At 53.6% G+C, this 57671-nt stretch carries 52 protein-coding genes (1 of these 52 running past the window's edge); 2 read left to right on the plus strand and 50 right to left on the minus strand.

Going from position 1 to position 57671, the window contains the following annotated elements; genetic code table 11:
- Window positions 1-147: 147 nt before the first annotated feature.
- The 16 genes from O9H32_RS28075 to metK all read right to left on the minus strand — a co-directional run bounded on the left by O9H32_RS28075 (window position 148) and on the right by metK (window position 16041).
- The gene (locus tag O9H32_RS28075) at window positions 148-975 is read right to left on the minus strand and encodes a flagellin N-terminal helical domain-containing protein (RefSeq protein ID WP_269869431.1); all 828 of its coding nucleotides are present in this window, start codon (window positions 973-975) and stop codon (window positions 148-150) included.
- 152 nt (window positions 976-1127) lie between these two features.
- Window positions 1128-1373, minus strand: a complete 246-nt coding sequence (gene csrA / locus O9H32_RS28080; RefSeq protein WP_269869432.1) for a carbon storage regulator CsrA — start codon at window positions 1371-1373, stop codon at window positions 1128-1130.
- A 5-nt stretch (window positions 1374-1378) separates the two neighbouring features.
- Window positions 1379-1822 carry a flagellar assembly protein FliW gene (gene fliW, locus O9H32_RS28085; protein WP_269869433.1) on the minus strand — a complete coding sequence of 148 codons (444 nt, stop codon included), beginning with the start codon at window positions 1820-1822 and terminating at the stop codon, window positions 1379-1381.
- A gap of 115 nt (window positions 1823-1937) precedes the next feature.
- On the minus strand, window positions 1938-2519 hold the full coding sequence (locus tag O9H32_RS28090; protein ID WP_269869434.1) for a DUF6470 family protein: 582 nt from the start codon (window positions 2517-2519) through the stop codon (window positions 1938-1940).
- A gap of 10 nt (window positions 2520-2529) precedes the next feature.
- Window positions 2530-3420 carry a flagellar hook-associated protein FlgL gene (flgL, locus tag O9H32_RS28095; protein WP_269869514.1) on the minus strand — a complete coding sequence of 297 codons (891 nt, stop codon included), beginning with the start codon at window positions 3418-3420 and terminating at the stop codon, window positions 2530-2532.
- 48 nt (window positions 3421-3468) lie between these two features.
- On the minus strand, window positions 3469-5076 hold the full coding sequence (flgK, locus tag O9H32_RS28100) for a flagellar hook-associated protein FlgK (RefSeq protein WP_269869435.1): 1608 nt from the start codon (window positions 5074-5076) through the stop codon (window positions 3469-3471).
- 94 nt (window positions 5077-5170) lie between these two features.
- Window positions 5171-5671, minus strand: coding sequence for a flagellar protein FlgN (locus O9H32_RS28105; RefSeq protein ID WP_269869436.1), 501 nt, complete (start codon window positions 5669-5671; stop codon window positions 5171-5173).
- 24 nt (window positions 5672-5695) lie between these two features.
- Window positions 5696-5977 (minus strand): flagellar biosynthesis anti-sigma factor FlgM, encoded by a 282-nt coding sequence (gene flgM / locus O9H32_RS28110; RefSeq protein WP_269869437.1) that lies wholly within the window; start codon window positions 5975-5977, stop codon window positions 5696-5698.
- Window positions 5978-6079: 102 nt separating this feature from the next.
- Window positions 6080-6493, minus strand: a complete 414-nt coding sequence (locus tag O9H32_RS28115; RefSeq protein ID WP_269869438.1) for a flagellar protein — start codon at window positions 6491-6493, stop codon at window positions 6080-6082.
- Window positions 6494-6608: 115 nt separating this feature from the next.
- Window positions 6609-7100: a ComF family protein gene (locus tag O9H32_RS28120; RefSeq protein WP_269869439.1), complete on the minus strand. Its 492-nt coding sequence runs from the start codon at window positions 7098-7100 to the stop codon at window positions 6609-6611.
- A 324-nt stretch (window positions 7101-7424) separates the two neighbouring features.
- Complete coding sequence (locus O9H32_RS32810; protein ID WP_319946958.1) at window positions 7425-9323, minus strand: DEAD/DEAH box helicase; 1899 nt, start codon at window positions 9321-9323, stop codon at window positions 7425-7427.
- A gap of 36 nt (window positions 9324-9359) precedes the next feature.
- Entirely contained in the window at window positions 9360-9758 is a 399-nt protein-coding gene (locus O9H32_RS28130; RefSeq protein ID WP_269869441.1) for a hypothetical protein, read from the minus strand.
- Window positions 9759-9864: 106 nt separating this feature from the next.
- On the minus strand, window positions 9865-10590 hold the full coding sequence (locus O9H32_RS28135) for a response regulator (RefSeq protein ID WP_269869442.1): 726 nt from the start codon (window positions 10588-10590) through the stop codon (window positions 9865-9867).
- Window positions 10591-10594: 4 nt separating this feature from the next.
- Window positions 10595-11749, minus strand: a complete 1155-nt coding sequence (locus O9H32_RS28140) for a sensor histidine kinase (protein ID WP_269869443.1) — start codon at window positions 11747-11749, stop codon at window positions 10595-10597.
- 174 nt (window positions 11750-11923) lie between these two features.
- The gene (locus O9H32_RS28145; protein WP_269869444.1) at window positions 11924-14554 is read right to left on the minus strand and encodes a stalk domain-containing protein; all 2631 of its coding nucleotides are present in this window, start codon (window positions 14552-14554) and stop codon (window positions 11924-11926) included.
- Between the two features lie 281 nt (window positions 14555-14835).
- Window positions 14836-16041 carry a methionine adenosyltransferase gene (gene metK, locus O9H32_RS28150; RefSeq protein WP_269869445.1) on the minus strand — a complete coding sequence of 402 codons (1206 nt, stop codon included), beginning with the start codon at window positions 16039-16041 and terminating at the stop codon, window positions 14836-14838.
- Between the two features lie 346 nt (window positions 16042-16387).
- On the opposite strand from metK, the gene O9H32_RS28155 reads away from it, so the two are divergent.
- Complete coding sequence (locus O9H32_RS28155) at window positions 16388-16825, plus strand: hypothetical protein (protein ID WP_269869446.1); 438 nt, start codon at window positions 16388-16390, stop codon at window positions 16823-16825.
- 109 nt (window positions 16826-16934) lie between these two features.
- On the opposite strand, the gene O9H32_RS28160 is transcribed toward O9H32_RS28155, so the two are convergent.
- The 20 genes from O9H32_RS28160 to O9H32_RS28255 all read right to left on the minus strand — a co-directional run bounded on the left by O9H32_RS28160 (window position 16935) and on the right by O9H32_RS28255 (window position 43703).
- On the minus strand, window positions 16935-17204 hold the full coding sequence (locus tag O9H32_RS28160; RefSeq protein WP_013913906.1) for an alpha/beta-type small acid-soluble spore protein: 270 nt from the start codon (window positions 17202-17204) through the stop codon (window positions 16935-16937).
- A gap of 88 nt (window positions 17205-17292) precedes the next feature.
- Window positions 17293-17874: a hypothetical protein gene (locus O9H32_RS28165; RefSeq protein WP_269869447.1), complete on the minus strand. Its 582-nt coding sequence runs from the start codon at window positions 17872-17874 to the stop codon at window positions 17293-17295.
- Between the two features lie 66 nt (window positions 17875-17940).
- The gene (locus O9H32_RS28170; protein ID WP_269869448.1) at window positions 17941-20970 is read right to left on the minus strand and encodes an S-layer homology domain-containing protein; all 3030 of its coding nucleotides are present in this window, start codon (window positions 20968-20970) and stop codon (window positions 17941-17943) included.
- 570 nt (window positions 20971-21540) lie between these two features.
- Window positions 21541-25362, minus strand: coding sequence for an S-layer homology domain-containing protein (locus O9H32_RS28175; RefSeq protein WP_269869449.1), 3822 nt, complete (start codon window positions 25360-25362; stop codon window positions 21541-21543).
- A gap of 185 nt (window positions 25363-25547) precedes the next feature.
- Complete coding sequence (locus O9H32_RS28180; protein ID WP_269869450.1) at window positions 25548-26651, minus strand: glycosyltransferase family 4 protein; 1104 nt, start codon at window positions 26649-26651, stop codon at window positions 25548-25550.
- A 355-nt stretch (window positions 26652-27006) separates the two neighbouring features.
- The gene (gene csaB / locus O9H32_RS28185) at window positions 27007-28137 is read right to left on the minus strand and encodes a polysaccharide pyruvyl transferase CsaB (RefSeq protein ID WP_269869451.1); all 1131 of its coding nucleotides are present in this window, start codon (window positions 28135-28137) and stop codon (window positions 27007-27009) included.
- Window positions 28113-30170, minus strand: coding sequence for a DUF5693 family protein (locus O9H32_RS28190; RefSeq protein WP_269869452.1), 2058 nt, complete (start codon window positions 30168-30170; stop codon window positions 28113-28115). The genes csaB and O9H32_RS28190 overlap by 25 nt, the downstream gene beginning before the upstream one ends.
- Window positions 30171-30201: 31 nt before the next feature.
- Window positions 30202-31911, minus strand: coding sequence for a phospho-sugar mutase (locus O9H32_RS28195; RefSeq protein ID WP_269869453.1), 1710 nt, complete (start codon window positions 31909-31911; stop codon window positions 30202-30204).
- Window positions 31912-31971: 60 nt separating this feature from the next.
- Window positions 31972-32406 carry a 3-hydroxyacyl-ACP dehydratase FabZ gene (fabZ, locus tag O9H32_RS28200; protein WP_269869454.1) on the minus strand — a complete coding sequence of 145 codons (435 nt, stop codon included), beginning with the start codon at window positions 32404-32406 and terminating at the stop codon, window positions 31972-31974.
- A 200-nt stretch (window positions 32407-32606) separates the two neighbouring features.
- Window positions 32607-33149 (minus strand): CDP-alcohol phosphatidyltransferase family protein, encoded by a 543-nt coding sequence (locus O9H32_RS28205; protein WP_269869455.1) that lies wholly within the window; start codon window positions 33147-33149, stop codon window positions 32607-32609.
- Between the two features lie 143 nt (window positions 33150-33292).
- Window positions 33293-33532: a DNA-directed RNA polymerase subunit beta gene (locus tag O9H32_RS28210; RefSeq protein WP_269869456.1), complete on the minus strand. Its 240-nt coding sequence runs from the start codon at window positions 33530-33532 to the stop codon at window positions 33293-33295.
- A gap of 81 nt (window positions 33533-33613) precedes the next feature.
- The gene (locus O9H32_RS28215; RefSeq protein ID WP_269869457.1) at window positions 33614-34486 is read right to left on the minus strand and encodes a flagellar hook-basal body protein; all 873 of its coding nucleotides are present in this window, start codon (window positions 34484-34486) and stop codon (window positions 33614-33616) included.
- A gap of 97 nt (window positions 34487-34583) precedes the next feature.
- The gene (locus O9H32_RS28220; protein ID WP_269869458.1) at window positions 34584-35483 is read right to left on the minus strand and encodes a flagellar hook-basal body protein; all 900 of its coding nucleotides are present in this window, start codon (window positions 35481-35483) and stop codon (window positions 34584-34586) included.
- A gap of 15 nt (window positions 35484-35498) precedes the next feature.
- A complete protein-coding gene (mreB, locus tag O9H32_RS28225) occupies window positions 35499-36497 on the minus strand; it encodes a rod shape-determining protein (RefSeq protein ID WP_269869459.1) in 999 nt (332 codons plus the stop codon).
- 198 nt (window positions 36498-36695) lie between these two features.
- Window positions 36696-36983, minus strand: a complete 288-nt coding sequence (gene spoIIID, locus O9H32_RS28230; RefSeq protein ID WP_013913891.1) for a sporulation transcriptional regulator SpoIIID — start codon at window positions 36981-36983, stop codon at window positions 36696-36698.
- Window positions 36984-37249: 266 nt separating this feature from the next.
- Entirely contained in the window at window positions 37250-37972 is a 723-nt protein-coding gene (locus O9H32_RS28235) for a M23 family metallopeptidase (protein WP_269869460.1), read from the minus strand.
- Window positions 37973-38039: 67 nt separating this feature from the next.
- Window positions 38040-39086, minus strand: a complete 1047-nt coding sequence (gene spoIID, locus O9H32_RS28240; RefSeq protein WP_269869461.1) for a stage II sporulation protein D — start codon at window positions 39084-39086, stop codon at window positions 38040-38042.
- A gap of 258 nt (window positions 39087-39344) precedes the next feature.
- Window positions 39345-40673 (minus strand): UDP-N-acetylglucosamine 1-carboxyvinyltransferase, encoded by a 1329-nt coding sequence (murA, locus tag O9H32_RS28245; protein WP_269869516.1) that lies wholly within the window; start codon window positions 40671-40673, stop codon window positions 39345-39347.
- 141 nt (window positions 40674-40814) lie between these two features.
- Window positions 40815-41066, minus strand: a complete 252-nt coding sequence (locus O9H32_RS28250; protein ID WP_269869462.1) for a DUF1146 family protein — start codon at window positions 41064-41066, stop codon at window positions 40815-40817.
- A 114-nt stretch (window positions 41067-41180) separates the two neighbouring features.
- Window positions 41181-43703, minus strand: a complete 2523-nt coding sequence (locus O9H32_RS28255; RefSeq protein ID WP_269869463.1) for a S8 family serine peptidase — start codon at window positions 43701-43703, stop codon at window positions 41181-41183.
- A 272-nt stretch (window positions 43704-43975) separates the two neighbouring features.
- Here O9H32_RS28255 and O9H32_RS28260 point away from each other — a divergent pair, with 272 nt between their 5' ends.
- A complete protein-coding gene (locus O9H32_RS28260; protein ID WP_269869464.1) occupies window positions 43976-44446 on the plus strand; it encodes a MarR family winged helix-turn-helix transcriptional regulator in 471 nt (156 codons plus the stop codon).
- A gap of 173 nt (window positions 44447-44619) precedes the next feature.
- Here O9H32_RS28260 and O9H32_RS28265 read toward each other — a convergent pair whose 3' ends face one another.
- From O9H32_RS28265 to atpG, 14 genes are all read right to left on the minus strand, one after another.
- Window positions 44620-46128 carry an NADH-quinone oxidoreductase subunit N gene (locus tag O9H32_RS28265; protein ID WP_269869465.1) on the minus strand — a complete coding sequence of 503 codons (1509 nt, stop codon included), beginning with the start codon at window positions 46126-46128 and terminating at the stop codon, window positions 44620-44622.
- Window positions 46129-46132: 4 nt separating this feature from the next.
- On the minus strand, window positions 46133-47770 hold the full coding sequence (locus O9H32_RS28270) for a complex I subunit 4 family protein (RefSeq protein ID WP_269869466.1): 1638 nt from the start codon (window positions 47768-47770) through the stop codon (window positions 46133-46135).
- Window positions 47760-49652 carry an NADH-quinone oxidoreductase subunit L gene (gene nuoL / locus O9H32_RS28275; RefSeq protein ID WP_269869467.1) on the minus strand — a complete coding sequence of 631 codons (1893 nt, stop codon included), beginning with the start codon at window positions 49650-49652 and terminating at the stop codon, window positions 47760-47762. Before nuoL ends, O9H32_RS28270 begins: the two co-directional genes overlap by 11 nt.
- A 61-nt stretch (window positions 49653-49713) precedes the next feature.
- On the minus strand, window positions 49714-50031 hold the full coding sequence (gene nuoK, locus O9H32_RS28280) for an NADH-quinone oxidoreductase subunit NuoK (RefSeq protein WP_269869468.1): 318 nt from the start codon (window positions 50029-50031) through the stop codon (window positions 49714-49716).
- 7 nt (window positions 50032-50038) lie between these two features.
- A complete protein-coding gene (locus tag O9H32_RS28285; RefSeq protein ID WP_269869469.1) occupies window positions 50039-50566 on the minus strand; it encodes an NADH-quinone oxidoreductase subunit J in 528 nt (175 codons plus the stop codon).
- Complete coding sequence (gene nuoI, locus O9H32_RS28290) at window positions 50566-51009, minus strand: NADH-quinone oxidoreductase subunit NuoI (RefSeq protein ID WP_269869470.1); 444 nt, start codon at window positions 51007-51009, stop codon at window positions 50566-50568. The genes O9H32_RS28285 and nuoI overlap by 1 nt, the downstream gene beginning before the upstream one ends.
- 50 nt (window positions 51010-51059) lie before the next feature.
- Complete coding sequence (nuoH, locus tag O9H32_RS28295) at window positions 51060-52067, minus strand: NADH-quinone oxidoreductase subunit NuoH (RefSeq protein ID WP_269869471.1); 1008 nt, start codon at window positions 52065-52067, stop codon at window positions 51060-51062.
- Window positions 52067-53170, minus strand: a complete 1104-nt coding sequence (locus O9H32_RS28300) for an NADH-quinone oxidoreductase subunit D (protein WP_269869472.1) — start codon at window positions 53168-53170, stop codon at window positions 52067-52069. Before O9H32_RS28300 ends, nuoH begins: the two co-directional genes overlap by 1 nt.
- A gap of 6 nt (window positions 53171-53176) precedes the next feature.
- Window positions 53177-54343 (minus strand): NADH-quinone oxidoreductase subunit C, encoded by a 1167-nt coding sequence (locus O9H32_RS28305; protein ID WP_269869473.1) that lies wholly within the window; start codon window positions 54341-54343, stop codon window positions 53177-53179.
- Complete coding sequence (locus O9H32_RS28310; RefSeq protein ID WP_269869474.1) at window positions 54340-54858, minus strand: NuoB/complex I 20 kDa subunit family protein; 519 nt, start codon at window positions 54856-54858, stop codon at window positions 54340-54342. The genes O9H32_RS28305 and O9H32_RS28310 overlap by 4 nt, the downstream gene beginning before the upstream one ends.
- The gene (locus O9H32_RS28315) at window positions 54843-55208 is read right to left on the minus strand and encodes an NADH-quinone oxidoreductase subunit A (RefSeq protein WP_269869475.1); all 366 of its coding nucleotides are present in this window, start codon (window positions 55206-55208) and stop codon (window positions 54843-54845) included. Before O9H32_RS28315 ends, O9H32_RS28310 begins: the two co-directional genes overlap by 16 nt.
- Window positions 55209-55622: 414 nt before the next feature.
- Window positions 55623-56027 carry a F0F1 ATP synthase subunit epsilon gene (locus tag O9H32_RS28320; protein WP_269869476.1) on the minus strand — a complete coding sequence of 135 codons (405 nt, stop codon included), beginning with the start codon at window positions 56025-56027 and terminating at the stop codon, window positions 55623-55625.
- A gap of 119 nt (window positions 56028-56146) precedes the next feature.
- Window positions 56147-57553, minus strand: coding sequence for a F0F1 ATP synthase subunit beta (atpD, locus tag O9H32_RS28325; RefSeq protein WP_269869517.1), 1407 nt, complete (start codon window positions 57551-57553; stop codon window positions 56147-56149).
- Window positions 57554-57657: 104 nt separating this feature from the next.
- On the minus strand, window positions 57658-57671 hold the 3' end of the coding sequence (gene atpG, locus O9H32_RS28330; RefSeq protein WP_269869477.1) for an ATP synthase F1 subunit gamma. It continues 847 nt past the right edge of the window; only the last 14 of its 861 coding nucleotides appear in the window; the start codon falls outside the window, past its right edge; the stop codon is at window positions 57658-57660.

A 57671-nucleotide genomic window follows, 5' to 3' on the forward strand; every position in this document is an offset into this window, starting at 1 on the left:
TTGGATCATCCGTCTCACCCACTTTTCGTGATGACTCAATTATACGTCAAAAAAAGCACAGCCACTTCAATTTTCTTGAAGTGCTGTGCTTTTTTATAGGACGGACTTTTTCAGTGGCCTCGCCAAAGGCTGAGGTCCATATTCAAATTAACGGAGCAGCTGCAGTACGCCTTGCGGCTGTTGGTTCGCTTGTGCGAGCATAGCTTGCGCGGCTTGCGACAGGATGTTGTTCTTCGTTTGCTCCATCATTTCTTTAGCCATGTCTACGTCACGAATCCGGGACTCGGATGCCGTCAGGTTCTCAGACGCATTGTCCAAGTTGTTGATCGTGTGCTCCAGACGGTTCTGCAGCGCCCCCAGGTACGAACGGCCGGACGATACAGATTCGATCTGTGTGTTGATCGTCGTGATCGCTGTGTTCGCACCTGCCTGTGTAGCGATGGTAGCAGCAGAGGTTGCCGTTGCGATCGCTGTCAGGTCTACACCGGCTGTGTCAAGATCGATGTCGATCGTTTGACCGGCATCTGCGCCAACATGTACTTTCAATGCAGCTGTTGCACTGCCGTCAAGCAGCTTCTGCGTATTGAACGTCGTGTTGTCTTTAATGCGGGTGATTTCATTCGACAGCTGGTCGAATTCGGCTTCCAGTGCCGTTCTATCTGCCGTTACGTTCGTATCGTTCGCCGATTGAACTGCGAGTTCTCTTTGACGCTGAAGGATCGAGTGTACTTCCTGCAAGGCACCTTCGCCCGTTTGGATCAAAGAGATGCCGTCTTGTGCATTGCGGGATGCCTGGTCGAGACCGCGGATTTGGCCGCGCATTTTCTCGGAGATCGCAAGACCTGCAGCGTCATCGCCTGCACGGTTGATGCGGAGGCCCGAAGACAGCTTCTCGATGTTCTTGCTGGCGTTCGCCGTGTTGGTGCCCAGCTGGCGGTGTGTGTTGAGTGCGGAAATGTTATGGTTGATTCTCATCGTATTCTTCCTCCCTGAAGTTGAATTCCGCTTCCTTGCGGAATATGGTTTAGTAGCTTGGGAAAGATGAAGGTCGGCCGCCCATCATTTTCCACTACACACCATATATCGGCAGCTTCAAAGAGAATATGAATAGATTTTTCCCCTTTAAATTACTTTTTTTCCTTACTGAGCAGTTTTTTCAGCTGGTCGATTCCATGAGTCGTTGTCTCTTTTGAGACGGAGGCTTCCAGATTGGATTCTTTGAGAGCCAAATAGATTTCCTTGCGAAGGATTTGCTGCTGCCGCGGGGCCGTGAAACCGAGCTTCACCGTCTCTCCTTCCACAGCGAGAACCACAACTTCGACCTGATCGCCAATCATGATAGATTCGCCTTTTTTGCGTGTAAGTACAAGCATTCGTGTCACTCCCCCTCTTTCGATTGCGCAATAAGCTCCACTAAGCTGTGCTTGGTGCCGTAAGGTGATTGGTGGAGGACAATTTGCTTGCCTAAGCGGCTTACCTTGTTCACGACGATAGGCCCCATCAGATTCAGGGTGTACTGCTCCGGCTTTTCTCCAAGGGTCACGATGGACCAGACCTCTATACCTTCTTCGGACTGTATGTTCAGCTCGTCCTGATCGCTCTGATGCAGCTCAAATTCATAAGCTTGAAAAAGATCAAAGGGATTCAGTATGACAAAGTGCAGCCGTTCTTCCTCAAGCGACTGAAGATAGGAGAAGGCTTCACCCCGTCCGATAATAATAAAGCGGGTATACTCTTCGAAACCCGGTATTCCTTGGGGAAAAGTAATAACTTCATTGTCCGTATATTCGATTTCTCCCAAAGCCAATGTCTGAATACGCACTAGACGCACCTTCTTTCGTTGTAGATGTTCTTTTCCATGTTCGGTTCAAAGGACGGTTGGAATAAAAAAACGAGCTATAGCGCAAAATGCATCTATAGCTCCATTATGACTCTTTTTAAATTTTATAGTCAATCTGCGGCGGTGTGAATTCGACACTCGCTTGCTGCTGAAGATAAATATCAAGCTTACCGCGTGTGTATTGGATTTCCGGGGCGTTCCGGGTTGCCTCGATATGTACTTCAGCCGGCTGAATATCCCTACTCAACTGCACCGGCTCATAACTTAAATCGACATTGTCGTAAGCGGCATCGCCCATATACATGTATTCCCCAAAATCAATATCGTTCGTACTATCGGCTGCAAGCGCGGCTATAGCATTCTCTTTGGTATGGATGGCAGCCAGACGATTGCCGTCTTCCACGATCTTGGCGATTCCCTGAAGCGCAATGCTCTGACTTTTGGAGTAGATCCGGTTCATTACCTCCAAATGTGGACCATTCCCGAGGGCATCCCGCCAGGCGCTGTTATCGATGGACAGCGTGCCGCCTTCCTTATGGTAATCATGCTTCGCCGGAGTAGTCGTGATCTCCAGCGAAGCAGGACTTTGCGATATAGAGAATTGCCCGGGATCCGCATCAATACCTATACGTGCGTACTGCTGATGAATGCCTATTTGAGGCGATACGGACAAACTCATAGACCCACCCCTATCTCAAGAAATCGACCAGGGAAGAGGAAATGATTTTGGATCCTACCGACAGGGAAGCCTGATAAACGTTCTCGTCCGTCTTCAAGTTCGTAATGACCTCGGAAATATCCGCATCTTCCGTACGGGACTGCAAGGTCTGAAGGTTTACGTTAATATCCTGCAGACGGGATTGGGCGAGTTCAATCCGGTTCATCCGGGCACCCACGTCTGCACGCCCTTGAAGGAAGAGATCGTTAGCTTGGTCCAAGCGGCCCAAAGCATCATTAATTCCAGTTTGGCTGCCGGAGCCCAGGGCACTGGAGAGATCCTGCAGCACCTTGAATACATTGGAATCCGAAGAAGCCTTACCGAAAACCTCATCGCCTGTAATGTTTGCTTTTACTCTTACACCCGCACCGATGTCGTACTGGATGGCTCCCGTATCCACTGTAGCCGTTGCAGCATTGGCGGCGGTATATGGGGCTTGATCGGTAAGCTGTCCGTTAAAGACATGCTTGCCGTTGAACTCGCTGTTCCCGATGGTTACCATCTGCTGATAAAGCTGATCAATTTCCGTCTTGATCGCATTGAGGGCCTGTTGAGGATTGGTGCCATTAGCCCCCTCTACCGCCAGCTCGCGGGCACGCTGAATCACGGTGTTCGCCTGATCCAAGGTCGTATCCGTATACTCGAGCCAGGATACGGCAGTCGTTACGTTGCTCTCATACTGGTCATTGGCCGAAAGCTCGCTGCGGTAGCGGAGTGCAAAAGTCATGCCTACCGGGTCGTCGGAGGGCTTGTTGATTTTGCGGCCGGTGGACAGCTCGTTCTGATGCGTATTGATGCGGTTCAGGTTCGTATTGATGTTACGCAGCAGCTGGTTGTTCAGCATCCCTTGCGTTACCCGCATAGTCATGGCTTATCCTCACCTCAGTTATAGTATAAGTGCTTACTCTATTTATCGGCCTACGGTTCCCATCCCGTTAATGACTTTATCTAGCATTTCGTCAAACGTGGTCAGCGAACGGGCAGCCGCATTATATGCATGCTGATACTTGATCATATTCGCCATTTCTTCATCGAGGGATACACCGCTGACAGCGGAACGGTTGGAGTCCACCTGATCGACCAGAATCTGCTGATTCGTAGCTTGGCGGGTCGCTTCTTGGCTCTGCACGCCGAGTTCGCCAATAATGGAGCGGAAGAACTCGTCGAAGGTACCGTCGGTCAGAATCGGTCTGCCGGTCGAGGTCGGGTCGAAGTCTACCCGTTCGCTGCGGACATTGGCCAGGAGCAAAGCCATGTCGTTATTGCCCTTCACAACCTTCTCCTTACCGTCCGTCCCCATATAAGTGCGCAGCGAGGAGGAAATGTTCGATACGTCCTTTTGGATCAGACTGTTCACTGTAACACTGGCAGCATTGAATTCCGTCTGGCCTTCCTTCAACGAGAAGAACGGCAGACCGGAAGTCACCGGATCATTCCCGGAATAACCAAGGGCATGCAGCCCGTTAAATCCTTTTACGGTTACGTTCGTATCCGCACCAAGGGTACGGTCAGCCAGGGTGCCCGTGAACTGCTTTTGTTCCGTTGTGCCGTCATTCTTCATCAGGGTGAGGGTGGTGCCTTCCGGAATAACGGATCCCGCAGGCAACTTGATTTGCATGTCTCCCTGAACCAGTGTCTTCAGCATGTTGTCGAGCTGGAATTGATAGTTCCCCACATAAGTGTCTCTCGACTGAATCATCCCATAGACTTCCCCGCCGTTCAGATCACCGGCCGCCGCCGCTGCTTCCATAGAAGCCGTAGTGAAGGTCGTCCCGACTTGGTTGCCCGATACCAACGTCACATTCCCCATCTTCACGTTGTATCCGCTGGCTTCTTCCGTATGCGTCACATTCACAATCTTGGACAAGCCGTCCATGAGTAGATCCCGCTGGTCGCGGAGGTCATTTGCATTGTTGCCCAAGCCTTCGATCCGGTAAATCTCCTCATTCAGCTTTCCAATTTGCTTGAGCGCCGTATTGGCTTCCTGCGCTTTGATCCCAATGCTCTCCGTAAGATCTGTCGAGAGCTCGGAGAGCTGGCGCGAAGTTTGATTGAATGCATCGGTCATCGCCAGGGCCCGTTCCTTCACCAAGACGCGGGCTGTTGTATTCTCCGGCGATTTGCTTAGCTCCTGCCAGGAACTCCAGAACCCTTCGATGGTCTGCCGGATTCCGGTGTCGGAGGGCTCGTTCATGATGGATTCCAGTTTTTCCAATGTATCTTTACGAATGGACCAATCGCCCAGACTTTTATTTTCATTGTGATATTGGTTATCGAGGAACTTCTCCCGGATCCGGTTGATCTGGTCGAACTCTACCCCTTGGCCGAGCTGTCCTGGAATATTGCTGCGCATCATACCCGGATATTCGATCGGGATCGATGCCACCATATTGACGACCTGCCGGGAGTATCCTTTGGTGTTGGCATTGGCAATGTTGTGGCCTGTAGTACTCAGCGCCGCTTGTTGGGTGAACAAGCTGCGTTTCGCTATCTCGATTCCGCCAAATGTAGAACGCATGAGTTCGCTTCCCTCCGGTATCTGTGCCGCAGCGGTCCGTAGATGTCCTCCGGGTTTCGCAGTCAGCCGTTAGTATAATAATGGTTCGGTAAGATTAAGCTCTGGAATCAAACATACCCTGACGCTTCGGCCCACTGGCTGCAGCTTGAGGGTTCTTATAAACGAACTGGTCCTCGGGAGGACCTACGATCAAATCAAGCGAGTAGTCAATGTAGGCGAGCGAATGCTCGATCATCTGTTGATTCACCCGGTTTAGCTCCCGCAGCTTTCGTATGGAAGCCGCCAGTTCCTTCTGCTTGTCGAGCAGCAGCTTTTTGTCCTCTATATTAAACAAAATCTTCGTCAGATCGCTTATAGTTACGCGGGGGTTCGGCTTATAGCCTTTCTCCATCAGGAATGCGCCGGTCACTTCCACCCGCTGCACTTCCAGTTCCCCGATCCGCTTCAGCAGCTTGTTCTCTTTGGTTACAATCTGCATCAGCTGTTCCACTTGGTTATGGATGAGCACATGTCTCTTCTGCTCTGCGAGCTCCAGAAGCGAGTTGTGAATATCGTTGAGTTCGGTCATGGTATCGAGCAGGGCCTCGAAAGACATGAGCTCACCACCTCCAGGATTAAATTAGGTCAGATAGGGCAGCATTCGGTCAGCCAGCTTGCTTGCATCCACGGAGTAAGTCCCGGATTGTACAGCTTGCTTCAGTGCATTGATTTTCTCAGCGCGCGCATCTGCCGCATTGCCGGCAGCTTTCACGCTTTGGGATTCGAGAAGCTCTTTCGCTTGACTCGAAATCTCCACCTGATCCTTCTGCTTCGTTTTGGCAGGAGCCGCAGCTTGCTGGGTATCAGCCGTTTTCTTATAGCGGCTGATGGCACTCAGTTGATTCGATCCGTTGATTTTCATTTGAATTCACCTCAATCGGCAGTAATAGATAATCCCGCCGTTTTCGATACAACTATTATATCGGCCGGCGGGATCACAAAGTTTAGTGGGAATATATGCAAATCAGCGCTCATTCTTATCTTTGGATTGGAATGTCGCTTTATGCTGTTCGTTAAACAGCCGTTTTCTTTCTTCCTGGGCATGCAGGTCGCTTGTATCCTTCATGAGGCGGCTCCGGCACGAGTCGCACAGATTGCCTTCCCGGATCGATGATCCGCAAGCATCGCACTCATAGGACATATTCGGATTGTTCTTGATCGAGATGCGGCCGTCGCGGATGAATTTCATAATCTGCTTCATCGACACTTCGGTTCCTTCGCTAAGCTCCTGCATAGAGCAGCCACGGTTCTCACGAAGGAATTTCAGACATTTTTCGTACTGCAGCTCGATTTCTTTGATGCATGCAGGACAAACACCGAAGTTGTTCTTCATATAGATTTTGCCGCAGCGGTTACAGTTTTCCACATTCAGACTCATCGCATACTTCCTCCCCTGGTGCCTGTCCTACTATACTTTTAGTGTAGCCTAAAATAAGGACAAACGCACATATAAAATTGTTGTAACTGTCCGTATACTCTGATGCGGTCGCAGTTTATCTGGCCCAACTGATCCCGCATACGTCCACCGGGGTAATCACAGCCTCACGGATGGTTCGGGCACACTCGTTCAGCGTACTGCCCGTGGTGTAGACATCATCAATGAGATATACGCGCAGAGGACGGTGGCGGCCTGCCTGGCGGAGCCATTCGGCTCCCTCCGGTTCTGCCCCGAACACGCCCTGCAGATCCTGCAGCCGGTCCTGCCGGCTCTTAAAGCTCATCTTGCCCGTATGACGCGTACGCCGAAGCAGTGGTAGAACCGGAAGGCCGGTAAGCCGCCCGAGCTCCATTGCCAGCTGTGCAGCCTGATTGAAGCCGCGCTCATCATACCGCTCCCTGCTCAGCGGCACAAAGGATAAGATTTCCGTGGCGGGAGCTTCCTCCGCTTGGCGGTGAAGCTGATAGGCATGCAGCAGCATGTGCCCCAGCAGCTCTCTCAGCGATTCTTTACCCCGGTATTTATAGAGGGCCAGCCACTCCTTCATATGATCATTATATCGAACAACGGAGCGGTTTTTTGAATAGTAAGTAATTTCCCTCCTTAAACAGTCCTGGCAATCATCCGGCCGGCCGCAAATCCTGCAGCGGACCTCCGTAACCCAAGAGATGTGGGACCAGCAGAGACCGCAAAGCGGCAGAGCGCGGGTTCCGTCCGAGCCCCCGCCGCAGATGAGACAAGGTGATTCGCGGGAGACCAGCAGGCTCTCTGTCTGCTGTCGCAGCTGGTTCAGCAGGGATCGAATCTTTTCTTTCCACATTAGTTTCTATTACCCACCTCATCAGACCCCGGCCATACGGGCCATATATATTTACTTGAAATCAATATATCCCTTCCTCATGGCCAGCCGGTTCATCTCGCGAATCTGTCGTATCGCGGCAGCTTGGGGACGGGTCTTTTGCTCTGCTGCGAACAAGACCAGTCCCTTGGGATCCTGAGCCGATCTGCCGGCCCGGCCCGCCATCTGAATTAGAGCTGCCGCATCGAACAACCGCGAGTCGGCATCGCAGATGAAAACATCGGATTTTGGAATCGTGACACCGCGCTCCAGGATGGTAGTGGTCACGAGAATCCGGATCGCCGCTTGCCGGAATGCGGTTACCTTCTCAGCCCGGTGCTCGTCCTTGGACGAGGTTCCTTCGACCGGGATTCCTGCGAAGTCTTCGCGGATCAAGACCGTCAAAGGTTCGACCATCGCAATATTCGGCACAAAAACAAAGATCTGGGCCCCCCGCTGCAGGGATGCCGACAGCTTATCCCTTAGCCGCTTCGGCAAACTGCGCTGCTGCAGCACCCGTAGCATCGGAGGGATACCGAGCAGTGCCGGAACCGGCAGCGGATGCCGGTGAAAACGGGCCGCGACCCGCGCGTGCGGCAGCCGCCCACGGCGCACTTCCCGCTGAAGGAGCTCGGGCGGGGTGGCGGACAGCAGGATATAAGCTCCGCCAGGGCGGCATACCCGCTCCGCCGCATACTGCAGCATCGGATTATTATGATAAGGAAATGCATCGATCTCATCGATGATAACCAGGTCGAAGGCTTCTCTGAACCGCATGAGCTGATGGGTCGTAGCCAGAATCAAATCGCCCTCCTCCCACCGCTGGTCACTGCCGCCGTATAAGGCAACGTGCTTCGCCGCCGGAAAGGCTTTGGCAAGCCGCGGTTTCAGCTCCAGCACCACGTCTTTGCGGGGCGTAGCTACGGCTACCCTCCCGCCGCGCGCGAGCGTATACTGGATCATGGGGAAGATCATCTCGGTTTTGCCCGCACCGGTCACCGCCCAGATCAAGAAACGGGGAGGAACCATAGATAGGGAAGAGCCATACTTCTTCCGTATGTGGGGGATATTCCCTCGCAAAAATTGCAGAGCGCTCCCGGAAGCTTCCCTCTGGACATCGCTAAGCCCCCAATGGTCTAAGCAGGCTTGAATATCCGCCTCTTCGGCTCCTGCCGAAAATACCCCTCCGGATTCCGCCGCTGATTCCGTTGCGGATTGGATTAAGGGGGTGCAGTAACGGGATCTTCCCATGTTCAAGCAGGCCTCGCAATAGGGACAAGGTCCTCCGCAGTGGGGGCAGGATGTCCATACGATGGTCTCTCTTGTTTTTTCGGCTCTTGCTGTCGACGCTCGGGCTCCTCTGCTGCCGCAACGTCTGCAGCGGCCTTGAAGCGTTGAGCGGTTCAGCCAGCCGCGTATGCCTTCCGGCTGCCGCTGAAGCTCTACCCCGCCTTCCAGCCTAAGCTTCCCCTCCAGCCAACCCCGCTGGAGATAATAGGCGGGGGAATGGGCTTCTTCTTCTCGGCCTATATAGGTCATCAGAGCGGCGAACTCCTCAGGGAGCAGCGATCGGCCTGCCAAAGCTATATGGAGATCTGCTATGGGCGGAACCCCTGCCTCTTTCGGTACCGCCTCCTGCATGGTCTCCCCATGAGGCTCCCACGCCCACATCCGCCAGTCAGCATCAGCCGGCAAACCCAGATCCTTGGCGGCCTTGCGAATGCTGCTGAGCAGTTTATATTCGGTTCGAACGGTTGTTGCTTTTCCCGCAAGCTCTTGGGCTTGTCCAAAGGAAAGCGCCGGTTCCAGCACGAAAAACTTGAAGCTGCGTCCTGCCGTCCGGGTCCAATGATCCCGGTCCGCACGCATATTCAAGGAGACGTGCCAGGTGAAGCCGGCCGCTGCCGATACGGCATAAATCCATGCTTTCATAGCTCACCTGTATATGGAGGCAGGAGCAGCAGCGGTCTACAACCACTTGTAAGCGCTCTCCAAACCTTTGATTTGATTAAGCCGGATGACCATGACATCCTCTTCTTGATGTTCTTCCGTCCAGGTCTCCCAATTCCAATGTTCAATGGGGTACACATGAAGGGACTGTTCCTTTGCAATTCTTGCAGCAATCTCGAGCGTATCATCAACAGATCCTGCATCTACGAGGGTGATATCGATGGTTCTCCCTTTCATCCAGGAAAAAAAGATTAACGAACGCAGGTACCATTCCAACTGCAGCTGGGCATTCTGCGTATAAAGCACGTAATGTGCTGTCCGACGGGTGCCGCGGCGCTTCCATTGTCTATGGAATGCATGGATGACAGCGATCCCTACCGCATAGCAGCCAATGATCCAAACCAAGCCTAACATCATAGCGGCTCCCTCCCTTGGGAACAGTATATGCCGCTATGAGGTGGTTGGTTCCTAGGCCGGTGATGTATGAGTCCACCCCGTGAATCCTCTACCTTACGTTACTGGATTAGAGGGTAACCCATCCATTCTTGATTGCGATAATGACCGCTTGCGTCCGGTCATCGACTTCCATCTTTTGCAGGATGGAGCTCACATGGTTTTTAACGGTCTTCTCACTGATATACAGGAACTCGCCGATATTCTTGTTGCTCTTCCCCTCGGCCATCAGACGGAGCACTTCCGCCTCCCTGCGTGTGAGCGGACTGTTATCCATATGTACGTACTTCACGCCAGCTTCTTTCACAACCGGACTCGTCCCTGTTACGCCCTGTTCGTCCAAGTACGTCATGCGCCGCAGCTGGTTGATCAGTTTGCCGGTTACTTTCGGGTGTATGTAAGCGTGGCCTGCCACAACGGAGCGGATCGCATTGATCAGCGATTCCGCTTCCATATCCTTCAGCAGGTATCCGGAAGCGCCTTTGCGCAGCGTTTCGAAGACATAGCTCTCGTCGTCGTGTATGGAGAGAATGATCACTTTGATGTCTGGGAAAATCTCTTTGAGCTTCTCCGTTGCCACAACACCGTTCTCTACCGGCATGTTGATATCCATGAGCACGATATCGGGATGGAGTGTATTGCACAACTCAAGCACCTGAATGCCGTCGCCACATTCGCCGACAACTTCCAGGTCGCTCTCCATATTTAATATCCGCTTCACCCCTTCGCGGAACAGCTGATGGTCATCAGCCAGAACCAGTTTGATGGGGCGTTTGGCACTGCCCATAATATCCATTCCTTTATTCCTCCTTGGACTCGGACTTGATCGGGATCACCAGGGACACTTTCGTGCCGGCACCAACCTCGGATTGGATGTCGAACCGCCCTTCCAGCAGTTCCACCCGCTCCCGCATGCCCATTAATCCGTAGTGGCTGCCTTGGGTGATCTTCCTGTCGATGCCTTCCGCATTGAATCCGACTCCGTTATCGGTCACCGTCAACTTAATCATCTGCTGCTGAAACGTTAATTCCAGGGTAATGTGAGACGCCTGCGCATGCTTCAGGACGTTGGAGAATGCCTCCTGCACAAGCCGGTAGACCGCGACCTCCATGCCGGAGGGAAGACGTACCTCTTTGCCCACCAACTCGAACCTGGTGCTGATCTTCGTGCGCTCCTCGTAGTCCTGCATGAACTTGCGCAGCGTTGGAACCAGACCGAGATCGTCCAGCGCCATGGGCCGGAGATTGAAGATGATTTTGCGAACCTCTTCTATCCCCGCCCGGACACCAATCTTCAGATCCCCTAGCTCTTCCTTGACGGCACTGTAAGCCTCTTTGGCCAGCATGCGCTCGGTAATCTCGGTCCGAAGCACCATATTCGCCATGTTCTGCGCCAGACCGTCATGGATTTCCCTGGCGATCCGCTTTCGCTCTTCTTCTTGGGCTAGAATAATCTTCAATCCCATAAGTTGTCGGCTCTTGGCGGATTCAAGCAGACGGGTCACCTGATTCAGGTCACCGGATAGATACTCCAGAACTACCCCGAACTGGGACACGAGCGCCTCGGCTCTCTCCAGCTGTTTATCCAGATTCTTGAGGCGTTTTTGCAGGTCGTCACGCCGCATCTTCAGATGCTGTTCTTTCTCCCGGTGAATGGCAAGCTGGGCTTGGAGCTGAGTAGCAGCCTCATAGGCCGTGCGAATGTCCTCTTCGTTGAACCGTTTGAAATCCCGGCTCACTTCCGTCAGCCGGACGCGGGAACGGCGGTAATCCACTTCAAACTTGTCCACAATATCGATCGTTATCGCCGTTTCCTCAATTACCAGCTGCAGTTCGTTATTTAGCGCATCGCGCTCTGCCCGGACATTTTCGCAGATCTCAAAAATCTGGTATTTGCTGTTTTCCATCACATCGATGGCATTTTTGATAACGCGGTCAAACACATCGACTGACATCCGGACAAAGCTCCTTCGCCATTTTTCTTGGGTGTAGGCATGACAATTTTCCCCATTACCCTGGTCACAGCACCTTGGATCGCTGTGAAATAGGCCGAATTATGGCCTTAATTTAGAATGCACTAGCAATATAGTACCATATTTACAGGAGATTGTGAGTGCTGTTAGGACTAATTATTGCAAAGTGATTTGTCGAGTGTTCCCATCCCACGTCACTTTCCATCCCAAATTCTCAGAAAGAATGCGAAGCGGCACCATCGTCAGATCGCTCATAATGACAGGCGGGACCTCTGCGGTAATCCGTTCCCCATTCACGATCAAGTCCTTATTACCGATCCAAAGATCGATCATCTTCCCGTTTCGGATAACCGTAACTTTGCGTTCTTTCTCATCCCAGCGGACCGTACCACCGAGAGCATCGGTCACGAACCGAAGAGGAATCAGCGTATTGCCTTCAACGATGACAGGTGCTTGTTCAAGCGTCATGCCTTTACCGTTAACGGAAACCGCTTTGTTCCCCACGGTCAAGCCAACGGTGTTATTGGAGGCGGAAGGCAGGCTTCCCCGATAAGTGAACGTGATATCGTCAATGCCGACTTGACCCTTCTCAGCGCGCTCATCTTGACCGACACCTTCATTGACCAGATAGACGCTCTGTACGCGAATAGGATAATCGATCGCCGGATAATCCCCCAGGTTTACCGTGAGTTCCTTCCAGCCTTTCCAATTGATATTCCTAGCGATATCAACCCGATGGACTTTACCTTTGTTATCCAGCAGCTCTGCCCGAAGCCAGTTGAGGCTCTCATCGCCATTGACTTTCATCTTCATCTGCTCCGGCTTGCCTTCAATAAGAATGCGGGTATCCAGCGTAGCAAAAGCCCACTTGTCTACTTCCGTACCTCCACCGCTGAAATCATACTGCAGCGCCAAGTATTTGTTATTCTTCTCATCCGGACGAATATATACGTCGGAAGTGACACCCAGCGGCTTCGCATCCGAGAACGTTTCTACCGCATTCTTATCGAGGTCGTACCATACCTTATCCTGCCCTAGCGGAATGACAGCCATCGTGCTGTATCCGTCATACTTCGCAATGACCTCAGCTGCAGTTTGACCATTCAGCGAGCTGACCTTAAGTACGCCGTCGACCACTTCGCCTTTCACACCAAGCACTTCCCACTGGATGAGCGCAGGAGGTACTTCACGGGACTCGCCGGCGGACGTCAAAGCAATAACCGGCAGCTTGACCGATGCCCCTTCGGAGATGACAGCCCGGTCAGCGTGGATTGTGAGGCCGGTAAGCTGGTTACGCCCTACAATTTCGAGATCCTCGCTCGCTGTACCCGAACCTGCCACTGCAGACACCTTGGCAAGTCCTGCACCACTCGGCGTGAAGATGTTATCCTTGAATGTCCCCAATTTGCTCGATGTGCTCCAAGTCGCAGTGGCCGAGCCCACCTCTATCGGATTATAGTATTCGTCATATCCCCGGAAACTTAGTGGGGCATCCTCACCAATAAACAAGAAAAGCGGAGCTTGAATCGTCATGCCCTTTACCGCGCCTTTAGGGGCTAGGGTATAGACTCCGACACCGTTGACGACTTGACGCTGACCGCCACCCTCGGTTTGATTGATCAGAACAGGCGAGGTCTCGCCAAGCGGCCTGGCGACCATCTGAGTGGAACCCCCGCCGTCCAGATTCAGGCCTTTCCATACGCCGATCTTCACCATGAACTGCTGCAGCTCGGTCATGCTGAGCCCCTTGCTGTCGCCGCTGGCATCGGCCGTGATAATGAAGGCCTTCTTCTCATCTTGGGAATAGCCTAGTGCCGTACGTGCACGGTATCCCCCCAGCCCCGTCAGGTCGAGCGTAAAAATAGACGGCTGCCCGCCATCCACCAGCAGGGTGTGGCCTCCGATCATCATTTTGAAGGAGGAGACATCATAGTTCTTGCTGGCGTCTTGAGGCAGCATCTTATAATCAGCTTGAAGGGGATCGCCGGCTTTCATATGCGTTCTCACGAAGTCCGCTGCTTTGCCGGCGGCCCGCAGAATATAACCGTCCTGCGGGGCGATCATCTGAATGATCCCATTATCCGCGACTTGCTTGATCACACCATTTTGGACCAGCACTTCCGTCGGGTAGGTAACCCCGTCATTGGAACGGTCAACCTGCCCCCAAGTATTGGTATACATGAACAACCCATCGATATGGCTATGAGTGTCATTGGGACCATACCAGTAGTACGTCTTATTGATCCCGCCCAGCGGATACGAAGCCCCGTCTTTAGCAATAATACTTCCCTGGAATGTAAAAGCGTCCACGATAGGCTTATTGTTCTTATCCAGCGCAAACGTATACCACCCCGGTGAATTCAGCATCGGGGTGGCCATCAATTGTCCGTTTCCGATCTGCGCGCCCATGGGCACGCCTTCCGCTTTCGTATTGAAAAAGTCGCCGTTCGTACCGGCAACTGCCTTCGTTTCTTTGGCCATTGCGAGCACGGATTGTTTCTTAGTGAACTGATTGTTGGTTCCCGTCATTACATCTATTTTGACATAGGGATTCGTCAGATCGACTTCTACCACATTGGCATTCGTCTTTACAGCCTTGCCGCTTCGGGTCGTTTGCCAAACATACTTCTTCAGAATGGCACCTGAGGTCAAGGGCTCCTCGCTTACCGTTGTTACTACAGGCTCTGCCGCGGCATAGGTCACCGTTCCTACGGTCCAAGACGATAGAAAAATGGTAGCCGATATGGTAATGATCGACAGTTTACGCCAGTTTTTCTGCAATTTCACGCTTTTGTTCTCCTCCTCGTAAATCCACTCTCCCTATCTTAGACTCTAGTTTTACTAGAAAAGTTACGTAGAAGATAGGTGAAATATATGGCTTAGAGGTGAACGATTGCAGATGGAAGCAGAAATTCGTGGAGTATAGGAGAATAAGAGTGAAAGGTTTTGTAGATTGTGAAGCTATGCAGTTTTCAATGAACGGGTCGGGTGATCAGTGGGCGGAAACAAAAAAGGACGACCCGAATCAAATTCGGATCGTCCTGCTTGGACAGAAGAAAGAAATATTATTAAGCTTGTGCTGCTGCTTTCAGAGCTTCCGCTTTGTCCGTACGCTCCCATGGCAGATCCACATCGGTACGGCCAAAGTGACCGTAAGCTGCGGTTTGCTTGTAGATCGGGCGGCGGAGATCCAGCATCTTGATGATGCCAGCCGGACGCAGATCAAAGTGGCCGCGAACGATCTCAACCAGCTTCTCTTCGCTGACCGTGCCCGTACCAAAAGTATCCACAGCAATGGATACCGGTTTGGCTACACCGATCGCATAAGCGAGCTGTACTTCGCATTTGCTGGCAAGGCCTGCTGCGACGATGTTCTTCGCAACGTAGCGGGCTGCATAGGCACCGGAACGGTCAACTTTCGTCGGATCCTTACCGGAGAACGCGCCGCCGCCGTGGCGTGCATAACCGCCGTAAGTATCTACGATGATTTTTCGGCCCGTAAGACCCGCATCCCCTTGAGGTCCGCCGATAACGAAACGGCCTGTTGGGTTGATGAAGTACTTCGTGTTCTCATCGATCAGGTGATCCGGAACGATAGGCTTAATTACATGTTCCTTGACATCTTTCTGAATCTGCTCCAGCGTAACTTCCTCGCCATGCTGCGTAGAGATAACGATCGTATCTACACGTACTGGCGTGTCGCCCTCGTATTCGACAGTGACTTGCGTCTTACCGTCAGGACGAAGGTAAGCCAGCGTGCCGTTCTTGCGAACTTCTGTCAAACGACGGGACAGCTGGTGGGACAACGAAATCGGCAGAGGCATCAGTTCAGGTGTTTCGTTAACTGCAAAACCGAACATCATCCCTTGGTCGCCTGCGCCGATGGCTTCGATTTGATCGTCCGTCATTTGACCTTCACGGGCTTCCAGTGCCTGATTTACGCCTTGGGCGATGTCAGGGGACTGCTCGTTCAGGGAAACAAGAACGGCACAAGTCTGGGAATCAAAACCATACTTTGCACGAGTATAACCGATTTCTTTGATCGCTTCGCGGGCGATCGATTGAATATCTACATATTCCGAACGGCTTGTAATCTCACCGATTACAAGGACAAGACCAGTAGCAACAGATACTTCGCACGCTACACGGGCATTCGGGTCATTTTTGAGGAACGCATCAAGGACAGAGTCCGAGATCTGGTCGCAAATCTTATCCGGGTGTCCTTCGGTTACGGACTCCGAAGTGAACAAACGGCGGCCTGCTGGATTGGACATTAGAACAACCTCCTACTGCTAATTTTCTTATAAAAGCCTTGCTTGGCCCTTACAAAAAATCAACCTTTTCCTAGTGGAAAAGGTTAGTTTATTCTTATACCTTCAATACTGTATGTTACTGGATTTGTCGAGCACTGTCAATAAGTATGCCCTGTATCATACTAAGTTAATTATTTTTGACAAATTACTCCAATATTTTGTTTATCCATTAACTATAATTATTGTAAAATTTAGTATTAAAAACCCATATATTTACTATTTGATTTATGAGATTATAGAAATGTAAATAGTTTCCGGCCGAAACTTATTTGCCTCAAAAATTAATGTATTATGAGGAGCGAGATCAATGAAAACTATCAAAAAGAAGCTATCTTTAATGCTCGGAACTTTTGTTTTGGCTACTGCGGTAATTGCTCCTGCAAGTGCGAATGCTGCGGAGTACAGAGCGGAAGTCGAAGAAAATAACAACTATAGTCAATCACAATATGTCCCAAATGCTGGAGACTGGCTTTTTCCAACGCTAACTGATGGCGATAGAGATTATTTTAACACGGTAAATCATTACGGATATACACGAACTTATACAGTAATTGTACAAAGCCCTAAAGGATATGATTATAATCCAAGCATCAGTGTATCAAATGGACAGATATTTCCAGTAGCAACAAAACCTGGGTATTACAGATATGACGTTACTGCACAGCCTGATGCACGGATTGATGTTGGAATTAGTTCTGCAAATGGTCAGTACTCTTCTAAGACTTATTTTGTACTTTTCCAATAAATATTAAGTAAATGGAACATCTTCCCTTACAATTTAAAAGTAAGGGAAGATGTTTTTGTATTACAAATTAGAAAAATGAAGTTCGGCAACAATTATAAAAGTAGATTCATTATAAGTTAAACATCATTTCTTCCGCTTTCCGGATGAGGCGGGAAGTTATTGTGCCACCCACCGCGCCAGCGTCACGGGATGCAATATGACCCCAATAGTCTTCCTTCATGTTCTGTGAAGGGATGGCACCAAGCTCTGTAGCAAACTCTACATTCAAATTCGCAGCGGATTTACCGACCGGTAACCCAAGCTCTGCAGCAATCTCATATTTCAGCACATCCAAAGCTTTTCCGCTTTCCGGTACCACTTTCTTGTTCGTCTTCGACATTTGGGGATACCTCCTCAGTGGAATGTATCTTTATTGTCTCCGCAGTCGATAACCTCACCCGTATGAAATGCTGGGGGAAGGGACAAAATTATGGTGTAGCCTTTCTATCTGCGTCCATTAATGTATAACCACCGCGCACCATCACATAAATGTCTGCCTTGCTTTTGGGATCAGGCTTGATTCCGCGGCCTTCCCTCGGGATGATCAGCATGTGGTTCAGCTCTACAGGTGAACCTGCTGAGATGTCTTTTCCACTTGTCACATTGGGAATACCATCTTCCGTGTCGCTGACGGCAAGGACTTTACCGGAGCGAACGATGATCTCCGTACCTGCAGAGCCGAGGAGAGTTTGTCCAGGTTGGAGTTGGACCACTTTCAACGAAGATGAAGCAGCCGGACTACCGGTTTCAGGCGTTGGCGTTATAGGCGAATCCCCTGTAATCGCCGCTGCAATAAGCTCTTTTACCTTCGCTTCGGTGATGCTTTGCTTGGTAAGCTCGTCCGTTACTTTATTGGCGATATTCTGGTCGAAGTAACTCTTCGTGATGATGGGGTCGTCTACGGAGCCTGGTTCGGCTCCAGGAGCTATGCCATCGGCGCTGGCTACTATTACACAACTTGTGAATAGGATTACAGAAAGAATTCCTATTCTTTTATACAGACAATTCAAGTTAAGCCGTCTCCTTTCTAAAAAAAAGAAGACCCGAAGGTCTTCTTTTTTTTACTTACTTATTTATTACTTTTTGTAAGTGAATGCAGTACTAGCAGAGAAACCAGCTGGCGTAGTAGCTGTTACGTCAAAGCTGTATACATCTCCACCAGTGATTTGCAGGTTGCCTGCAGAATCAATAGTAACACCGGAAGTTACTGCGCCACCAACTGTTCTGATGTTTGTTACAGCGAAAGTAACACCGAGAACTGGGTTGTACAGCTTCGTTTTGTCATCTTCATAAGTAACGCCATAGTTGTCTGTTACTTTAACGTTAATTACATCGAAGATGTTGAAGCTGCTTGTAGTAACATCTTTGGATGCATCGCCCATAGCAATCTTCGTTGTAGTCAGAGCATCATCTTTAACGTTGACGGAGATTTGTTTAGTTACTGTTTCGCCTTTATAGTTGCTGAATTGAATGTTGACTGTTGCAGCACCTTTTTTATTACCGATAACAAATGCTTTTCCTTCATTAGTACGGCCAGCTTGAGCCACGGAACTCGGCGCAGCTTGTGCGGAAGTAATATTCTTAGGAATAGCAACCTTGTCACCAGCAGCATCGGTAGCAACAACTTTAATTTCTTTAGCAAACTTACTGGTTGTAGCCACATCGGAGCCATAGACCAGATCCGTTACCGAATCACTATCCAGTGCATTGAAGAGATCAGATACAGCTTCAACAGAGTAAGTCAGATCTTCTGTTTTGCTTGCGATCTTCAGATCACGAGTGAGCTTGCTCACTTCAGTCCATGTAGTGCCATCATTGCTTCTCTTCTGAATGATAGCTGTGAAGTTACCATCTTTCGTTGCAGTAGTTGGCGCAATAAACTTATGCTCTTTTGTGAACTTCTCAAGGTTCCCGTTCAGAACGAGGGACGCTGGGAAGTAACCACCCGGGAATTGATCCACAAACTGCTTCTTCAGATCATCATGTGGTCTCACGCCAATTGTAGTTCCATCTGCACTATAAGTCGAAGCAGTTACAGTGATTTGGTAGTTGGAAGTACCGCCAACCACGTTACCGTTAGCATCAACGTTTTTAAGCTCTTTCAGCTCTTTGCCATATTGGTCAAGAACTTCGAATTCAAAGGCACTTTCTGCACCTGGAACGATTTTCTTCGCAGGGTCAGTCGTTACTTTGAAATGATCTGGGTAACGAGCAGATTGTACTGTGTAAGTTTTTGTAGGAACACTAGTAACATTCACAGTTGCAATCATCGCTGTTACTGTTACCACACCTTTGGAAGTTGGAGTAATCTCAGTAAGTTTGATTGTTCCTTTATGCTCGCCGGAAGTTTGGATACCGTTGTTTTTCGCGCCACCAACTGTAACGTTGATACGCTTAATGTTTTCTTCGCTAGTCAGATCCTCAATGCTAAGTTTATTTCCAGCTGCATCATACGCAACGAGAGGAACATAAGCATCAGCGTCGCCAGCGGCGATAACATTGTTCATTTCGCCAATTTCCAGCTTAGTAGCTACTTTAGTAGAGCCTACTTTGAGCGTACCAGTAGCCGTACCTGCTTGGCTGTTTACTGTGAAGGTATAGTCGCCGGACTTATCAACATTCGCCTTCAGAGTGAATTTGATATCAGCGATTTCATCGTTATTGGAATCGCCCGGAGTAGCAACCAGGTTGCCTTCATATGGATTGAAGTTAATCAGAACATTTTGTGCGTTCACTTTTGTGGAGTCGAACGAAATCAGATTGCCATACTGATCGTACTGGAGAAGATCAGCCGTTGCGTATTCGCCAGTACCGCTCAAGGAATCTTTTTTGTTGCTGTAAGTGATAGTTCCCAGTTCAACTTTCGAGATGAACGGCTCGGAACCCAGTTTGAAGTTCTTCGTTACAGAAACTCCACGGTTGTCATTCACGTAAACGTTAACCGGAATGATACTTACGAATGGAGTAAACTGGCTGCTAGTAGTGTCGAGAGTCAGAAGAAGCTCACCAGCATCATTTTTCTTCAGCGTTGCGTTAGTGTTTGGAGCAAACACAGTGTACGCACTCGCAGAAAGAGTAGTGTTCTCGCCGTATTGGTTGGAAGCTTTCAGCTTAATGATAGCTTTGTTTGTTTTAGCAACGGTATCGTTAGCATTAACAAACTCCAACTTTTGTACAGTTTCATCTTGAGCTGTGAATTCTGCTGTCGCCTTGTCGATCTCTGCTGCTTCCAGACCGCTCAAGGTTGCAGTATAAGTACCTGCAGTCAAACGGGTTTCTGTAGTAAGCACTACAGATTTCTTGTCGTCAGCAAATTTAACGGATTCAACAGCTACATCAACACCACCGCGCTTGAGCGACAGCTTAGCTTTTGCCGTATCAACATCACGGTCAAAAGTAACCGTTACTTGCTTAGCGCCAGTTGCTTTAGCTTCAGCTACGGAAGCTTTTGCAGGGCGGTTTTCGTTTTTGAAAGCTTGTTGAGCTTCGTATGCTGCAGTCACGAGCAGGTCGCGAGTTGCTGCGGAAGTACCGCCGAACGTTCCGTCTTCGCCGGAAGTCAGGATCTTCTTCTCGATCGCCAGTGCTACATAGCCTTTAGCCCAGTCGGAAACCGTCTTGTCGCTTACGCCAACATCGGATTTCACTTGGGATTCCCATTTCAGACCACGAACGAGGAACGTAGCGAGTTCTTGCTTCGTTACTTCGCCAGCTGGGTTGTATTGACCAGGAGCGTAGCCGTCAGTCAGACCAGCTGCTTTCAGAGCTTCGATGTAAGGAAGCGCGTAGCCGTTAGCCGGATCGTCAGCTTCTGTTTTTACATCGGAGAAGCTGGAAGTCTTCAGGGAAGTGTCAACCTTCAGACCGAAGATCAGAGCCGCAACTTTCGCGAATTGAGCGCGGTTCATTTTGTCTTTCAGACCGAATGTATCTGCGCTTACGCCGTCGAATACGCCAGCGGTAATCATTGCATCAAATTTTGCTTTTGTAGCTGCGTCCAGATCGTTCAGATCTTTGAAGTCAGCGGATGTTGCGCCCAGTGCTACGGAAGAAAACATCGAGAAAGCCATAGCCAGGGATACGATTGCGGATAAACTTTTCTTCATAACCTTTTTTTCTCCTCCTCGGATATCTTTCGGGTTTTGAGAGTTCTGTGTAGAAGATCTAAAATGATGGCTCGAGCTCATTAGCCAATTCACCCCCTTCCCAGAGTTGAGCGTGATTCATTCTTATTAGCTAAGTCTGCAGCCGAAACCACAGAAACTAGTAAACAAAAAATGATAGACTAAAGATTCGCATGCCATTGAACATTATAGCATCGGCATGTTACCGAGGTAAAGGATGATTTTGTCATCATTATCCATCGGCGAACTCTCGAACCGCTTTTCGGCGGCCCTTGTTTGTTTTTCACTGTATTAAACGCATGGTTTTCCAAAAAGTTGCGCTCTGTGAAAAAAACTTTTACTTTTTTTTCGGATTGTTTATTCACCGGCCAAAACTCCCGCTTAAGTCCTCTTCAAGAGCGCTCTATAATCTTCCAACCGCTACAGCGACAACTGCATACTACTCGATAGAACTCCATCATGTCATTACACAAAATATGCCATCAGCAAACATGCTTCCTCTTACAGCAAAAAAAGATACAGCCAGTATCGGCTGTATCTTAGAAAAAGCTGTTATTTCGGAACTTTCTTAAGCTTCGCCAGCACGCGCAGAGAAATGGCGGCAGACTCGGCTCTGGTGATGTTGTCGGCAGGATCAAAGCGGTAAGTCAGTTTTGTCTGGCCTGCGAGCAGGGTATTCGGACGCCCTTCAATAAACCCGGCCTTCGTTACGGCTTCTACAGCCGATTTGGCGTAGTAGCTGAATTTCGGATCGGTGGAGTCCGTGAAGAGTTTGTCCAGCGAAGCTTGGACCTTGGTATCATCCGTCAGCATCTTAAGCTCTGCTGCACGGGCAATCATAACCGCCGCATCTTGACGGGTAATCGCTTCGTTCGGCAGGAACAATCCCTGCGAGGTACCGCGTACGATACCGGCGCGAGCTCCTGCTTCGATATGCAGGTAATTGTACAGATTAATACTATTCTGAAGCGTAACTCCCTTACGGACGTCACCGAACGTGCCTTGGAAGTCCGAGTTCGTCGTATCCGGATTCGTCAGCGGGATATCGAATACTTTGACAAGCAGCGTTACAAACTCACCGCGGGTAATGGCATCGTCCGGAAGGAACCGGCTGCCGCCGCTGTCTTTGTTGAACATGTAGCCTTTGGAGTACAGGGTATCGATGATGTCGCGCGCCCAGCTATGGTTCGTCACATCATTGAAGCTGTCGTTCATGTACATCACTTGGAAGTAACCGAACGAAGGAACAGTCACCGTAATGGTGTTCTTCTTGGAATCCACGACGCCGCCAAGGTTCTTCCACCCCAGCTGGGACACCGGCACACCGGCCGATACTTCGGCACCGCTTGGGTCGGCGAAGGTGTTGTATTGGAACACGGTAACGTACTTCCATGCATCCGCCGTGATCGTAGGGTCATACTTGAATGTCAAGGTAACCGGTTGTGTCGGAACCACAAGATCCTGAATGTCGTAGCGCGAATAGAATGGTACCGGCTGCAGGGCGGACGATACATCCGGATCGCTCGAGACCAGCGGAAGCGTACCGCTGCCTTCCAGGGCGCCCTTCAACTCGGCTGCCGTATTCGGGTCTACTTGATCACTGATCGTACCCGCATCGATCCAGAACAGTTTGCTTGCCGGCTTGAAACGGTAGGTTTCCGCCGCTCCGGACAAGCTTTGCGTAGCCAGGGAGTTGGCATACTCAATATCTTTATCTACAATGCCTGTTTGCACATTGGCGATACCGAACAGAAGCTCTCTCTTATTCGTAAGATAATTGTTAGTGGACGTACGGTCATTCCGCATCAGCTTCACATCTTTGCCGATCTTCATTTCCAGGTCACCGCTGAATACCTTCATAGAAGAGGAGATCTCGCTCTTATACTGCGCCCCTTCGATAGGCGTGTTTACATTATAAAGGACGATACTTCCGGAGTTCTGAGCCGTTCCGCGGTTGACGGTAAACTTGATCTCATTGGCACCGGCTTTGAGTCCCTTCGCTTCATAGATAAACATGCCGCCTCTTGGCAGTACTTCTTCTTTGCCGAACAGAACGCTGATAGCCCCTTCGGCTTTAATCTCAATTCTTTGGAAATTCTTATTGATATTCGCCTGTGTCTTGCCGTTCTCATTGGTGAAGAGTTTCTCCGGAAGCATGATCACATACGGATGTGCTTCTTTGGAGATCTTGACGGTTTTTGTAGCAAGTACACCCGAGTTATTCTTTGCTGTTACTTGGAAGTAGTAGTCACCATTCACGGTTAGAGGGACGCTCTTCGTTGTGAATGTTTCGGTAAAGGTAATCTTATCGTTCTCATTATCGAATGCTTTGGAAGAACTGGCGATGGCAATAGCTTTCTTAACCGTTTCACCAGGAATGGTGTACTCGATCGTGTACGATGTAGCATTACGAAGGGAACCAGTAAAAGATACGGTGTCCTCGGTAGTTGCATACTCGTCCGTTTTCACTGACTTGAATACTTTGGAGTCCGGGTTTTGTTCGACCGGAACAACACTGTTCACATAAGGCACGTTATCGCTGAGAATAAAGATCTCGTACTTGGACTCCGTGATGACTTTACCGCCAATTTTGACGGAGAACAGGATGGTCTTCTTGCCGTCTTCCCCCATAACCGCCGTGCTGCCGAACTTGGTTGTACCATCCGTAGCAAGGGAATCCGCCGTAATAGTAAAGGATCCATCATACGGGTTTTTGTAGAGGCTGCTCATGCTGAACTGCGTATCATTGACCTGCAAGAGAACATTATTCTTCTCTGCATCCGGCAGGTTAACTACGCGGCCTGTCAAGCAAGGACCTGTTCCACTGCCGCAAACGATCTTCGAAGCACTCGTAAACACTTGTCCATTGTAGATGCCATCCAAAATAACATAAGGCGCACTGGCGATTTGCACCAGATAGGTTTTGGAACCCTGAATATTCTCCCCATTGGCCCCAATCGGAATTACGGACAAGGTGGAGATGCCGTCAGCCAGTGTAGCTACATCGATCTTGGCTACGTTGAGCGCTTTGCCGTTGGCATCCGTCAATGAAGTCGCTTCTGTAGCTACAGGTGTACCATAGTTGCTGTTGTTCACTTTCAATTGTACCTGTGTTGCATTGGCTGTCGTGTACACGTGCAGCGATGCCGGGAACCGGTTCAACTGCGTCATGCCGACTTCATTCACTTTGACAGCTTGCCCGGTTGGGAGCACGTAGTTCATGTAGGATACATATGGCGTGTTCGGATCCACTACGTAGAATGCGTATTGGCCGCCCGGTTGAACAAAGTCCGAGTTTGTAATGAAGTTAAATGCCACCGATTGATATTTGTTGCTTGTATCCGTCGTCAGGTTGTACTCAAAGTTAAACACCTTATACTGATTCGCCACGCTCGAAAGCTCTGTGAGGCTGCTCAATACATATTTGGTCGGTGTCTGTGTACCTATTGCCACATTCACTTCTTTGTAGAGCAGGTTATTGTTGCTGTCGACGGGCACTTTCAGCTTTGCTTTTACCGTAACGGCTGCAGCAGTATCCTTGGCGACAGTAGGAACAGCAGCGAGCTTTTGGAACGCGCTGGCATCAACCACACCGTCTCCATCCACATCGACATCCGCCCCCGCATTTTTCACCCAAGCATCGTATGCGAAGGCCTGTCCGTTATCATACACGAACGTACGGTCGATGTAATACGTGTTGCTGTTGTTGGTGGAAATGAGGCGCATTTCGTTATCGCCAGGCTTCAGAGCCAGGTCGTTGTTACGGCCTGTGTTGGTAATGAACGTAAACGCCCCGCGGTTGAATACAACCGGATCGTAAGCTGTACCGTTCACATACGCTTGAATTCTTGTCGCATTGCTGGCCGTACCCGTAATGCTCAGGCTCGTATAAGGAGCGCTTTTCGGATACATTTCATTATCGTTCAAGGCCACTTCGTTCAACTTCAGGTCCGTAATATTCGTAACCGAAGTAAAGTGCACCCAGACAGCTGGCGAAGATACAACCGTAGCTTCCCCATACTTCGCAACGACCTTGTTCAACCCCTCTGTCAGCGTGACGCCGGAGAAGATAACTTCGTTTGCGTTATTGGCATTCTTGACGGCCTTGTTCGTTTTATTTAACGAAGTGACCCCCGTGTTGATATTCGTAACTTCATAATAAATACTGTTAATCTGATCCGCTGCAATTCCGTTAATGGTTACCGGCAGTGTAATCGAACTCGTCGTGAGCTGCACCGGAGCGGACTCCGAATCGCTTAACCCGCTGATCTTCAGTTGAATTCCATCCGCCATGCTTGTGAGTGGAGCGAGCAGACTAAAGAGCATCGTTACCAAAAGCAGCACACTAACCCGCAGGCTTGTTGTTCGTTTCAAGATGTATTTCCTCCTTCAAGGTAATGATTATAGGAATGTCAATGAATACTGGAGCAACAAGTTCATATCTAGTTTATCGGCCGGCGGTGACCAAACGTTTAGCTTTTAGAAACGCGATTTTGCAAATAAAAAAACCCAAACCTGTATGGTTTGGGCCCTTCTGTAAAAAGAAGGAAATTACATCGTTATTTCGTCATACGCTGCATGGTTTTCATCCGGATCTTATTGAGGAACTGCAGTACTGGCCGCTTGGTGCGTGAGATGATCCCGATGAACTCCGCTCCGACGACAAGAATCACGAGCAGTACGGCTACCAGGATGACCGCTCCCCAAAGCGCCTGCTGCTCGGACATGTACGACAGCAACACGGCGGAGAATCCGAAGATGGATGCAATCCCGTAAATGATCAGTACTGTTGTCCGGTGGCTGAATCCCATCCGCAGAAGACAGTGGTGAAGGTGACTCTTGTCCGCTACGGAAATAGGCAGATTGTTCACCCAGCGGCGCATGATCGCGAAGAAGGTATCGGACAGCGGAACACCGAGAATCATGATCGGTACAAGCAGGGATACGACAGTAGCCTGTTTGAAACCGAGCACCGACAAAGTAGCTAAGGTAAACCCGAGGAACAAAGCTCCCGAATCGCCCATAAAGATCTTCGCCGGGTGGAAGTTATAAAAGAGGAAGCCTGCAATGCTTCCGAGAAGTGCAGTACACAGAAGTACGACGGTTACGTTGCCCATCATAAGAGCAAGCACCAGAATCGTGGATGTAGCAATGGCCGATACGCCGGCAGACAATCCGTCCAATCCGTCGATCAGGTTGATCGCATTCGTAACGCCGACAATCCAGAAAATCGTAAGCGGTACGGCAAGCCAGGAGAGAGACACGGTTCCGTCACCAAAGGGGACATTGACCAGATCGATCGTTACTCCGGAATAGACAACAACCGAGGCAGCCAAGACCTGACCCAGAAGTTTGATCTTGGGAGACAAGTCGAAACGGTCATCCAGCGCGCCCACCAGAACAACGATGGTGCCCCCAACCAAAAGGCCGAATACCACATCAGTTTTGAGGGTGTCAATGGCAGGAGAGACAATGAAATAAGCTCCGATGAATGCTATAAAAATCGCGAGTCCGCCCAGCCGGGGCATAATCCGGCTATGTACCTTGCGGTGATTCGGTGCATCGACTGCCTTAGCCCAAAATGCAAAGCGTCTTACCAGCGGTGTCATCAGCAAAGCAATCAATAATGCAGCGACAAAACCGATTCCGTATAACAAGTTCATACGAATATTCACAGCCCCTTTTTTCTATGAAAACCCCAAACAACTCAAATTATACTCTGAAGTTCCCTCAAACTCCATCGTGATTTTGGGCGGTATAGGCGGTTTTCAGGTTGTTTTCATAGGTCTGATCAAGGTTTCTGCATATTTTCCTTCTCACCATTCACTTTCACGCCTTCTTACGGCCCCTTATTCCCTTTTTGACAAATAAATTGTCTCGATTTGGTACGCAACATAACCCCTCGTCGAGATCTTTTCACCACAAAGGGAATCCTTGAAACCGTTGTCCCTCTTCCTTGGTAAGGATCCTGAGTACGGCCATTTCGGCAGTACTTCAGGATCCGCCCAGGTTTTTTCTTTATTTTGTTCTACGGTTCTTCGCGAAGTAAGCGGCGATCCGCTCGGCCGGCCGGTGGGCGTCCTTCTTCAGGCGTTCGATCGCCTGCCGTTTGTCCTGCCGCCAGCCCTCTCTGTCGTTCAGAAGACGGATTAATTCTCCAGCTATCGCCGCCCCGCTCGGCTCCCGGGTATTGCTTGCGGCCTTCATCGAAAGCCGATTCAGAAACTGATCGATCTTGGGATCATACGAGATGCCGACCATGGGCACCTGCCGCCCCGCCGCATATATCAGCGAGTGCAGCCGCATCCCAAGCAGGACGGAGACCGAAGCGGCTTCCGCGAGCATATCCTGCGGGTGAGTGACTCCCCTCGCGAAGGAGATGCGGTGCTTGTAGGTTTCCCCCAAGCGCTGAGCCACATACTCCGAGGCTTCTTCATCCGACGGAAGATGGAACGGGAGGAATCGGATGGCAGCCCCCGTCTCATCGAGCGCCTTCTTGAGTGCCTCTGCCGCGGCATCCAGTTCGGAGCGGTCTTTGTTCCAGAATCGGACGGAGACGCCGATAACTGCTCCCGCCTCGCTGCCCACCGTTCCGCCATGACGCGCAGCACTCTTCAGCGGCATGCCCATCACGGGATCGGGGACCACCTCTACCCGGCCCTCTTCTATACCCATGCGCAGCAGTAGGGCTTTGGATTCCTCGTCACGTACGGTAATCAGCTCACAGCGCCGGAAAGCCGAGCGGATCCATCCGAAGAACATCGGCCGATGCACCGGCCCAATGCCCTGGGAGTAGATGAACACCGGCTTGCGCAGCAACTGGGCCAGCCGGATCACGCCGATATAGTACGGAATGGTCTTCGGACTCGTCTCATCCTGCAGCAGACTGCCCCCACCGCTGATCAGGCCATCGGCCCCGCGAATCGCACGCCACAGCTCGAGGGGACGCAAGCGGTGAACGGATTCCACGCCGTAGGTGCGCGACGTCTCTTCCGGGTTCACGGACAGAACGACAGGGTGAAAATTTACACCCTGTCGTTCCCCTTGTTCCTGCAGCGCCAGCAGAATCGATTGCAGCACGGCCTCGTCACCGCTGTTGTTGAAACCGTAATAGCCGGATATCACTATTCGTTTGACCGGGGTACCCAACGCTGCCAACTCCTTGTGATGATTTCCCAAACGAGGATCAAGCCGACGCCAATCAGCGTACCAAACCCAAGGCCAAGCAGCACTCGGATCGATGAGATCTGCAGCGGCGTATGGAGATGCGCGAATGTATCGACAATGGAAGCCTGCCCGATGACTCCAGCCAAAATCAGCAGCAGGGCGCTGCGGTATTTATAACTGAGATAAGCACCCAACAGGAACAGCGGATGGGCGAGCAGGAATTCCTTGGTCCGCGGTCTCACCCCAAGCGTATTCTCAAGGAAGGACCGGAAATATTTTTCCCAATCGGAAGCTTGTCCTTCATTGCCTGTTCTTGACAGGTAATAATAGCCGGCAGCGGCCAAGACAGCGGCCGCAATGATCCACAGCACGCTGATATTGGAAGCCAGCATAGCCTTAGCACGCAGCATCCGATCCTTGTAGCTGATATTCTCCTGCATAAAGAGAAGCCAGTATAATCCGACGATCCCGATAGGAGCCAAGTGCAGCAGACTCACGCCCCGGAACTGCTCCAGCACCAGTGAATATTGAATCTGGTTCAGCAGGCCTACGATGAACAGCAGGCCCATCACCGAGATCAGGGAAGAGCGGAGAAGCAGGGTAATCGCAAACAGCAGTTTGGATCCTGAAGGCCGTGCGTGCTTTCTTCCGGCTTGCCGAAGTGCGTACATAATCGATAAGCTCGCGGCGCTCGTACCCGCGCTCAAGGCAAGGCCCTGGGCGAACAAGGAGGCGCTCAGCACATATAAACCGGCCGATCCGACCATTCCAAGCAGGAATACCAATGCCGCAATCTCAGGAATGAAGTAGGACACCATCAGCGCAATAAGCGCTACGCTTCCCGCCCAGACCAGCAGTTTGGCTGCGCTCTGCCACGAAGAGTGGACAAGCTGGAACGGTTCTGCCGGTGCCATCTTGTATCCAGCCTTGGCGATTCTCGGGATCGCTCCATCCGCACCGGTCAACGCTTCGTAGAGCGAGTCAAGCGGATGCAGAATTTTGCCCTTCTCCAAGCTCTTGACGGCTCGGGCGTTCAATAGAATCATACGAATGTTGCGATCTTTGGCCGCCAGGACGAACCGGTCGGCTACGCCCTGTATACGGCTCTTGAGCTCTTCTGCCGTAATATTCTCGGTGAGCTTCTGCGCATCGTTCTCCGTGAAGGAATGCAGCCGTACCACATCGTGATGAATGCGCTCAGCCATGCCGTTGAAGCCCCGCTGGGGGGTCTTCTGCATTTCGATCGCCGCGAGCCCGATCTTGTACTTCAAGAGAAGCTCGCTCATCCCATCGAGACCAGACACGTCCTTCTCGCTGACAAAGCCAGGAACGCTGTCTCCGTCGACGATGATCCTGCGGACACCCAGATCTTTCATTCTGCCGAGCAGCGCATCCATTCGGGCTGCCTCAAAGGCTCTGCGGTTGGACATCCGGAACACGATCGTGAAGCCTTGCTCCTTCAGCGTCTCCAGCGTCATCGGATCCGGATCCATGGATTTCAGCACGGCCTCGTCCTTGGACATCTCCAGAAGCAGGCCCGGCTGGCTCTTGTAGCTCCACGCACGTACGCCAACGCCCAGGTCGCCGAAGGCCTGCCGGATGAGCGGCGCCAGCCTGCGCTCGGACTCGCTGTCCGCGAAGAGCACGTAAGTGAAGTTCTCGCCAAGTGCTCCAGGCGACTGCGTGAGTACAGAGGCTTCCTGCGAGGAATACACCTGCAGACGGCGGCTGAGCTGAAGTTCATTCAGCGACGATTCGTATACCGCCAAGGAACCTACCCGATGCTCCTTCAACTTCTGAAGCTGATCGCTTACGAACCGCCGGGGATCCGTCTGCAGATCCGAGATCTCCAGAAGATCCCGGTAATCCATGACGAACTCGACCCTGCGGCCCGATCCATCCTCTGTCTGGTACCGTTCATAGGCGATGGCTAGGGAGGCCAGCATCCCGAGGATGACCAGCCACCACAGCGCCTTCACCGCCCATTGGTTCAGTCGCAAATACCTTCCTTTCAACGCTGTCAGCTCCAAACTTGTTTGTTGTTGGTTATTTCTTGTCCACTCGGCTCATCACGGTCTGTACCAGCTGCTCCAGCGAGCCTGCCGCTCCTTCGGAAGAAGAACTGCGAACCGCGAAGTAGACTTTAATCTTCGGCTCCGTACCGGAAGGACGCAGCGTGAACCAGGAATCGTCTTCGAGCATGTACTTCAGCACGTTCTCCACCGGCAGACCGTACAGGCCTTGCGAGAAGTCCTCGACCTTGGTCACCTTGAGTCCGTTGATCTCTGCCGGCGCATTCGTGCGCCAGTCGGTCATGATGTTACCGATCTGCTCGACGCCGTCTTTGCCCTTCAAGGTACGGGATTCCAGCTTCTCGAGGAAGTAGCCGTGACGCTCGTACAGCTCTTGCAGGACATCGTAGAGCGTCTTGCCTTGACTCTTGTAGTATGCAGCTGCTTCGCAGATCAGCATCGATGCAATGACCGCGTCCTTGTCCCGGGCATACGTGCCGGCCAGGTAGCCGTAGCTCTCCTCATAGCCGAAGAGGAATGTCGATTCGCCCGTTTGCTCATACTGCGTCATCTTCTCGCCGATATATTTAAAACCGGTCAGCGTGTTCACCACCTGGGCACCGTAGTGCTCGGCGATAACCGCACCCATCTCGCTGGTCACGATCGTCTTGACGACCACGCCGTTGTCCGGCAGCTCGCCGCGCTCCTTAAGGGAGCTCAGCAGGTAGTCGACCATAATGGCGCCCGATTGGTTGCCGGAGAGGACAAAATACTCGCCGCTCGGATCCTTGACCACCGCACCCATGCGGTCGCAGTCGGGATCGGTGCCGATAATGATGTCGGCGCCGATTTTCTTCGCCTCGTTGATCGCCAGCGTGAACGCTTCGCGTTCTTCCGGATTCGGCGATTTCACGGTGGAGAAGTTGGCATCCGGCTGTTCCTGCTCGGCCACCACGTGCACCTGCGTAAAGCCTGCGCCAGCGAGTGCCGCACGTACGGACAGATTGCCGGCGCCATGCAGCGGCGTGAATACGATACGGAATTCGTCCGCCGTCTCTTGGATGAGCTGCTTGTTGCGGCTCACGGCAGTCACGGCACGGATGTACTCGTCATCCACCGCTTGTCCGATCCACTGCAGCAGGCCGGCTTTCTCCGCTTCCGCACGGGAAGCCCGTTTGACATCGGCGAATGCCTGAACGCCGCGGATCTGCTCGATAACCTGCTCGGCCTGATGCGGCACAAGCTGTCCGCCGTCATTGCCGTAGACTTTGTAGCCGTTATACTCCGGCGGGTTATGGCTCGCCGTGATGACGACGCCCGCATCCGCCTTAAGGTAGCGCACAGCGAACGAAAGCTCAGGCGTGGTGCGGAGCGATTCGAATACATAAGCCTTGATGCCGTTGCCGGCGAGTACTTTTGCTGTTTCGAGAGCGAACTCAGGCGATTGGTTGCGGGAGTCGTAAGCGATGACGACGGAAGGCTGTTCCTTGCCCGCTGTCTCCAGCAGGAATTGTGCCAACCCTTGCGTCGCGCGGGCCACTGTATAAGCGTTGATCCGGTTCGTCCCCGCGCCGATCACTCCGCGCAGACCCCCGGTGCCGAACTCCAGGTCGCGGTAGAAGCGGTCCTCGATTTCCTTGGCATCGCTGCCGATGGAACGGAGTTCCTCCTTCGTCGCCGCATCAATGGCCGCATCCCCCAGCCAAAGCTCATACTGCTCTTGTACCCGTGTTTGTGTGTTCATCGTAATCTCTCCTCCACCCATGATTGGTTGTGTCTATGTATGTGAATTCTGGTCGGCCGCTTATTGATGAGGATCCTTCAGGGCGAACATGAGCTCTCCCTCGGCCACGACTTTGTCGCCAACGCGGGCGACGGCTTGTCCTCGGCCGAAGGGACCTTTGGCCCGTGTGATGACCACCTCGAGGGTCAGCGTGTCTCCCGGAAGAACTTGATCACGGAACCGGAAGTTATCGATCCCTGCGAAGAATCCGATTTTGCCGCGGTTCACTTCGAGGCTCAGCATCGCAACCGAACCGACCTGCGCCAAAGCTTCGACGATGAGTACGCCCGGCATAACCGGGTACCCCGGAAAATGTCCCGGGAAGAAAGGTTCGTTGATCGTCACATTTTTGAGTCCGGTTGCTCTCACACCGGGTTCGAGCTCCAGAATCCGGTCTACGAGAAGGAATGGGTAGCGGTGAGGGATAATTTCCTGAATTTGTTTAGCGTCTAGCAAAGGTATTGCTCCTTCCATCGGAGTATAAAAAAGGGGGTGATGACTTAGACTAACAAAGTCCCTTCATGATCTGCAGTAATGAAGGTTGATATAAGGGAGCTTATGTTCACGCGAACGGTCTGCATCCGGCGGACCTGAACATGAGCTCCTTTTTATCCATGGCCGGCAGTTCTCTGCCCCGCTTGAGCGCAGTTCCCTGTCTACCATGGTTCATTCAAAGAATCAGACTTGCTGCTGCGCTTATGTAAGAGGTTAAATTGAAGGATATAGATGATAGAGGTTAGGATGGACACCGAGATGACGAACCATAAGTAAGCGTGGGCGTGGGGGAGCCGGAACACAATCAGGAGAATCGCCACGTAATACAAAACGGTCGTCAGTTTGCCCATGGCGTTGGCGGGAACGGTTTTTTTGCCCCGGAAATGAAAGTAAGCCGATCCGGCGATCATGCCGGCATCCCGCAGGAACATCGCGCAGGCCGCCTGCCACGAGATCATCTGCGAGAAAACGAGCGACAAAATGACCGTAATCATCATCGATTTATCGGCTAAAGGATCCAATACGCTTCCAAGGTCGGTAACCAAGCCGCGGCGGCGGGCGATATACCCGTCGAGCACATCGGTCGCTCCCGCAAGAAGCAGAACGAAAAAGGCGGTCCTCATATACCCGGCCCCGAATACAACGAGGTATGCCGGTATCAATGCAAAGCGGCATAAGGTGAGTATATTCGGCACATTCCACACACACGGGTCCCCCTTATGGAAACAGCAAACCGGCGATTGTTCGCTCTCTGTTCTCTTTCGCATCTATTCCCATCCATTCATTATACCTTTATCAGGAAAAAAATAAAACTCCCCTGGTTCGGAGAGTTTTCATGAGTTCCTATTCAGTTTGCGGCAAACACCAAATCGAACAAATGGCGCCATGTACCGAGATCCCAGACATCCTTGAAGTCCCCATGGCCGATGACGGCATAACCGATGGCAAGTCCTGCGAACAGGGCTGCCATACAGATCAGAGGAATCCATGTCCATTTCACTATGGTGAACAGAATTTTCTTCCACCTCGGGGACAGGGCAGGCGCCTTCTCTGGATTATCGTTCAAGACTCCTACCTCGCTTTGCAACGTTCCCTGGCCTCCTTCCACCTTCTTGCTTAGGCCGGCGCCGGAAGCCGCCGGAAGAACCGTGCCTCCGGCAATGCTTGCTTATGCGCGCAGGTTATTGGCCAGGTTCATCATTTGATCGGCAGACGAAATCGCCCGGGAGTTGAGCTGGAATGCCCGTTGAACCGTCAGCATTTCCGTCATTTCATCCGACAGGTTCACATTGGACTGCTCGAGGAAGCCCTGCCGAACCGTAATCGGGTCTACCGCATTGTTGGCCGCGGTCACCGTCTGGAGGATCTCATCCCGCTGCTGCTGCGTGATATTGCCCGGAAGTCCATAGAGGTTGTCGCCGATCTGCTCGAGCAGCTGCGGACGGACCACACGAACCATTTTCAGCTGACCGGCCTGCACCGGAGCCTCAGCTGGTTGCGCATCGTTATAAGCCATAATAACACCATTAGCCTCAATCTGCACGCGGCGCCCCTCCGGAATCCGGATCGGCTGGTTGTCCGCTCCCATCACGTAATGGCCGTCTTTGGTCGTCAGGAACGCCCTCGGGTCGGCCGGATCCGTCGACTTGGACAATTCGAATGCACCATTGCGCGTCCACCGGGTAGTCGTAGTGGCATTGCCGGTCTCGTCCTGCCCGTTCGTCGAAATCTCGAAGAGCCCGCTGCCCTCAATCGCCGTATCAAGCGGATTATCGGTGGTCTGCAGCGATCCCTGCGCCAAGTTCAGCTGGGCTGCCACCATCTTGGCACCCCATCCTTGGCCATACCCGAGCGGCGTCAGCCGTCCCGTCTTCTCGAAGTTCTTCGGCTGTTCCTTCACGCTTGTCAGAACGTCCTGGAACGACGCTTCGCGGCGCTTGTATCCTGTCGTATTCACATTGGCGATATTGTTGGCGACAAGGTCGAGTTTCTGCTGCAGCGAATGCATCGATACGGAAGAGTTGATCATCGAGTTATTCAAAGGGGATTCCTCCTGTACTCATGTATTCTACTTATATCGGCTTGTCCTGCTCAAACTGTGAATGGTCCCGTCATTACGCACGTCATACGATCGGATATTATACGCGGCCTACGTCGTTCGCGGCCTTCTCCATGCTCTTGTCGTAGAACTGGATCATCTTCTGGTTGGCTTCATAGGCACGCAGGGCGGACATCATGTCCACCATGGACTGGCCTGAATCCACATTGGAGCGTTCCACGAATCCCTGGCGCACTTCGAACTGCTCCTGGGGTCCGGCCGGTTGGGCCATCGCCTGCGCTTCCCCGTCGAGGCGGTACAATCCGTTGCCCTCGCGTACGAGCTGGTTCGGATCTTCCACACGGGTAATCATCATCGAGAGCGGCTGTCCGTTCGCCCCGTTGATCGGGCGTCCGTCGACGTTCGTGAACTGGCCGTTCCGGGTAATCCGGAAGTTCGTCACCGGCGTGCCCCCATCCATCAGCACGATAGGCTGTCCATCGCTGCCGAGCACCGCGTGCGCTTCGGAGTCGATCAACTGGCCGTTCGCATCGAGCGAGAATTTGCCGTTAAGGGAGTAACGGGACTCGCCTGAGGCATTCTGGATCGTGAAGAACGCCTGCGGCTGTGCGACCCGCTCCCCGTTCTCGTCGACGTACTTGCCGGACGAATCGAACCGGGCGCCGGGTACCTGCATATTGGATACCAGAGCGAAGTCGAACGGATTGTTCGTTTCTTGAAGATCGCCTTGGGCATTCAGAGACACATTCTCCTCTGCCAAGACGCCTGTATGAATGCGGCCCAAGGTTCTGGTACCGGCCGCTGCGCCCGTATTGTCATCGCGCGTACGCTCAATGAGCACTTCGGGGAACGACCGGTTGATTCCGTTGCCGCCTTTGAAGCCAGGCGTATTCAGGTTGGCGATGTTGTTGGTCACGATGTCGTGTTTACGCTGCTGGGCGATCATGCCGGATGCGGCAGTATACAGGCCTCTTAACATGGGGTTGTATGCCTCCTAAAATTTGCGTTTGGATACCTTGTCTAAGTTGTCGAGCATAATACCCGTACCTTTTACCACACAATGCATCGGATCTTCCGCGATGAGAACGGGAACCTTAAGCTCGTCCGCCAGCAGTTGGTCGATGCCGTGAAGCAGCGCGCCGCCACCCGTCAGGATGACGCCGCGGTCGATAATGTCCGCCGAGAGTTCCGGCGGCGTCCGCTCCAGCACGCTCTTCGCTGCGGCCACAATGTTCGCGACCGACTCGTCGAGCGCTTCCTGAATTTCCTGCGAATTGATGGTCATTGTCAGCGGAAGTCCGCTCACCATATCCCGGCCGCGGATGTCCATCGTCTCTTTCTTCCCTTCGGGATGAACCGTGCCGATCCGCATCTTGATGTCCTCGCTGGTCCGTTCGCCGATCAGCAGCTTGTACTTGCTCTTGATATATTTCATGATGGAAGAATCGAACTTGTCCCCCGCGATTTTAATGGAAGAGGAGGTGACGATGTCGCCCATGGACAGAACCGCCACATCCGTCGTCCCTCCGCCGATATCCACGACCATATTCCCGCTCGGCTGGTATATGTCCATGCCTGCGCCGATGGCCGCCGCTTTCGGTTCCTCTTCCAAGAATACTTCCCGCGCTCCGCTCCGTTCGGCAGCTTCCCTGATGGCCTTCTGCTCCACGGACGTGATGTTGGTCGGAGCGCAGATGAGAATGCGCGGGTGTGAGTACCAATTCCTCCCTCCCACCTTATTAATAAAGTATTTCAGCATCAGTTCGGTAATTTCAAAGTCGGCAATGACCCCGTCCTTCAGAGGACGGATCGCCACAATATTGCCCGGTGTACGCCCCACCATGCGGAATGCTTCTTCTCCGACGGCCAGTACCCGTTTTCCATCGCTCTCAATGGCGACGACGGACGGCTCATCGAGTACCACGCCCCGTCCTTTAACATGAATCAGAACGTTCGCAGTCCCGAGGTCAATGCCGATATCCTTGCTTAACATCCAATAATCCTCCCTAGCCAACCGTCCGTCTTTCCTACAATTTCAGAAGCGGCACAACATGATATACAAGATGATATACGCTTATAAGGTACATTCGCCATGAGTTCGCAAAATCCTTTTTTTCATGAACGATTTTTCGACAAATATCGCTTCGCTTCCGGCCGGTCAGGGGAGGGGTGCAGAGAGCGGGTTTCTGGCTTACTTAACGGTGACGAGCTTCTCCTGTACTTTCGGGCTGCGGGTTTTGCGGTACTTGATCTTGGTCGCCTCTCCGCCGCGCAGGTGGCGGATCGACTTATGATATTCCAATATGTGCTTGACCTGATTCGCCAGCTCCGGGTTGATCTCCGGCAACCGCTCCGTCAAGTCCTTATGCACCGTGCTTTTGGAAACGCCGAACTCCTTCGCAATGGTACGGACTGTGTGCTTGGTCTCCACCAGGCAGCGGCCGATTTTAATCGTTCGCTCTTTGATGTAATCGTGCACTCCCCTCGCCTCCCTACTCGAGATAGTTTGGTACAGTATATGAGGGGTCCACGCTTATATTCGCCGTTTCCCGGCCTGACAAGCCGCGGGAGCACAATTATTTTCAAGGACAAGCCGCATTTTCATTCGCTTAAGCCGCGCCCCCGTCGCCCGAGGCGCTATGCGCAGGACAGCGCATTCATCTGTGCTCTCCGCCGCTTCTCCGAGGATGAAAAAAGAAGCAGGGTCGGTTGAGCCTCCCTGCCTCTTCTGCCACTTACGTTCTATTACTGCTGAGTAATATACTGATCCGGGTTCACAGCCGGTCCGCCTTGGCCCTGCCGCAGTTCGAAGTGCAGGTGGGTTCCCTGGTCTTTCTCCAGCTCGTTGCGGCCAGCCTGGGCGATCACGTCGCCCTTCTTCACTTCCGCGTCTTTGGTCACTTTCACTTCCGCGAGGCTCTGGTAGACGGAGACAAGTCCGCTCGCATGCGTAATTTCAACCAGATTGCCGACCAGCGGATCTTTCTGCACAGCGGTTACCTTTCCGCCCGCAACGGCGAGGACATCGAATGCGGCCTGGTCTTTCTTCTGGAAGTCCACGCCGATATGCGGCGTGAACGTATCCCCGTACTCTACCAGAGCTGCTTGTCTGACTTCATTCGGTGCGTTCGTATCGAAGTAAGGGAGCACCACTTCGAGCTCGCTGCGATCTTTCACCGGCCACTGCATGGTCTCCTGCTTGGCTGTCGTCGCTACGGAATCCGGACCCGATACACTGTCGGTGACAGTACCGGCGGGCTTGTCGATCGTCACGTCATTGGTTGTCGTCAGGCCACCCCCGCCCTGATACACCCACATGATCGTTAGGATGATGGCCGCTGCAGCGATGTACGTTGCCGGAAACACCCACTTCTTGGCAAGCAATCTCTTCCAGGCTGACGATGTGTTGTGTGCTCCTTCAATGGTTTTAGGAGCCTCGTTTTGTGAATCTCTTTTTTGTTCATTCATATGTATATCACCTCGCTAACCAGTCTTACCAGGTTTGCGAGATTTATACGCGGGCCCATTCTACCCTTTAGAAACTTTTTGCGGACAGTAGATTCGATGCCTTGGACAGTTCAATGCCCGTATAATAATGCTTCACGATCTCTTCCGCCTTGCGGCCTTCCAGAGCCATCCCCTGGGCTCCCCACTGGCTCATCCCGACCCCGTGCCCGTAGCCGAACGTCGTAATCTCCCATACTCCGCTGCGGTAGTTCCACTGGAATCCGCTGGAGTTCAGGCCAAGCTTCTCCCGGACTTCCCGTCCGGTGAACTGCTTTCCTCCCGCAGAGAGCTTCAAGATTCGCTTGCCCTGGCTGCGTGCGAGCACCTGCAGAGCTTTGCCCCCTCCCGCAGAAGCGGGAAGCGCAGCCGGCAGCCCGAGCTTCGTCTGAAGCTCCTTAGAGGTGAATTTCACCGTTTCCTTGTACCGCGGGGACAGTCCCGCATCCCATGGGCTCGGCACCGAACGCAAATAAGGAATCTTGATATTCCAATAGTCCTCCGAGTTCTCCGTATAGCCGTTCGAGGTGGAGAAAAAGCTGGCTTCGATCGGCTGCCCTCCGTAGGTGAGAACCGTATCTTTTGTTTCTTCCACGGCGCGGTTCAGCTTGTCCCGGACTTTCGCGTAGCTGCCGCCCCACCGCTCTTCCAACTCCTCATCGGTCACATAGGCTTGATGGGCCGTCGTATCCGTGACAAGAGCTTCTCCGGCGGGAACCCCGCTGCGGTCCCCATCCAGCATGCGCCTGAGGATATACGTCCGGGCAGCCAGCGCCTGCGCCTTGAGTGCCTCGAGCTCGAACTCGGCCGGCATTTCCGCGGCCACTACTCCCCGCACGTAGGCTTCCAGCGGAATGCGATCCGTCGTCTTCGACTTCGAAAGATAGACCGGGATAAGCGTGCTCTCGCTGCGGCTGGGTCCGGCGCCCGCTGTCGGGACGGCAGCCGGCTCGGCTGAAGGTACGGGACGGACAAGCAGTCCTGGCACGAGGACCACGACGGCCGCAAAACTGGCCAGCCACACAGCAAACCAGCCCAGCATGTTCTTTTGCCTGGGATTCAGCCTGTACTTCGTCATCTCGGTTTCGTCCTCCGTCCTTGTCAGGGCTGCTCTCTTTACTGCCGCGACGGCTGCAGGTACCCTTACTATATGAATCGGAAAGATAGAATAGAACGTCCGCCCCCTCTCTCTTCTCTATGATTGGGAGGAAGCAGGCGCCTCTGGTTGTTCTGCTGCCTTCCTGGCTGTACGCAAAAAAAGAGAACCCGCAGCCCCGGAGGGTTGCTGGTTCTCTCTATGGTATGCAGCCGTGGAACGCCATCTAAGGAGCGATGGCTAAGCCAGGCTAGGCTGAATCGCAAACAGCGGGAGCGCTTCTTCGCGTTCTGCTGCCTCTTCGACGACTTCCAGAGGCAGACGGCGGATATCGGCCCCGAGCAGGCTCAGCTTCTCGGTGATTCCCACGTAGCCGCGGTCAATGTGATGCAGACCGGTAATCTCGGTGTCGCCATCCGCTACCAGCGCCGAGAGGATGAGCGCGGCGCCGGCACGCAGATCAGTAGCGCACACCTTCGCTCCCTGCAGGCGGCTGCCGCCGCTCACAACGGCCGTACGGCCCTCGACCTTGATCTGCGCGCTCATATTCGCCATCTGCTCCACATGCATGAAACGATTCTCGAATACGGTCTCCGTCACGATAGAGGTTCCGTCCGCCGTCAGCAGCAGTGCCATCATCTGGGACTGCATATCGGTCGGGAAGCCCGGATACGGCAGCGTCTTCACATCGACAGCCTTCAGCGGCCCCTCGGTATACACCCGGATGCCGTTCTCGTCTTCCTCAATCTGCACGCCCATCTCCTGCATCTTGGAGATGACCGGCCGCAGGTGATCGCCGATGGCTCCCTCTACATAGAGGTCGCTGCCGGTAATCGCCGCAGCAATCATGTATGTACCTGCTTCGATACGGTCCGGAATGACGGTATGCGTAGCCCCTTGAAGACGCTCTACGCCGTCGATCCGGATGAGGCCCGTGCCTGCTCCGCGGATCTTCGCACCCATCGCATTCAAATAATTGGCAAGATCCACAATCTCCGGTTCCTTCGCCGCATTCTCGATCAAAGTCGTGCCTTCGGCGAGCGCCGCGGCCATCATGATGTTCTCTGTCGCGCCCACACTGGCCACGTCCAGATAGATTTTGGCGCCCTTCAGGCGGCCGCTCACCCGCGCTTCGATGTAGCCTTGGCCGAGTTCAATCTCGGCGCCCATCGCCTCGAAGCCTTTGAGATGCTGATCGATCGGACGGGTTCCGATCGCGCAGCCTCCCGGCAGCGAGATTCTTGCTTGGCCCATGCGGGTCAACAAGGGCCCCATCACGAGGAAGGATGCCCGCATTTTGCGGACGAGATCATAGGAAGCTTCGCAAGTTGCAATGCTTCCGGCATCCACCCGGATCGTCTCATTCCGGTATTCTACAGCGATGCCCAAGCTTTCCAGTACTTTATTGATGACAAGTACGTCGTCCAAAGGAGGCGCGTCATGAATCACGCTGACTCCTTCGGATCCCAAGATAGAGGCTGCGATGATCGGCAGTACGGCATTTTTGGCACCGTGGATCCTCACTTTGCCGGATAGCTTTTTGCCGCCGCGGACGATAATTTTGCTCATCATGGTCCCCCTCCGCGTATTCTGTATGATGTGCTTGTAGCTGCCGGTCACAATACTATTCGTGAGGCCGCTTCGATTTATATCGGTTGTACTATCCATTGTTGACAACATTCTCCTCGGTTATTCGAAAACAAAGGAAATTCAGAACATCTTGGAGAACCATGTCGACCAATCCAGGTAATCAATCACAAACCGGGCGACCTGGTATCCCACGGCAATGGACAGAAAGACCTGTAGCGTCTTGGCCGCCCCGCTGCGGGGACGTTTCAAGATCGCTTCCAGCTTCACTTCCTGCAGAGCCCACCAGGAAACCCCGATGAACACCAGCACCACAGCGATATTGATGAGACCCTTGAGTCCCATGGACGAGTTCATTTGATCGACATAATCCACGCTTTGGCACTCCTTGTTTGGCGGAGCCTCCGGAGGTCCGGGGCTTCGTCATGGATTTTTACCCCAACTCTTGTATCTTTAATCGACCGAACGGCCTGGAATACCCAGAGAATATTAACTTTTGATCATCCCGGACAGCAGCTGGACGAATTCCGCACGCGTGGCCTGCTGGTCCGGCCGGAATGAGCCGTCCGCATAGCCTCCGATGAGCCCCTCGGCCTTCATCTGTTTGAGCAGACTCGTCCCCCAGTACGCCTCGTCGATATCGGTGAACGGCACTGTTCCCCGCCGCTTGCCGCTCATTCCTGCACTTCGGGCCAGCATGGCGGTCATCTCCATGCGGGATACCGGCTCGTCGGGAGCGAATGTGCCGTCCGGATACCCTTCGATAATCCCGGCCTCGGCTGCCCGGGCGATAGAAGCATAGGCCCAGTGTCCGCTGCTTAGATCCCGGTAAGAGAGATTCCGCTCTTTGGTCAGTTGGTAGGCACGCGCGAGCACCGCGGTCGCTTCAGCCCGCGTGATCGGCCGGTCCGGCTGGAACAGATAATCGTCATACCCGTTGATCATCCCCCGGCCGGACAGCCTCAGGATGGCGCTCTGTGCCCAGTGTCCCCTTATATCCGAGTAGCCTCCGAGCAGCGGCTTCGCGTCCACCGTGAGTTCGTACATCCGGTTATCGAATGGCTCGCTGGAAGTCAGCTTCACATAATACGTTCCCGGGGCGAATTTGCCGGTAAGGTGCTGGGCCGCCGTTCCCTTCTCGTTCATCGATGAAGCGAGCGACTGCATGGATCCGTCATACAAGTGCATGTACAGGCTGATCCCTGCCGGAATATCCGCTAAATGGATCCCAACCCGGCTTTCCTCTTCCACCCGGAATTGGAACCAATCGGTCTCGTTCGGCTTATCGAGCAGGCCGGTATACGGAGTATCCAAAGAGACGGCTGTCGCCTGATAAGACCGGTTATTCGGCTCATTGGGGTCCACCAGCTTCGCATCGTACTCGATCTTCAGCGTATACTCGCCGACGACCGCATTCGCATACTCCTTCACGTTCGCCACACGGATATAGTAGGAACCCGGGAATACTTCGGGAAGCTCGTATTCTTCCTCGGCCCCATCATCGCCGTAATCTACGGTTACGGACTTTTCCCCCTGCTTCTGCACGAGCAGCACGGGGTCAATCCGCGCGGTGTCCGAAATCAGCCGGATGCGCATCGAGCCGGTTTCGGGCACGGGAAACTCATACCAGTCCGTATCGTTGTTCTGATGGAAGGTTCCCTTGACCGTCAGGGTCCGGGACGGCAGCACCGAGGCTTTGAACTGGCGGTCATTGTCCTCGAACGCATCGCGGTAGATTCGAAACGCTGTCGTCAGCCGGTAAGGCACGGCTTCCGTCCGTCCGCGGTCTTTCAACTGCAGCTGAAAGTAGCTGCGCCCCTTGGAGACCCGGAAGGAGGCGGTGCCTCCGCCCATGATCGTCTGGGTCGCGAGGACGCCCGATGCATCCGTATGCTGTACATTCACCGCCAAGGCATTGTCCATGCCAAAGGAAAGATCAACGGAACCGTCATACTGCGCATCGACGATATACCAATCGGAGTCAACGCCGCCGGCAAACGAAGCCGATATGGACTTCGCGCCCGATATCGCCTTCGACTGGTCCTTGCGGTCATTCGGCTCGTACATGTCCTCCGCGTACCGTTCACCGAGCAGCCTGTCGGCTCTCAGCAGGCCGTAGCCTGCCCCTGGGTCCCAACCCGCAGGGCCGAGGTCTTGGGCCGTCTGGCGAATCCACTGGCGGATCTGGTGGGCTTTCATCTGCGGGTTGCGCTCCCACAGAAGGGCCGCAGCCGCAGCCACCTGCGGAGCCGCCATGGAAGTGCCATCCTTCGCTTCATACGTGCCGCCAAGCGCCGTGGTGAATACGTTCCAAGGAGCCACCACATCGACTTCAGGCCCTGAATTGGACCGGCTGTCCACCGCCCCGCCGGCCGTCATTCCGCCGACAGCCAGTACGGTAGGGTAAGCGGCAGGGTACTTGACCCGGTTGCCTTCGTTGCCCGTTGCGGCGACGAGCAGCACATCCTTGGACTCCGCATACTTAACGATCTCGCTGAGATAATCGGAATACTTGTTAAGCCCGAGCGACAGCACCACGATCTTGGCCCCGTGGTCTACCGCATACCGGATGCCTTCGCCGAGCAGCGCTTCGCCGCCCGAGCCGTCCGCTTCCAGCGCTTTGACCGGCATGATGCGGGACTGCCACAGCATACCGGCAATGCCCTTATCGTTGCCGCCTACCGCGCCGATCACTCCGGCCACATTGGTGCCGTGCCCGTTGTCATCCGCCGGCGGCTGCCCCTGTTGGATCAGGTTCACGCCGGGAACCAGGTTCGGCTTCAGATCCGGATGGTTCAAATCGACGCCGGTGTCTACAATAGCAATCGTTAAGCCCCCCGCCCCGCGCGACACATCCCAAGCTTGGGCCATGCCGATCTGGGAGAGGTACGTTTGTTTGGCCGACAGCGGATCGCTGGCCTCCGCTCCCCGGACCGTGGCAGAGCAGGTCAGACATAGTGCGAGACATGTGAACGACGTTAGCGTCGAGAGCTTCCATTTAGTAGCGTTCATCGCATATAGGATCCTTTGTCTGATATGGGCGGTCTTACTTCATTATCCCATTCTAAGCGTTCCACCCTCTCCCTGCAACTGGAATCGGAAACCTTTAGAGGATTCTTCACGATATCGACAATACCCCTGTTCCTGCGAGCCCATACGAGGGTTTTTGCAAGCCGCTTCTGGACACCCGCCTGTCCCCCCGTTCAGGTACCGGCGAAATTGACATCGCCTTCAATTCGGGATACCTTAGAGAAAACCGCCTATTGGGAAGAAGGATAGCCCGCATGGACCAAAACCGTAATCTTCTGCAGCTGGACAACCAGCTCTGCTTTGCGATCTATGCCACCTCCCGGGAGATCACGAAGCTGTATCAGCCCTTCCTGGACCAAATCGGACTCACGTATCCGCAGTATCTGGCCATGCTGGTCCTGTGGGAGCGGCTGGAGTGCAGCGTCAAGGAGCTGGGCGAGGCGCTTTACTTGGATTCCGGCACCCTGACTCCGCTGCTCAAACGGCTGGAGGCCTCCGGACTTGTAACCCGGAGGCGGTCTGCCGAGGATGAGCGTGTGGTCAAGATCGGGCTGACGGAGCAAGGGCAGGCGCTTCAGGAGAAGGCTGCCATCGTGCCGCAGGCCCTGCAGCAGCAGACCTGTCTGTCGGCCGCCGAGCTCGAGGGTCTGCTGAAGCAGTTCAAGACCCTGCTGCAGCGCGTTCACGAAGCCGGCGGCCGGACGGGAGGCGCAGACCGGAAGTAGGGAATCGCCGCCTTCGGTCTGCATCTCCCAGCGCCTCGGCTTCCGCCGAATGATTCGCCGGTGTTCGGACTCCCCTTGTGGGGGCCGCCTGCCGGAAAGAACACAAAAACTCCATGGTTCCCTTGAACAGGGATCATGGAGTTTTTTTGGGGTTAGGGCCGCCGCCCAGCTGCTTACGAGAACATGAACAGATCCTGCGTGAGCGAGAAGATGCTGTCAATATACCGAAGCACCACGTGCGGGATCAATCCCAGCACGAGACTGGCTCCGGCGCAAATCCACATCGTGATACCCAGCGGCAGGGGAATGCGAAGCTCTTTCGGTGCATCCTCGCTGCGCATGAACATTTGACGGATAAAGCCGAAGTAGTAGTAGAAAGACACTACGCTTGTGCCGATAAGCACAGCCGCCAGCCAGTAATGCTGGGTCTGCAGGGTGCCGAACATGATGTACAGCTTCCCGAAGAAGCCGCCCGAGAGCGGCAGGCCGGCCAGCGACAGGACGAGCAGAACCGCCGCGAAGGCTGTCCAAGGCGCCCGGTAATACAGTCCCGCCAGACCCTTCATATCCGTACTCTCGCTAGAGCCTTCAATGACCATCAGGACGGCGAAGATCCCTACGTTCATGAACAGGTAAGCGATCAGATAGAACGCGAACTCCGAGAAGTTCGAGTAGTGCACGAGCGAGAACTGGGTGGCGATGGGCACGAGCAGATAACCCGAGTTCGCTACGCCTGAGTAGGCAAGCAGCCGCTTGATATTCGACTGGCGCAGGGCGACGAAGTTGCCGACGATCATCGCGATCGCCGCCACTACCATTAGACTCAGCAGCACGTCCTCATGGAAGGCTTCGCCTCCGCCGAAGACGGTATACATGACCCGGAACAAGATGGCAAAGGCAGCTGCCTTGGACACCACGGCAAGGTAAGCCGTTACCGGGGTGGGCGCGCCCTGGTATACATCCGGAGCCCACATATGGAACGGTGCTGCCGCTGCCTTAAAGCCAAAGCCGGCAAGCAGTAGGAAGAAGCTCAAATACATGAGCGGCAGCATGCCCTGTGAGGCTTCACCGAGTCCTGCACTGATCTCGGTTATCACCGTCGATCCAGTCATCCCGTAGAGGAACGACATCCCGTACAAGATGATCGCCGAGGAGATGCCCCCCAGCACAATGTACTTAAAAGCTCCCTCGTTCGACTGCAGATTCCGTTTGCGCATCGCCACGAGGATGTACGAAGTAATGCTGAGCAGCTCCAGACCGACGAAGAGCGTAATCAGTTCACCGGAGGAAGCCATGATCATACCGCCCAGAGTGGCCGGCAGAAGCAGATAGTAGAACTCGCCGAGATGCGGGATCTGTTCTTCCTTCACGGAGCCGATGCTCATGAAGGTGATGAGGCCCGCTCCCGTCAGGAGGACGAGCTTCAGGATATTCGCAAAATCATCGATCCGGTAGCTGAACTGCAGCAGCTGCTTCGGCTCGGCCGGATGGAGGAAGCCTATGACAAAGTAAGCCGAGAGCAGAATACTGAGAAGCGATAGCCATCCGAGCAGATGCCGGCTGGTCCCCTTCGGCAGAATCAGGTCTAATAGAGCCAGCACAACGCTGGCGGCGACCAAGGTCAGCTCCGGTGCGAGCAGGGCCAGGTCCGCGGCGGTGATTAACGGTAATGTTGTGTCCACCGGTCTACCCCCCTATCTTCGCGACGCTGTGAATGAATTGGTCGAAACTGCTTACGGTTTGGTGCAGCGGCCCGCTCAGCACCGCCGGGTAGATCCCAAGCACAACAATGAAAGCAACTAAGGTGATCATCGGCACGGCTTCGATCAGCCGGGCATCGCGCATCTCCGGCAGTCCTGCAGGAAGCGGCCCGTACGTGATGCCGAGCACCCCGCGAAGCACGTAGACGGCAGCGAGGATAATGCCGAGCGCACCGACAGCGGTAATGACCGGATGCGACTCGAACAACCCGAGGAACGCCAGGAATTCGCTGACGAAGCCTGACAGGCCGGGCAGGCCGAGCGACGCCATCCCCGCGACCAGCAGAATGCCGGAGATGAACGGGATGCTCCGGGCGAGGCCCCCCAGGCTGCCAAGCTCTGTGGTTCCGGTCCGTTCGTAGATGCTTCCGACGAGGAGGAACATCAGGGCCGAGATCAGGCCGTGCGACACCAGCTGGAAGATCGCGCCTTCCAGGCCGATCACGTTGAACGCGGCGATGCCGACCAGCACGATCCCCATGTGGCTGATACTGGAGTAAGCCAGTACAAGCTTGAATTCCTTCTGAACGAAGGCGAGCACCGCGCCATACAGAATATTGATGACGCCAAGGACGGCCAGCACGCCGGCCCACGCTACCGCCTGCTGCGGAAAGAGCAGAATCCCGAAGCGGATGAGGCCGTAGGCGCCCATCTTGAGCAGGATGCCGGAGTGAATCATAACGATGGACGGCGGCGCTTCGGTATGTACCTTGAGCATCCACGTATGGAATGGGAAGATCGGAAGCTTGATGCCGAACGCCACCAGCAGCAGGATGAACAGGGTCCACTTCATCGTATCGCTGAGGAAGAACGGATTGTTCCCTCCCGGATCGTTCTGGTTCACGTAGGACTGCGCATTCTGGAAGAGGTTCTCCGTGATGACGTTGAGGTCCCCCGAATAGTGAATGGAAGCGGACGCTCCCCCCTCGGCTACCGTCTGGCTGAAGCCCGCCGTAGTGACCAGAATGAGGAAGGCGATCAGCATGATCGCGGAACCCAGACCGTTATAGATTAGGAACTTGTTCGCCGCCCGCTCCCGGTCCATGTATCCCCATATGCCGATCAGGAAGAACATCGGGATCAGCGTAACTTCGAAGAAGACGAAGAAGAGGAACAGATCCTGAGCCATGAACACGCCGAACATCCCCGTCTCCAGCAGCAGGAAGAGGATAAAATATGTTTTCCAACGCTTCTTGATATAGACGGAGGCGAGGGCAGCCATCAGCGCCACCAACGCTGTCAGGAACACGAGGGGCAGCGAGAGCCCGTCAACGGCCATGACATACTTGAACTCATAGAAGAAGGAGGCCAGACCGCTTAGATCCTGTACTTCCTTGTTCAGAGGCACGAGGATCCAGGGAACCTCCTCCTTGTACTGCATGCCCTCCAGGTTGGCATTAAAGTCATAATACAGCCAGGCTGACAGGAGCAGCGGCACCAGGGTGGCGAGCACCGCTACGCTCTTGATCCACTGGCCTTGGGTTTTCGGTATGAACAGCAGCAGAAGCACACCGATGAGCGGCGAGAAGGCAATCAGGGACAAGATAGGCAAATTATCCGGCATCGATGAACCTCCTTCCCGCAATGGCCAGCATCAAGATCAAGAGTCCCAGCAGCGTAGCCAGTCCATAGGTCTGAACCTGCCCGTTCTGCAGACGCGAGCCCAGACGGCCCGCTCCGGTTACCGCATAGGCGCAGAGCCGGACAACGCCGTCGACTACATACACATCGAAGAGATGCAGCAGCCCGCCGAGTCCCTGCAGGGGACGGACAATGATGCCTTGATACAGCTCATCGATATAATACTTACGGTTCAGCAGGGTGTAGAGCCCGGGTGCTGGGCCTGCCACGAGATCGGCGCGTACGCTTTTTTTGTAGTACATGAGATAGCCAAGCCCAATCCCGAGCAGTCCCGCCAGCGTAGAGAGAACCATCACAAGATAGTTGGCATGCTCCTCATGCGCCTCTCCGGTCAACCAGCCGCCGAGCCACGGATTGAATGGAGTGAATACGAAGCCGGCAATAACAGCCAGCACCCCGAGCACGACCAGAGGTAATGTCATCGAGGCCGGCGATTCATGCGCATGACTTCCGTTCTCTGAGCGGGATTCTCCGGTGAACACCAGGAAGAACAGGCGCGACATATAGAAGGCTGTAAAGAATGCCGCAACCAGACCAACCGTGAACAGCACCGGATGCCCCTTCGCCAGCGCTTCGGCCAGGATGGCATCCTTCGACCAGAAGCCCGACAGCGGGAAGATCCCGCTGAGCGCAAGCGCCCCGATGGCGAACGTCCAGGCCGTCACTTTCATGTGCTTGCCTACGCCGCCCATCTCGTGTATGTTCTGCGTATGTACGGCATGGATCACGCTGCCGGCTCCCAGGAACAGCAGCGCCTTGAAGAACGCGTGCGTGAACAGATGGAAGATGCCGGCGGTTAGCGCCACCGAGGTGCCGATGCCAAGCGCCATCATCATATAACCGAGTTGGCTGACGGTCGAATAAGCCAGAATCCGCTTGATGTCATTCTGCGCCGTACCGATCGTAGCGGCGAAGATAGCCGTGAAAGCGCCGACCGATGCCACGACCGTAAGAGCCGCAGGAGCATCCATAAAGATGGGATAAGTCCGGGCCACGAGATAGACGCCGGCAGCCACCATTGTCGCCGCATGAATCAGCGCCGAGATCGGCGTCGGGCCTTCCATCGCATCCGGAAGCCAGGTATGCAGCGGGAACTGGCCTGACTTGCCCATCGCCCCGATGAAGATGAGAATGGCGATCCAGGTAGCCGTCGCTTCTGGAATCTGATCCTGGTTGAAGGCATTGATGATAGAACTGAAGCTCAGCGAATGCTCCGGCATGACCCAATACAAGAGCAGCATGCCGAGGAACAGCCCTACGTCGCCCACCCGGGTAACAATGAACGCTTTCTTGGCCGCCGCCCTCGCCTCGGGTTTGAAGTACCAGAACCCGACCAGGAGGAACGAGCATACACCCACCAGCTCCCAGAAGATGAAGAGCTGCACGAGATTCTCCGAGATTACAAGCCCCAGCATAGAGAACGTAAATAGCGCGATATAAGCGAAAAACACGTGAATCCGCTCATCGTCGTGCATATAGCCCGTTGAATAAATATTCACCAAGAGGCTGACGAGCGTGACGACAACCAGCATCAGAGCATTCAGGTTGGTCACCTCGAACCCCATGGTCAGCGGGGCGCTGCCGAGGGGGAGCCACTGCAATTTGTTCCACGTGAAATCTTCCACTCCGCCGCCGATCCGTTCCCAGAACACCAGTACGGCAAGAGCGAACGAAGCGAAAGCGGCCACGATGGAGAGATAAGGTCCAGCCCCCCGAAGGGTCCGGCCGGCAGCCGTCAAGATCAGAAACGACAGCAGCGGGAACAGCGGGATGAGCCAAGCATACTGCGAATAAGCCGATACCATGAGCTTAAATCCTCCTCCGTGCTTACGATAAGCAACCGATTGCTGTTGTCGTAAGCGTATCCTACCGCTTCATCGAATCCATCTCGTTCACATCCGTTGTCCCCTTGTTGCGGTATAAAGCGATCAGGATCGCAATGCCTACGGCAGCTTCCGCCGCAGCCACCGTAATGTTGAACAGGGAGAACATTTGTCCGGTCAGTCCGGGCCTCACGCCATACTTGGAGAAGGCGACCAAGTTCAGATTGACGCTGTTCAGCATAAGCTCGATGGAGAGAAGGACAATGACGGCATTTTTTTTGGACAGCGCTCCATACAACCCGATGCAGAACAAGATCGCTGCCAGCGTTAGATAAGGTGTTGCCAATCCCGTTGTACCCATAGGCAGGTTAGTCCTCCTCTCTCTTGGCTACGACGATGGCACCAATGAAGGCCACCGTGAGCAGCACACTCATCAGCTCGAAGGGAATGACATGAGCCGAGAACAGCAGCTTGCCGATCTCCAGCGTATTGTCTGCCACCTGCGGGAACTCGCCGGCCGGAATTTCCGACTGCTGAATCGCATAGAAGATGACGCCGAACAAACCTGCTGCCCCGATGAAGAGCAGGACATTATGCCACGGCCGCTTCGGTTCTTCCTCTTCTTCCTTGGTATGCTTCGTCATCATTATCCCGAAGATCATGAGAATGGAGATGGCGCCGGCGTAGATCAAGATCTGTACTACAGCTACGAACTCCGCCTCGAGTACAATGTAGAGACCTGCCATCGACAAGAAGGTGAGCGCGAGCGCCAGTACCATATGAACGACCTTCGTAAAGGAGATCATGAAGATGGCTCCGCCGATCGCCAGGAGCGCACAGAAGAAGAAGGCTACATTCTCGCCGCTGGATAGAAACTCCGCCATGTTTCCGAACATTACTTCGCCCCGCCCTTCGGAAGCGCGGAGTTGTTCTCCTTGCGCACATGGGTATTGTTTTCGTTCAGCCACTGCAGATTCTTGAAGAGGTCGTCGCGGCTGTAGGTCGACAGCTCAAAATTATTGGTCATGACGATCGCTTCCGTCGGGCATACCTCCGTGCAGAGGTCGCACAAAATGCAGATCTCGAAGTTGATGTCGTAGGTATCGATGACCTTCCCCTTCTTCTCGGGATCTGGATTCGGTTTGCCGATGAGATTGATGCATTCCGTAGGGCAGATCCGGGCGCACTGGTTGCAGACAATGCATTTCTCCGGATCAAAGTGCTGGATCCCCCGGAACCGGTCCGGCAGCTCCAGCGGAACGTCAGGATAGGCATAGGTTATTTTCTTCTGGGTCATGCTCTTCAAGGTAATGCCGAGTCCCTTCACGATGCCTTTCATATCCAACTCCCCCTTTCGTAAGCTGTCTGGGCTGCCGGCGCAGCCGTTTCTTACATCGCGATGGCCATATACAAGGCTGTCACGAAAATATTCACGAGCGCGAGCGGCAGCAGCACCTTCCAACCAAGCCCCATCAGTTGGTCCACCCGGACGCGGGGGAGAGTCGCACGCAGCCAGAACAGGAAGAACACGATGAACGAGAACTTGAGCAGGAACCAAACAATGCCCGGGATGAAATCAAGGAATGGCAGAGGCGCATGCCAGCCGCCAAGGAACAGCGTGGTCGTCAATCCGGCAATTGCGAATACATAGACATACTCCGCCAGCATGAAGAAAGCGAAACGGAAGCCGCTGTACTCCACATGATAGCCCGCAACCAGCTCGGACTCCGCTTCCGGCAGGTCGAATGGGGTCCGGTTCAGCTCGGACACAGCAGCAATAGCGAATACCCCAAAGCCGATAATCTGTGGAAGGAAGTTCCAGTGCCAGAACCCGCCGGCCTGCCCCTCCACGATCGTATGGAGATTCATGCTTCCGGTCATCATGACAATGCCGATGATCGAGATAACGAGCGGAATCTCATAGGAAATCATCTGTGCCGCGGAACGCATGCCTCCAAGCAGTGCGTACTTATTGTTGGAAGCCCAGCCCCCGAGCACAATCCCGATCGTCGAGATCCCGGAGAGTGCGACATAGAACAGCACGCCCACATTGAGGGAACTGGAGATCAGCCGGTCCGTGAACGGAATGGCGGCAATGACTGTGAAGGCGGGAATGAACGTAAGAACCGGCGCAAGAATGAAGAGACTCCTCTCTGCCTTGCGCGGAATCGTATCCTCTTTGATGAGCAGCTTCGTTACGTCCGCCACGCTCTGCAGCAAACCGAGCGGCCCTACACGGTTCGGTCCGATCCGCAGCTGCATCCATCCAATCACTTTCCGCTCGAAGTAGATCGCATACGTAACGAAGCCCAGTACGACGAGCAGCATGACGACGCCCCAAGCTAGAAAAATCATAAAATTGGTAAGCGTCAACGACTCCTGCAGGAGTTCCGGCATCAGCAGTCCACCTCCCCGACGACGATATCAATGCCTCCTAGAATAGTGATGAGATTGGTCATCGTCTCGCCCACAAGCAGCTTCGGAAGAATCTGCAGGTTGACGAACGACGGACGCCTGAACTTCAGCCTGTACGGCTTATCCTTGCCCTTGGAGATTAGATGGACTCCAATCTCTCCGCGCGGGGATTCGATGGCAGCATACACTTCGCCTTCGGCCGGCCTGAGCACCCGGGGCACCTTACCCATGATCTCGCCTTCCGCCGGGAACTGCTCCATCGCCTGTTCCAGGATGCGCAGCGACTGGCTGATCTCTTCGAGACGCAGCAGGTACCGGGCGTAACAATCGCCCACCGTACTCGTTGGTACGTCGAATTGAAACCGGTCGTACAAGCTGTACGGCTGGGTTTTGCGGATATCCCAGTCCACGCCGGTGCAGCGCAGATTCGCTCCGCTCAGTCCATAGGCGATAGCCGTCTCGGCATCGTACTTCCCGACGCCCTTGATCCGGGCAAGGAAGATCTCATTGCCGCTGACAAGCTCGTGATATTCGTCCAGCTTGCCGCGCATATAAGGGATGAAGTCCCGTACCTTCTGGAGCCAGCCTTCCGGCGCGTCCCATTTGACTCCGCCGACCCGCATGTAGTTGTAGGTCAACCGGGCGCCACACAGCTCATTGAAAAGATTGATGATAATCTCCCTATCCCGGAAGGCGTACAAGAAGGGACTCATCGCCCCAATGTCGAGCAGATAGGTTCCCCACCACACCATGTGGCTTGCAATACGCTGCAGCTCCATTACAACCAGACGCAGGAACTCCGCCCGTTCGGGAATCTCCAGCCCCATCAGTTTCTCCACCGCATGAACCAAGACATAGTTATTTGTCATGGCCGACACGTAATCCATCCTGTCCGTGTAAGGTATGATTTGGGTATAGGTCAAGTTCTCCGCCAGCTTCTCTGTGCCGCGGTGCAGGTAGCCCATCACCGGAATGGCTTCGGTGATGATCTCACCGTCCAGCTTCACGATAATCCGGAATACGCCGTGCGTACTCGGATGCTGCGGACCTACGTTCAGCAGCAGTTCTTCCGTTCGAATGGCCAAGCTCCATTACACCTCCGGGTCGATCGGCTCATAGTCTTTGCGCAGGGGATGGCCTACCCAGTCATCAGCCATCATGATACGGCGCAGGTCGGGATGTCCCGGAAAATCAATACCGAACAGGTCATAGATCTCCCGTTCGTTCCAATCGGCTGTTGGAAAAATCGGTGTAATCGAAGGAACGGAAGGTGTCTGGCGATCGGTCTTTACCTTGAAGCAGTAGTCCTGCTTATGGTCCAGAGAGATCAGATGATAGACCACTTCCATATGGGTTTCCATATCGACCCCCGAGACATTGCGCAGATAGTTCAGCTCCAGCTCCGGATGGGTGCGCAGCATCGCTGCGGTATCCGGCCAAGCCTCGGCCTGGATAGATACGGTCGGGATGTGCCCGCCCTTCTCATTGACTACGGCATCCTCCACGATGCCTTCGCGGAACTCCTTCAAGATCGCCGTCAGCCGGTCAAGCAGCGGCTGCTTCGGCGATGGCTCCTTCGGCGCCTCAGGCTCCGCCCCTTCCGTCTTCGCGGCCCGCGCGCTAGCCCGGGCGGCTCTTGCCTCGGCGGCCGCCTTGGCCTTCGCCTCCTTGTCAGCGTCGGTCGGCGCCGCCGCTTCCGCTGCCGGCGCATCGCCCGCCTCGGCCGTTTGCGCAGCCTTCGCAGCCAGGCGCGCGGCCCGAGCCTCGGCGGCCGCCTTCACCTTCGCCTCGCGCTCGGCGTCGGCATCGCCCTTCGGCGCATCGGCCGGCGGCTCGCCTGCCGCTTCCGCCTTCGGCACGTCGGCGTAACCGCCCGGCGGTTCGCCGGCTCCGCCCGCTTTGGCGAGCTCAGCGCCTTCCACCACACGCGGCTCTTCGCTCATCGGCGCCGCCTTCCTGCCGGGCGTCGTCTCACCTTGCCGCTCTCCGCCTTCCTCCGGCTCCCCGAAGGCTCGGCCTTCCGACGCCGGATCGACGCTCCCGGCCTTTTGACCCCCCGGCTTCTCATGCTCGGGAGCTCCCTTTTCTTCCCGCACCTTCGTATTACCAGCGGTATCCTCTGCCGTTACGAACCCTCCGCCCTCTGCGGTATATCCAAGCCCTGAATCGGCCTTTGTATCGGCCTCTTTATTGTCCTTATGGTCGGCTTTGCTTTCGGCCTTCTCTCCGTCCTTCTGTTGTTTGTCCTCATCGCTCATCGGCTGGTCACCTGCTTACCGGTTTTGGCTTCATAGCGGATTTTTTCCTGCAGCTTATTGATCCCATAAATCAGAGCAGCGGGATTCGGCGGGCATCCCGGGATATAGACGTCGACCGGTACGACTTGATCCACGCCTTTCACAACAGCATACGATTTGACGTAGGGGCCGCCCGCCGTAGCACAGGATCCCATAGCAATGACCCACTTGGGTTCTGGCATTTGCTCGTACAGCCGGCGAAGCAGCGGAGCCATTTTCTTCGTTACCGTGCCGGCCACGATCATTACGTCCGATTGACGTGGGGAAGTCCGGAAGATCACGCCGAATCGGTCCAAGTCATAATGAGACGCCCCTGTTCCCATCATTTCGATCGCACAGCAGGCCAGTCCGAACGTAAGCGGCCAGAGCGAGTTGCTTCGTGCCCACGCCTTCACCTGCTCCAATGTCGTCATGAATACGTTGCGGTCGAGCTCCTGTCGCTCTTCCGGAGATATATTTTCTAGATTGAAGTCCATTGCAGCACCTTCTTCTTCCAGGCATAAAGTAAGCCTATGATGAGCAGACCGACGAATATACACATCTCCACAAGCGCAAACAAGCCTAATTGCTTATAAGCAACGGCCCACGGATACAAGAACACGGTTTCCACGTCGAAGATGACAAACATCAGCGCGAAAAGATAGTAGCGGATGTTGAAGCGGACTTGTCCTTCGCCCACGGGCTCGTTACCGCTTTCATAGGTAGTATACTTTTCTTCTACAGGCTTGTGGGGCCGCAGCAGCCGACCAAATGTAAGCGCTACAACCGGAAGCAATACGCCTAAGAAGAGAAATATCGTTACGACCACGTAGTTATTGAAGTACATCGTGAACGAACCGCCTCCTTCTATGTAGTTTGAACATTGTACAGATGCGGCCTTCTCCATACCGCACATCGAAGCTTGGTCTGCCGTCGTCGATGCAACGAAAGCTGCCTTCAATCTTGTTTGAATATTCGGATCTTTTGTTAATATATGCCTCTCCAATTATAACAAATGCCATTTGGGGTGTCTAACATTTTCAGGAAATACGGCCCCGACGCTATGACAATTCTACCTATCCAGACTTATGTCCACATTAGGTTGTGCAATATATACCAAAGCCATACATGTCTTTATTAGAACCAGGCCATACGTTTGATATTTTGATAAATAAGTTAACATTTTAATGTTAGCGCTTTCTTTAAGATGAAAAGAAAAGGCGGGAAGCTCCTCCCGCCATTGCTGAACTGCATTCAAATATTATTGCCCGCCGCCCACATTAATCCGGTTCATTGCGCGCTGTAGAGCGAGTTCGGCCCGTTTGAAGTCGATTTGATCTTTCTTCGCAGCGAGCCGCTGCTCCGCACGGCCTTTAGCCGCTTGTGCCCGTTCCAGACTAATCTGGCCGGGAAGCTCAGCGCTTTCCGCCAGAATAACCACTTTATCCTTACGTACTTCCATGAAACCGCCGTTAACTGCGATTTGTTCGTCCTTCGCGCCCTGTTTCTTAATCGTAACAGCAGCGATCCGGAGTGGAGTAACCATCGGGATGTGATTCGGCAGAATTCCAAGCTCCCCTGCGACACCTCTCACTACAATCATGTTAGCCGGCTCGGCATACACTTTGCGCTCGGGGGTCACGATTTCCAACAGGAATGTGCTCACTTGGATCCCTCCTCCTACGTAAGCCTACCGTTCGACCTGCGAACGGCTGAGTAAGCCAGCATCCGACCCCCGCAGGGAGGCCGGATGGACTTGCAATCTATGCTGCGCTGTACAAAAGATTACAGCGTTTTTGCCTTTTCAATAGCATCTTCGATCGTTCCCACGTTGTGGAACGCAGGCTCAGGAAGGTTGTCGTGCTTACCTTCGAGAACTTCTTTGAAGCTGCGTACGGTTTCTTTAACCGGTACGTATACGCCCGGGATCCCGTTGAACGCTTCGGCAACGTGGAGCGGCTGGGACAAGAAGAGCTCCAGACGACGCGCACGGTGTACGACGAGTTTGTCCTCATCGGACAGCTCATCCATACCGAGAATGGCAATGATATCGAGAAGCTCTTTATAGCGTTGAAGAATTCTCTTCACGCCTTGAGCCACTTGATAGTGCTCATCGCCGAGAATTTCCGGTGTCAGAATCCGCGAAGACGATGCCAGCGGGTCTACGGCAGGGAAGATACCCTTCGAAGCGATACCACGCTCCAGGTTCGTTGTTGCATCCAAGTGAGCAAACGCCGTTGCCGGAGCCGGGTCAGTGTAGTCATCCGCCGGAACGTAGATGGCTTGAATGGAAGTAACGGAACCTTTCTTCGTGGATGTAATCCGCTCTTGGAGTTGACCCATCTCCGTTGCCAGCGTAGGCTGGTAACCTACCGCCGAAGGCATACGTCCGAGAAGGGCGGATACTTCGGAGCCAGCTTGGGTAAAGCGGAAGATGTTGTCGACGAAGAGAAGAACGTCCTTGCCTTCTTCATCACGGAAATATTCCGCCATCGTCAGGCCGGACAGGGCAACACGCAGACGCGCACCTGGAGGCTCGTTCATCTGGCCGAAGACCATTGCCGTCTTCGAAATAACGCCGGAATCGCTCATCTCATGGTACAAGTCGTTACCTTCACGCGTTCTCTCGCCCACGCCCGCGAATACGGAGATACCACCGTGCTCTTGAGCGATGTTATGGATGAGTTCCTGCATCGTAACGGTCTTACCTACACCTGCACCGCCGAACAGACCGATTTTACCGCCTTTGGCATAAGGAGCCATAAGGTCGATAACTTTAATCCCTGTTTCGAGGATTTCCGCTTGTGTAGACAAGTTTTCGAACGCTGGTGCTTCTTTATGAATCGGGCTGGTCAGCGTACGATCAACCGTCTCATTACCGTCGATAGGCTCACCCAGTACGTTGAATACGCGGCCAAGTGTAGCAGCGCCTACTGGTACGGAGATTGGAGCACCCGTATCAATCGCTTCTACTCCACGAACGAGACCGTCTGTGGAAGACATTGCGATACAACGAACCATGTTGTCACCCAGGTGAACGGCAGTTTCAACCGTCAGGTTGATATCTTGCTCGCCAGCGCTTTGGGCTTTTCTTTGGATCTTAATAGCATTCAGAATCTCAGGGAGCTGTCCACGTTCGAACTCAATGTCAACAACCGGCCCTGTGATATTCACTACGCGCCCTTTGCTCATGTTTTCCCTCCTAAGAGTCTTGCCGAAGGCAAGACTAACTTCGTAAGCAATCATCTACATTGTAACAGCCCTGACTTTCGTACAAGGCTGCTTTATTCCATTCTCTAGCCTTGAGCCG

This window comes from Paenibacillus caseinilyticus, from assembly GCF_027533645.1.
Lineage (GTDB): Bacteria > Bacillota > Bacilli > Paenibacillales > NBRC-103111 > Paenibacillus_G > Paenibacillus_G caseinilyticus.

Coding starts and splice junctions, on each gene's coding strand:
- O9H32_RS28075 (WP_269869431.1), bottom strand. CDS start 975: ATGAGAATCAACCATAACATTTCCGCACTCAACACACACCGCCAGCTG.
- csrA (WP_269869432.1), bottom strand. CDS start 1,373: ATGCTTGTACTTACACGCAAAAAAGGCGAATCTATCATGATTGGCGAT.
- O9H32_RS28090 (WP_269869434.1), bottom strand. CDS start 2,519: ATGAGTTTGTCCGTATCGCCTCAAATAGGCATTCATCAGCAGTACGCA.
- flgL (WP_269869514.1), bottom strand. CDS start 3,420: ATGCGGGTAACGCAAGGGATGCTGAACAACCAGCTGCTGCGTAACATC.
- flgK (WP_269869435.1), bottom strand. CDS start 5,076: ATGCGTTCTACATTTGGCGGAATCGAGATAGCGAAACGCAGCTTGTTC.
- O9H32_RS28105 (WP_269869436.1), bottom strand. CDS start 5,671: ATGTCTTTCGAGGCCCTGCTCGATACCATGACCGAACTCAACGATATT.
- flgM (WP_269869437.1), bottom strand. CDS start 5,977: ATGAAAATCAACGGATCGAATCAACTGAGTGCCATCAGCCGCTATAAG.
- O9H32_RS28115 (WP_269869438.1), bottom strand. CDS start 6,493: ATGAGTCTGAATGTGGAAAACTGTAACCGCTGCGGCAAAATCTATATG.
- O9H32_RS28120 (WP_269869439.1), bottom strand. CDS start 7,100: ATGAAGGAGTGGCTGGCCCTCTATAAATACCGGGGTAAAGAATCGCTG.
- O9H32_RS32810 (WP_319946958.1), bottom strand. CDS start 9,323: ATGAAAGCATGGATTTATGCCGTATCGGCAGCGGCCGGCTTCACCTGG.
- O9H32_RS28130 (WP_269869441.1), bottom strand. CDS start 9,758: ATGATGTTAGGCTTGGTTTGGATCATTGGCTGCTATGCGGTAGGGATC.
- O9H32_RS28135 (WP_269869442.1), bottom strand. CDS start 10,590: ATGGATATTATGGGCAGTGCCAAACGCCCCATCAAACTGGTTCTGGCT.
- O9H32_RS28140 (WP_269869443.1), bottom strand. CDS start 11,749: ATGTCAGTCGATGTGTTTGACCGCGTTATCAAAAATGCCATCGATGTG.
- metK (WP_269869445.1), bottom strand. CDS start 16,041: ATGTCCAATCCAGCAGGCCGCCGTTTGTTCACTTCGGAGTCCGTAACC.
- O9H32_RS28155 (WP_269869446.1), top strand. CDS start 16,388: ATGAAAACTATCAAAAAGAAGCTATCTTTAATGCTCGGAACTTTTGTT.
- O9H32_RS28160 (WP_013913906.1), bottom strand. CDS start 17,204: ATGTCGAAGACGAACAAGAAAGTGGTACCGGAAAGCGGAAAAGCTTTG.
- O9H32_RS28170 (WP_269869448.1), bottom strand. CDS start 20,970: ATGAAGAAAAGTTTATCCGCAATCGTATCCCTGGCTATGGCTTTCTCG.
- O9H32_RS28180 (WP_269869450.1), bottom strand. CDS start 26,651: ATGAACTTGTTATACGGAATCGGTTTTGTCGCTGCATTATTGATTGCT.
- O9H32_RS28195 (WP_269869453.1), bottom strand. CDS start 31,911: ATGAACACACAAACACGGGTACAAGAGCAGTATGAGCTTTGGCTGGGG.
- O9H32_RS28220 (WP_269869458.1), bottom strand. CDS start 35,483: ATGTTAAGAGGCCTGTATACTGCCGCATCCGGCATGATCGCCCAGCAG.
- mreB (WP_269869459.1), bottom strand. CDS start 36,497: ATGTTAAGCAAGGATATCGGCATTGACCTCGGGACTGCGAACGTTCTG.
- O9H32_RS28235 (WP_269869460.1), bottom strand. CDS start 37,972: ATGAATGAACAAAAAAGAGATTCACAAAACGAGGCTCCTAAAACCATT.
- spoIID (WP_269869461.1), bottom strand. CDS start 39,086: ATGACGAAGTACAGGCTGAATCCCAGGCAAAAGAACATGCTGGGCTGG.
- murA (WP_269869516.1), bottom strand. CDS start 40,673: ATGAGCAAAATTATCGTCCGCGGCGGCAAAAAGCTATCCGGCAAAGTG.
- O9H32_RS28255 (WP_269869463.1), bottom strand. CDS start 43,703: ATGAACGCTACTAAATGGAAGCTCTCGACGCTAACGTCGTTCACATGT.
- O9H32_RS28260 (WP_269869464.1), top strand. CDS start 43,976: ATGGACCAAAACCGTAATCTTCTGCAGCTGGACAACCAGCTCTGCTTT.
- O9H32_RS28270 (WP_269869466.1), bottom strand. CDS start 47,770: ATGCCGGATAATTTGCCTATCTTGTCCCTGATTGCCTTCTCGCCGCTC.
- nuoL (WP_269869467.1), bottom strand. CDS start 49,652: ATGGTATCGGCTTATTCGCAGTATGCTTGGCTCATCCCGCTGTTCCCG.
- nuoK (WP_269869468.1), bottom strand. CDS start 50,031: ATGGGTACAACGGGATTGGCAACACCTTATCTAACGCTGGCAGCGATC.
- O9H32_RS28285 (WP_269869469.1), bottom strand. CDS start 50,566: ATGTTCGGAAACATGGCGGAGTTTCTATCCAGCGGCGAGAATGTAGCC.
- nuoI (WP_269869470.1), bottom strand. CDS start 51,009: ATGAAAGGCATCGTGAAGGGACTCGGCATTACCTTGAAGAGCATGACC.
- nuoH (WP_269869471.1), bottom strand. CDS start 52,067: ATGCCGGAACTCCTGCAGGAGTCGTTGACGCTTACCAATTTTATGATT.
- O9H32_RS28305 (WP_269869473.1), bottom strand. CDS start 54,343: ATGAGCGATGAGGACAAACAACAGAAGGACGGAGAGAAGGCCGAAAGC.
- O9H32_RS28310 (WP_269869474.1), bottom strand. CDS start 54,858: ATGGACTTCAATCTAGAAAATATATCTCCGGAAGAGCGACAGGAGCTC.
- O9H32_RS28315 (WP_269869475.1), bottom strand. CDS start 55,208: ATGTACTTCAATAACTACGTGGTCGTAACGATATTTCTCTTCTTAGGC.
- atpD (WP_269869517.1), bottom strand. CDS start 57,553: ATGAGCAAAGGGCGCGTAGTGAATATCACAGGGCCGGTTGTTGACATT.